Below are 56,888 nucleotides of genomic sequence, written 5' to 3'. Positions count from 1 at the left end.
CGTCCAGGTGATGTCACCCCGGGCGAGGCGTGGCGAATAGGGATAGCCCGGCAGGCTCCCCATCTGACGGCCGAAGATCCCGTGCAGGCTCGGCCCCGCCATCGGCCCGGCCGTCGCGGTCAGCGCATGGCAGGCGCTGCAGGCGCGGAAGACGCGGGCGCCCTCGGGGTCGGCGCCATCCGGCAGCGCCTCCTCCACCGCCGGGGCGAGCGGGCCGAGCGGGGCGCCGCTCGCCGCATCCCAGCGGCGCAGCAGCCGGTCCTGCCCGCCGGTCCAGAGCGTCCGCTCATCCGTGGCGAAGGCCACCGACCAGACCGGCAGGCCTGGCCCCTCCAGCGTGTGCAGCAGCCGCCCCTCCGGCAGCGACCAGAGCGTGACGGAGCCGCCGAGCGAGGCGGCGGCGAGCATCGCCCCTCCGGGCGCAGCGGCCAGCGCCACCACCGGGCGGCTGCCGGCGGCCAGTTCGCGCACCGCCCCATCGGCTGCGATCAGCCGCACCACCCCGTCCGCCCCGCCCGAAGCCAGCATCCCTCCGGGCAGCGCCGCCAGCGCATGCTGGGGCAGGCCGAATTCGGCGAGCACCTGCCCGTTTTGCCCATCCCAGACCCGCACCGTCCCGTCATAGCCGGCGCTGGCCCAGCGCCTGCCGGCCCAGGCGATGCCGTTCACCGGCCCCTGATGCCCATCCAGAACCCGGCTTGTCCCACCGTTGGGCCAGAGTCGCACGATGCCATCCCAGCCAGCGCTGGCCAGCATCCCATCCGGCCCCACCGCCAGCCCGGCGACCGGCGCCGCATGGCCTTCCAGCACGCGGAGGGGCTCCGCCGCCCCGCCCGGCGGCCAGAGGGCGATCCGCCCATCCTCGCCGCCGCTGGCAAGCCCGCCACCCGGCAGCGCCACCAGCGCATTCACCGCCGCGCCATGCCAGCGCATCACCCGTCGCGCCCGGCCGCTGGCCGGGTCCCACAGGATCACCGCCTGGTCGAAGCCGCCCGAGGCCAGCCCCCCGGGCCAGGCCGCCAGCGCCCGCACCGGCCCACCATGCCCCGGCAGTTCCTGCGCCGGGGCAGCGCCGCCGATCGCCAACAACAGCGCGAGAAGACAGCCGAGCCTCACAGGCACTCGGCCACCGCTGCCTGGAAGCGCCGCATCACCGCCAGATGGTCGGCCATGCTCCGCCCCGCGATGCGCCGGTGGTGCCGGAGGCCGAAGGTATTGGTCAGGGTGAGGTGCGTCGCCCCCTGCGCCTTCCAATACGCTGCCTCCTGCCGCCAGGAGGCCTCGTCGCCCGCCCCGCCCGAGACCCAGACCTCCAGGCCGATCGCCGACGGGTCGCGCCCCGCCGCCTCGGTCAGCCGGCGCAGCGTGGCAAGCTCCGCCTCGATCGCCGCCCCGGGCGGATAGGCATTCATGATCCAGCCGTCGCCCAGCGTGGCGATCCGCTCCAGCGTCTGCTCCACATGCCCGCCGAACCAGACGGGGATGCGCCGGTTCACTGGCATCGGGTTGATCCCCGCGTCGTCGATGCGGTGCCAGCGCCCCTCGAAACTCACATGCGGCTCCGCCCAGAGGCGCTGCATCACCTCCACCTGCTCGGCGCTGCGCCGGCCGCGATTGGCGAAATTCTCGTTGAGCCCGGTGAACTCCACCGGGTTCCAGCCGACGCCCACCCCCAGCCGGAACCGCCCGCCGCAGAGCAGGTCGAGGCTCGCCGCCTGCTTCGCCACCAGCACCGCCTGGCGCTGGGCCAGGATCAGCACCTGGGTGGAGAATTCGGTCGTCGGCCGGCACAGCCCGGCGAGGAAGCCGAAGCAGACGAAGGGGTCGTGGAACAGGTCGGCCGAGGTGTTGCGGGCGCCCCAATCCGGCCGGCTGGCGACATTCACCCCGAGCACATGGTCGGGCAGGCCGAGATTGGTGTAGCCCAACGCCTCCGCCTCCAGGGCGAAGTCCCGCACCATCCCTGGCTCGCCGCCGATATCGCCGAGCGGCATCATCACACCCAACCGCATCGCACCCACTCCCGCTGGCCTCGGGGGATTAACGGCCAATCGGGCGCGATGGTCGAGTCGGCCTACCCGGCCGCGGCGATCGCCTTCCGCACTTCCTCGCGGATCTCGCCCATCAGCCGCGCCTTGAGCGCGCCGAACTCCGGCGTCGTCTTCATCGTCCAGTCGCGCGGATAGGCCAGCGGCACCGGCACCTCGGCCTTCACCCGCCCCGGCCGGGCCGACATCACCAGCACGCGGTTGGCGAGGAAGATCGCCTCGTCGATGTCATGGGTGACGAAGAGGACGGTCTTGCGGTCCGCCTCCCAGATCTCCAGCAGCAGCTCCTGCATCAGCTCCCGCGTCTGGTGGTCGAGGGCGCCGAAGGGCTCGTCGAGCAGCAGGATCTCCGGGTCGTTGGCCAGCGCGCGCGCCAAGGCCGTCCGCTGCTGCATGCCGCCCGAGAGCTGCCTCGGCCAGTGGTTCTCGAAGCCGCGCAGCCCAGTGCGGGCGATGAAGCGCGCCGCGACCTCCGCCTGCTGCGCCTCCGGCAGGCCGCGCTCGCGCAGGCCGTAGCGGATGTTCCCCTCGACGGTCAGCCAGGGGAAGAGGGTGTAGGACTGGAAGACCATTCCCCGGTCCGGCCCCGGCGCCGTGACCGGCGCGCCATCGAGCAGCACCTGCCCGCCCGTCGGCTGGTCAAGCCCGGCGACGATCCGCAGCAGCGTCGACTTCCCGCAGCCCGAGGGGCCGAGGATGGCGACGAATTCGCCCGGGGCGACGGAGAGGTCGGTCGGCTGCAGGGCGAGCGTCGGCGCACTGGCCCGCTGGCCGGGGAAGGTCCGCGTCACCCCGGCGATCCGCAAGGTCTTGGCCGACATCTACAGCACCGCCCAGGGAAACAGCCGCCGGTTCGCCGCCTTGAACAGCAGGTCCGTCACCAACCCGATGATGCCGATGACGGCGATGCCGAAGATCATCTGCCCGGTATCGAGCAGGCGCTGGCTGTCCATGATCATGTGGCCGATGCCGCTGGTCGCGCCGATCAGCTCGGCGACAATCACATAGGTCCAGGCCCAGCCGAGCACGAGGCGCAGCGTCTCGGCGATCTGCGGCGCCGCCGCCGGGATCACCACCCGCCGGAGGATCGCCAGCCGCCCCGAGCCGAGCGTCCGCGCCGCCTCCACCAGGTCGGGCCGCGTTGCCCCGGCGACGCCCGCCACCATGATGACGAGCTGGAAGACGCTGCCGATGACGATGACGGAGAGCTTCTGCGCCTCCCCCACCCCGGCCCAGAGGATCAGCAGCGGGATGAAGGCGGAGGCCGGCAGGTAGCGGGCGAAGGACAGGAAGGGCTCGAAGAAGGCCTCGATCGGCTTGAAGGCGCCCATCAGCAGGCCGAGCGGCACGGCGAGGACGGCGGCGATGAGGAAGCCCCCGACCACCCGCCAGATCGTCACCGCGATATCACCGAGGAAGCCGAACTCCGTCAGCAGCGACCAGCCGGCCAGCAGCGTCCGGCCCGGCGAGGCGAGGAAGAGCGGCGGCACCCAGCCGCCATAGGTCGCCAGCCCCCAGGCGGCGATGAAGACCGCGAAGAAGCCGGCCCCCAGCGCGATCCGGGCGCCGGGCGAGACCGGCTTCAGCGGTTCCATCAACCGAGGAATTGGGTATCGAGCAGCTTCGTCAGGTCGACATTGCCGCGCACCACGCCGGTCTCCCTCTGCACCTCGAGCGCCTTCTGCTGGAACTCCGGCAGGCCGGCGGCGACATAGGCCTTGTTCATCGCCCCATCCTGCCACTCGATGTACTGCGCGCTGGCCTTGAAGGCCTCGCCCGTCTGATTCACCCGGCGGCCCATGATCTCGTAGCTGCGGTCGGGCTCCGCCTTGATCATGGCGAGCGCGTCGTACCAGCTCTTCACCACCCGCCGCACCGCCTCGGGGTTCGCCTGGATGAAGGCCGGCTGGAAGGCGAGCGTATCGACCACGCAGGGGTGCTGCACCGTCGTCGCCAGGATGCGCCCCTTGTCCTCGCCCATGGCGCGGACCTGGGAGAGATAGGGCTCATAGGTCGAGCAGCCGTCGAACTGCCCGGCGACGAAGGCCTGCGCCGCCGGCTGCGGCGCCAGTGTCGCGGTGGTGACGTCTTTGATCGAGACGCCGTTCTCCCGCATCATATAGGCGAGGACGAAATAGGGCGTCGTGCCGGCGCCATCGACCGCGATGGTCTTGCCCTTCAGCCCCGCCCAGCCGCCGATGCCCGGCCGCACCGCGACGCCGTCGCCGCCCTTCGAGCGGTCGAGCACCAGCACCTGCACCAGCGGCGCCGCGCTCGCCCAGAGGATCATGGTATCGACCGTCGTCACCACGCAGTTCAGCGCGCCGGAGACGAGAGCCAGGTTGCGCTCCCGCTGGGGGACGAATTTGGTCTCGACCTCGAGCCCGTTCGCCTTGAACAGCCCCGCCTGCTCGGCCAGCGTCAGCGGCGCGAAGCCGGTCCAGCCGGACATGCCGATGGTGATCTTCGGGAAGCTCTGCGCCCGCAGCACGGCGGGGGCGGCAAGGCTGGCGGCGGAGGCGGCCAGGAGGCTGCGGCGAAGCATCGACAGGAATCTCCCCTCGGGTCGGCGGAGAAGCTATCGAACCGTCCCGCCGGCGCAAGGCTTTCTTGCGCCGCAGCAATCATGGGAGCGGGTCAGGCCGTGATCCCGCCATCCACATGGATCACCTGCCCGGTGACATAGCCGGCCTCCGGCGAGGCGAGGAAGGCGATCGCCGCCGCCACGTCGTCCGGCGTGCCGAGCCGGCGCAGCGGGATGCGGGCGATGCGCTCCTCGAAGGCCTTGGGGTCGAGTGCCGCATGCGCCCCTGAATCCTTCTTGGTGAAGCCCGGCGCCACCGCGTTCACCGTGACGCCCGGCGCCCATTCGATGGCCAGCGCCCGCACCAGCGCCTCCAGCGCCGCCTTGGCCGCGGCGGAAGCAGGGAAGACCGGCTGCTCCAGCCGGAAGACATGCGCGACGAAGGAGGAGACGGCGACTAGCCGCGGCTCCCGCCCCCGCGCCAGATGCGGCCCGGCGGCACGGGCCAGGCGCAGCAGGGCGAAGGCGATGGAATCATGGCTGGCGGCGAAGGCGGCATCGGTCAGCGCGGCCACCGGCGTCCGGTCGGCGAAGCCGGCATTGGAGACGACCACGTCGAGGCCGCCCAGCGCCGCCACCGCCTCCTCCACCAGCCGCTCCGGCAGCTCGGGCAGGGCAAGGTCGCCGAGCAGCACATGGGCGGTGCCGCCCCGTGCCCGCACCTCGGCCGCCACGCGCTCCACCCCCTCGCGGTTCTTCCGGGTATGCAGGGCGAGGGCGGCGCCGGGGGCGGCCAGCCGCCGGGCACAGGCCGCGCCGATGCCACTCGCCGCGCCGGTGATGAGGTAATGCCGCTCCGCCATGCCCTGCCCCCGTTGTCGCCGCGATCATGCGCCGGCACCCGGCAATGGCAAGGGCCGCACCCGCCGTGCCAGGATGCCGGGGCGGAACCAACCGCCTGCACGACAGATGCATGGGAGAACGTCATGAAAGCCATGTCACGCCGCGGCCTCTTCGGGGGGCTGGGATGCCTCGCCTGTGGCGGCGCGCATCTCGGCCTCAGCGCCACGCCGGTCCAGGCCCAGGGGGCGCCGGGGGGCTGGACGCCGCCCGATTCCGCCCAGCGCTGCCCCAGCCGCTGGGGCGCGAATGACCGCCGCGGCGCGATGAACCTGATGACGGCGGAGCGCGCGAAGCGCGCCGCCTCCCTCATCCGCACCGGCGAGATCGTGGAACTCGGCCAGACCCTGTCGGAGGCCATGCCCTTCTTCGGCACGCGGCGCTTCGACGTCCACCTGAAGCAGACCTTCATGAACCCGCAGGCCAACCGCCGCGGCTCGAATGAGGAGCTGGTGGTGACGGAGATCGGCCAGGTCGGCACCCAGCTCGACATGTTCCCGCACCAGACCATCGGTGACGAGACCTACAATTGCGTCAAGGTGCCGGGCATCATGGCGCGCGGCGGCTTCACCGAGATGGGGGTCGATACCGTCGGCACCATCTTCACCCGCGGCATCCTGCTCGACATCGCCGCGCTGAAGGGCGTGCCGGTGCTGGAGGACAGCTACGAGATCACCGTCGCCGATCTGGAACAGGCGCAGCAGCGCCAGAACATCCGCATCGAGGAGGGTGATGCGGTGCTGTTCCATACCGGCTGGGGCACGCTGTGGGCGCGCGACAACGCACGCTATGTGCGCTCCTGCCCCGGCATCGGCGTGGCGGCGGCGGAATACGTCATCCAGCGCAACCCGATCCTGATGGGCGCGGATAACTGGCCGGTCGAATGCGCGCCGTCCAAGACCATGCCGCAGGCCTCGCTGCCCGTGCACCAGATCGCCCTGGTGGTGAACGGCGTCCATCTGCTGGAGAACATGAAGCTCGACCAGCTCGCCGTGCGGCGCCCCGGCGAATTCGCGCTGATGGTCCAGCCGTTGAAGGTAAAGGGCGGCACCGGCAGCACCGTCGCGCCGAGCGCCCTGTTCTGACGCGGCCTCCCCCGTGACCGGCATCCCGGTCGCGGGGGGCTTCACGGCTCCGGGCGCCCCTCCTACCCTTCCCTCACAGTCAGGGAGGAACACGACGCATGCTCACGGTTCTGGAGCCGGAGGGACTCTATCCGGATACGGCGATCGAGCAGGAGATCCTGGGGCCCGGCGTCCGCATCATCCGCGGGCATGCCAGGTCCAGCATCGCCGAACTGCCGGATGAGATGCTGGCCGAGGTCGATGGGCTGATGACGCTGCGCATGTGGGTACCGGCCGAGCAGGTCGCCCGCTTCCCGAAGCTCAAGGTCATCGTCCGCATGGGCGTCGGCTATGACCGGGTGGACCGCGCCGCCGCCGCTGCCCGCGGCATCACCGTCTGCAACATCCCCGACTACGGCACCCAGGAGGTGGCGGAATTTGCCGTCCTCCTCGCCCTCTCGCTCCGGCGCGGGCTCATCCTCTACCATGACACCCAGCGCGGGCCGGACCCGGCGCCCTGGGCGGTGATGCAGTCGCCCCTGCACCGCCGGCAGGAGGTGCAGACCTTCGGCATCCTCGGCCTCGGCCGCATCGGCTCGGCCGCCGCCTTGCGCGCCAAGGCCTTCGGCTACCGAGTCGTCTTCTACGACCCGAACCAGCCCAATGGCTGGGATCGTGCCCTCGGTATCCAACGCGTCCGCAGCATGGACGAGTTGCTCGCCCAGTCCGACGTCCTCTCGATCCACTGCCCGCTGACCCGTGGCACCCGCGGCCTGATCGGCGAGCGGGAGCTGCGGCTGCTGCCGAGGAATGCCGTGGTGGTGAACACCGCCCGCGGCCCGATCCTCGACATCAATGCGCTGGAGCGTTGCCTGCGCGACGGCCACCTCGCCGGCGCCGGCCTCGACGTCATCCCGGAGGAGCCGCCGGCCGAGCCCATCCCCTCGCTGCTCCGCGCCTATCGCGCCGGCGAGGACTGGCTGCGTGGCCGCCTCGTCGTCACCCCGCACATCGCCTTCCACACGCCGGAAGCCTGGCAGGACATCCGGGTGAAGAGCGTCGAGACGATGCGGGACGTGCTGGTGGAGGGCCGCCGCACCAACGTCATCCCGCCCGAAAGCGACTGACCGGACCAGTGGCGAGGCGGCGCATGGACCGGCCTCCTGAAGGGACGCCCGTTCATGCCCCCGCCGCGGATGGAAGCTCCTGCGGCACCTCGGCAAGGCGCCGCCAGCGCAGCAGCAGCATCCCGGCGACGAGCAGCACCCCGGCGGCCAGACCGAGCCAGAGGCCGGCCGGTCCAACCCCGCCCCAGACTGCCAGCGCCACCCCGACCGGCATGCCGATCCCCCAGTAGCCGAGCGCAGCCAGCAGCATCGGCACCTGGGTGTCCTTCAGCCCGCGCAGCGCGCCGGAGGCCACCACCTGCACCCCATCGGCCAGCTGGAACAGCCCGGCGATGGTCAGCAGCCAGGCCGCCAGTGCCGCCACCGCCGCCGCCTCGGTATCCGCCACATCGAGGAAGGCCCAGGCGATCGGCCGCGCACCCAGCACCAGCAGCAGCGCCATCGCCAGCATGAAGCCGGCCCCGAGCCCGATTGCCACCCAGCCCGCCTGCCCGGCCCCAGTCGCATCACCCCGGCCGGCCAGCACGCCGACGCGGGCTGTCGCCGCCTGGCCGATTCCCATTGGCACCATGAAGGACAGCGCCGAGACCTGCAGCGCGATGGCATGGGCCGCCACCGCGACCGCGCCGAACAGGCCCATCGCGATCGCCGTCGCGCTGAACACGCCGATCTCGAGCAGCATCTGGCCGCTGATCGGCAGGCCGATGCGGAAGGTCTCCCGCAGCCGTGGCAGGTCCACCCGCCAGAAGCGGCCGAGCAGGCGGAAGCGCCGCAGCCGCCGGTCGCGCGCGATCAGGACGAGCAGCGCCAGCAGCATCAGCAGGTCCGCCAGGGCACTGGCCAGCCCCGCCCCGACGACGCCGAACCCTTCCAGGCCGAAGGCCCCGAAGACCAGTAGCCAGGCGAGCGGCGCATTGATCGCCACCGCCGCGCCCGTCACCCAGAGGGCCGGGCCCGGCCGGTCCATGGCCGCGAGGAAGCCGCGCAGCACGATGAAGCCGGAGAATGGGATCAGCCCCCACATCATCGCCCGCAGATAGGTCCCGGCCCCGGCCGCCAGCGCAGGCTCCTGCCCGAGCAGCCTCAGCAGCCACTCGCCCTGCCAGAGCAGGGCCAGGGAGGGCGCCAGCAGCAGCAGCGTGGCCACCAGCGCGCTGCGCGCCCCGCGCCGCATCTCGCGCACCCAGCCGCGCGCGGCCCCGCCCCGGCGCTGCCCCCGGCCGCGCGCCTGCGCCATGACTGGCGCCGCGGCGAAGGCGGTGCCGAGGCCAGGCGCCATCATCAGCCAGTAGAGATTGGCCCCCAGCGTGCCGGCGGCCAGCGCCTCGGTCGAGTACCAGCCGAGGATCACCGCATGGGTTGCTGCCATCGCATGCTGGCTGAGATTGGTGAGCGCCAGCGGCCAGGCGAGCGCCAGCGTCGCCCGCACCTCCGCCCAGCGGCCGAGGCCTCGCATTTCCGTCCCTTGCATGGCGCCGGGTGTAGCCCAGCGGGGCCGGCTTGGCATGTGACCTTCCGATGCGGGGATGGTGGAATGCGGCCCTGTGCGGCTAGGCTGGCGGCAAAGCCACACGTCGTGAGGAAGACCCATGCACCGCCGCGCGCTGCTCGCCGCCCCCCCTGCCGCCCTGGCCGCCGCGACCCTGCTGCCCGCCACGGCCGATGCCCAAGGGGCCCCGGTGCAGACCGAGGAGTTCATGGTCCCCTCCAAGGATGCGGGGATCGAGCTGTTCCTCCGCAACAAGCGGCAGGAGGGCGTGCAGCCGCGACCCGACCGGACCCTGCTCTTCGTCCATGGCGCCACCTACCCGGCCAGCACGGCCTTCGACCTGCCGCTCGGCGGCCTCTCCTGGATGGACTACATCGCCGGCCGTGGCTTCGATGTCTGGTGCCTCGACCTCCGCGGCTATGGCCGCAGCAGCCGCCCGCCGGAGATGGGCCAGCCGCCGGAGGCCAACCCGCCGCTCGTTCGTGGCGAGACCGCCGTCGCCGACATCGCCGCCGCGGCCGCCTTCATCCGCCAGCGCCGGGGACTGCCCAAGATCGTCCATATGGGCTGGTCCTGGGGCACCAGCCTGATGGCCCGCTTCACCGCCGACAATCCGGGCCTGGTCGAGCGCCTGGTGCTCTACGCCCCGCAATGGCTGCGCGAGGGGCCGAGCCCGGCCGCGGCCGGCACTTCGGGCGAGCTCGGCGCCTACCGCGCCATCACCCAGGCGCAGGCGCGCGAGCGTTGGATCGCCGGCGTGCCGGAGGCCAAGCGCGCGGCCCTCATCCCGCCCGGCTGGTTCGAGCACTGGGCCGGCGTCACCTGGGCATCCGACCCCGATGGCCTGCGCCGCAACCCACCCGCGCTCCGCGCCCCGAACGGCGTGCTGCTGGACATCCGCGAGTTCTGGCAGGCCGGCAATCCCTTCTACGATCCTTCGAAGATCACCGTGCCGACCCTTCTCGTCGTCGCCGAATGGGACCGGGACACGCCGCCTGCCCTGGCGAACACCCTCTTCCCGCTGCTGACCGCGAGCCCCGGCAAACGCCTCGTCCAGCTTGCCGAGGGCACGCATACCATCATCATGGAGCGGAACCGGGGCGCGCTGTTCCAGGCCGTCCAGGTCTTCCTCGAGGAAGCGATTGCCTGAGGGAGCTAGCTCCATGCGCTGCCTGGCACCCGCCGCCCTGTTCCTTCCCCTGCTTATCCTGCCGGCGGCGGCCCAGCAGGCGCCCGACGCCTCGTTCCGCATCACCAACCGGGGCGCCCGCGCCATACAGGAGATCTATGTCGCCTCCGCCGGGGTCAATGCCTGGGGCGAGGACCGGCTCGGCAGCAAGACCCTCGGCAGTGGTGCCAGCCACCTGGTCGCCCTGCCGCCCGGGCAATGCGTGAACGACATCCGCATCATCGTCGAGGGCGGCGAGGCGAAGGAGCGCCGCCGGGTGAATACCTGCAGCCAGGGCGACCTCGTCTTTCCGTAACGGCACGCATCGTTGACAGGGAAGGTCCGGGGCACGACGTTCACGGCAGCGGGAGTAATCGCCATGGCCAGTTCCGACCAGACCAAGAAGTCCTTCAAGCTGCGCAGCCAGCGCTGGTTCGATGACCCGGAGGATCCGGGCATGACCGCGCTCTATGTCGAGCGCTTCCTCAATTTCGGCATGACCCGCGGCGAGCTGCAATCCGGCAAGCCGATCATCGGCATCGCCCAGACCGGCAGCGACATCGCCCCCTGCAATCGCCACCACCTGGCGCTGGCCGAGCGGGTGAAGGCCGGCATCCGCGACGCCGGCGGCATCCCGCTCGAATTCCCGATCCACCCGATCCAGGAGACCGGCAAGCGCCCGACCGCGGCGCTCGACCGCAACCTGGCCTATCTCTCGCTGGTCGAGATCCTGCACGGCTACCCGATCGACGGCGTGGTGCTGACCGCAGGCTGCGACAAGACGACGCCGGCCGTGCTGATGGGCGCGGCGACGGTCAACATCCCCGCCATCGTCCTGTCCGGCGGGCCGATGCTCGACGGCCACTGGAAGGGGCGGCTGACCGGCAGCGGCACCATTGTGTGGGAAGCCCGCAGGATGCTGGCCGAGGGCAAGATCAACTATGACGGCTTCATGGAGCTGGTCGCCAGCAGCTCCACCAGCGTCGGCCATTGCAACACCATGGGCACGGCGCTCTCGATGAACTCGCTGGCCGAGGCGCTCGGGATGTCGCTGCCCGGCTGCGCCGCCATCCCCGGCCCCTACCGGGAGCGCGGGCAGATCGCCCACGCGACCGGCAAGCGCATCGTCGAGATGGTGCACGAGAACCTGCGCCCCTCCGACATCATGACGCGCGAGGCCTTCGAGAATTCGATCGTCGCCGCCTCCGCCCTCGGCGCCTCCACCAACTGCCCGCCCCACATCATCGCCATCGCCCGCCATATGGGCGTCGAGCTGAAGATCGAGGACTGGGACCGCATCGGCCATGACATCCCGCTGCTGGTCGATTGCCAGCCGGCCGGGCGCTTCCTCGGCGAGGCCTTCCACCGCGCCGGCGGCGTGCCGGCCGTGATGAAGGAGCTGCTGAACGCCGGCAAGCTGCATGGCGGCGTGATGACCGTCACCGGCCGCAGCCTCGCCTCCAATGTCGAGACGCTGGAGGAGCCGGACCGCGAGGTGATCCGTCCCTACAGCCTGCCGCTGAAGGAGCGGGCCGGCTTCGCCATCCTGTCGGGCAACATCTTCGACAGCGCGGTCATGAAGATCAGCGTGATCGACAAGGCCTTCCGCAACCGCTTCCTGTCGAACCCGCCCGACGTCTTCACCGGCAAGGTCGTCGTCTTCGAGGGGCCGGAGGACTACCACGACCGGATCGAGGACCCCTCGCTCGGCATCGACGAGCACACGGTGCTGGTCATCCGCAACTGCGGCCCGGTCGGCTATCCCGGCAGCGCCGAGGTGGTGAACATGCAGCCACCCGCAGCACTGCTGAAGGCCGGCATCGACAGCCTCCCCACCATGGGCGACGGCCGGCAGAGCGGCACCTCGGCGAGCCCCTCCATCCTCAACGTCTCGCCCGAGGCGGCGGTCGGCGGCGGCCTCGCCCTGATGAAGTCGGGCGACCCGATCCGCATCGACCTCAACACGCGCAAGGTCGACCTGCTGATCCCCGAGGATGAGCTTGCCGCCCGCCGCGCCGCCTGGCAGCCGCCCAAGCTGGTCAACAAGACCCCCTGGGAGGAGATCCAGCGCAGCATGGTCGGCCAGCTCGGCACCGGCGGCTGCCTGGAGCCGGCGACGCTCTACCTCGATGTGCTCAACACACGTGGGGAGAGCCGGCACAACCACTGATCGGGACCCTACCCATCCATCGCATGGATGGGGCCTATGCGGATTTTGCCATTTGCGTTGCGCCGCAGCAGGCCTATCTCTCCCCGCAACGGCCGGACCCGATCCGGCCACCGAGGAGAGACTTCCATGCGCAACCCGATCCTGCCTCTTGCAGCCCTGCTGCTTGGCCTCGCTGCGCCGGCCCTGGCGCAGCAGGCCGCTACCGACGATGCAGCGGCCCGGACGCTGGCGCAGAATGCCCGCATCTCGTTCAGCCGCCCCGTGGCCACCCCGCCGTCCCAGGTGCCGAATGCGGCGCCGGATGTCCCGGTCTCCGTGCCCCGTGCGGCGCCGCCCTCCCGGCGCCTCGCCCTCGCCTCCAACCCCGCCCGCTGACCCTGGGTTGACGCCGGCCGCCTGGCCGTGATCATGGCGCCCCAAGGATAAGGGGCGGATGGCATGGCAGGCAGGCTGGCAGGAAAGCGATGCTTCGTGACGGCGGCGGGCCAGGGCATCGGCCGGGCCACCGCCCTCGCCTATGCCGCCGAGGGCGCCAGCGTCCTCGCCACCGACCTCAGCGCCGACAAGCTCGCCGGCCTCGAGGCCTCGGGCATTGAGACCCGCGCGCTCGACGTGCTGGACGATGCCGCCGTCGCCGCCGCCATCCAGGCGGCCGGCCCGCTCGACGTGCTGTTCAACTGCGCCGGCTTCGTCCACCAGAACACCATCGAGACCTGCACCGACGATGAGTGGAATTTCGGCTTCGCGCTGAACGTCCGCTCCATGTGGCAGACGATCCGCGCCGCCCTGCCGGGGATGCTCGGCCGGGGCGGCGGCGCGATCGTCAACATGTCCTCCGCCTGCTCCTCGGTGAAGGGCGCGCCGAACCGCTTCCTCTACGGCACCACCAAGGCCGCGGTGATCGGGCTGACGAAGTCCGTCGCCACCGAGTATGTGACGCGCGGCCTCCGCTGCAACTGCCTCTGCCCCGGCACGGTCGACACGCCGAGCCTCGGCGAGCGCATCTCGGCCAATGCGGCCGCCGCCGGCAGCGAGGAGGCGGCGCGCGCCGCCTTCGTCTCCCGCCAGGCCATGGGCCGGCTGGCGACGGCGGAGGAGATGGCCGCTCTCGTCGTCTACCTCTCCGCCCCGGAAAGCACCTTCGTCACCGGCCAGGCCATCGTCATCGATGGCGGCTGGACCTTGTAGTTTTCGCGCCGGCACGAAGCCGCCACTCCGGGTCCCATCGCAGCGCGCTGCGATGGGGTCCCGGCAACCCTTCGTGCCGGCGCGCCATTCGATCCAGGAGACGCATCCATGAAGCTGCTGCGCTACGGCCCGCCGGGCCAGGAGAAACCGGGCATGCTCGACGCCTCGGGCACCATCCGCGACCTCTCGGGCATCGTCCCCGACCTCGCCGGCGAGGCGCTCTCCGCCGACGGCTTGTCGAAGCTCGCCGGCATCGACCCCGCGACGCTGCCCGCAGTGCCCGGCAACCCGCGCCTCGGCCCGCCGGTGACGGGGATGAAGAACCTCATCTGCATCGGCCTCAACTATGCCGACCATGCCGCCGAGACCGGCGCGCCGGTGCCGAAGGAGCCGATCGTCTTCCTCAAGTCCCTCGGTGCCCTCAGCGGCCCGAATGACGATGTGATCATCCCGAAGGGCAGCGTGAAGTCCGACTGGGAGGTCGAGCTCTGCATCATCATCGGCTCCCGCGCCAAATGCGTGACCGAGGAGCAGGCGCTCGACCATGTCGCCGGCTACGCCGTGGGCAACGACGTCTCCGAGCGCGAGTGGCAGATCGAGCGCGGCGGCGCCTGGGACAAGGGCAAGGGCTGCGATACCTTCGGCCCGGTCGGCCCCTGGCTCGTCACCAAGGATGAGGTGCCGGACCCGCAGAACCTCTCGATGTTCCTCGATGTCGACGGCAAGCGCATGCAGGACGGCAGCACGCGCACCATGATCTTCGGCGTGAAGACCATCGTCTCCTATGTCTCGGGCATGATCACCCTGCACCCGGGCGACGTGATCTTCACCGGTACGCCGCCGGGCGTCGGCCTCGGCCAGAAGCCTTCGCCGGTCTTCCTGAAGGCAGGCCAGACGATGAAGCTCGGCATCGAGGGCCTCGGCGAGCAGACCCAGCGGACTGTCGCCTACGAGGGCTGAGCACGGGGCGCCGGCCATGCGGCCGGCGCCGCCGCTCAGGCGAGTTCGGGGATGACCCAGAGGGGCCGCTCCCCGCGCGCCACGCGCTGGCAGTTGTCGAAGGCGTTGCGGAAGCGGGCCTGCTGGTTGTCCCAGGTCGGGCCCGCGAAATGGGGCGTGAGGGTCACGTTCTTCAGCCGGAAGAGCGGGTTGTCCGCCGCCGGCGGCTCCTGGTCGAAGACATCGAGGCCGGCGCCGGCGATGGTCCCGGCCTCCAGCGCCGCGGTCAGCGCCACCTCGTCCACCACCGGGCCGCGGCAGGTGTTGATGAGGTAGGCGGTCGGCTTCATCCGCGCGAGCTCCGCCGCGCCGATCATGTGCCGGCTGGCCGGCGTCAGCGGCACGTGCAGCGAGACGATGTCGCTGTTGCGCAGGATCTCACCCAGCAGCTTGAAGCGGACCTCGAGCGCATCCTCCTCCGCCTCGGAGACGCGACGGATGTCGTAGTAGTGGACCGTCATGCCGAAGGCATTGGCCAGCCGCGCCACCTTCTTGCCGATGGCGCCGAGCCCCACGATGCCGAGGGTCTTGTCGCGCAACTCGTAGAGCTTCACCTGGCTCGGGTCGTTGCCGCGCCAGCGGCCGGCGACGACGTTCTCGTGCTGGCTGACGAGGCGCCGGCAGGTGGCGAGCATCAGCAGCAGCGCATGCTCGGCGACGGCGGTGGAGTTGGCGCCACCATTGTTGCAGACGGGGATGCCCGCCGCCCGCGCCGCCTCGATATCCACCGTGTCATAGCCGGCCGAGAGCAGCTGGAAGAGCTTCAGCCGCGGCGCCGTGGCGTAGAAGCCGGCATCGATCGCGCGGTTGCCGAAGCCAACGAGGTATTCCGCCTCCGGGATCGCCGCCTTGAAGGCCTCGCTGCCGAAGGGCGCGACCACCAGCTCCATGCCGGAGGGTGCCAGCTCCCTGGCGATCTCGGCCGCGCTCAAGGCGCTGTCCATCATGACGATCCGTGGCGGCATGGCGTTTTCTCTCCCCCTAGAATTCGAGGAGATTGTCGCGGAACTGCGCATGCGCATAGGCCCGGCGGGCGAGGCCGCGCCGCTGCAGGGCGGGCACCAGCCCATCCGCCACCTCGGCGACGGTGCGGCGGCCCACATCGCCCATGGAGAAGAGGAAGCCGTCGCCGCCCACCTCCTCCATCACCTCGGCCATCTGCGCCGCAACCGAGTCCGGCGTGCCGACCAGCTCCACCGAGCCCGAGCTGCCGCGGTAGTCGAGCATCGCCTGCCGCAGGGACCGACGGCCGGCGACACGCTTGAAGTCGTCCAGGCTCTGCTGATGGCCGTTGGTGTGGAGGTCGAGCGTGTCGACCGGCGCGTCGAGGTCGTAGCGGGCGAAGTCGATATTGGTGATCTTGCCGAAAAAGGCGAGCAGCTGGGGCACCTGCGACTCGGCCCGTGCCTGCCGCTCAGCAAGCTTCGCCTCCGCCTCGGCCTGACTGCCGGCGATGACGGGGTTGACGAGGTAGAGCACCTTCACCCGGTCCGGGTCGCGGCCCTGGGCGGCGGCGCGGGCGCGGACATCCTCGCGGTAGGCGCGCATCGCCGGCGCGCCCTTGATGCTGGCGACGATGGTGTCGGCATTCCCGCTGGCGAATTGCCGCCCGCGCGGGCTGCCGCCCGCCTGGGCGATGACCGGGCGGCCCTGCGGGCAGGGGCCGCTGTTCAGCGGCCCATGGGTGCGGAACCAGCGGCCCTCGAAATCCACCGCATGGACCTTGGTGTGGTCGATCAGCACGCCCGATTCCGTGTCGGCGAGGATCGAGCCGGGCTCCCAGCTGTCCCAGAGGCCGTTGACGACCTTCATGTACTCATCGGCCATGTCGTAGCGGAGGTCGTGGTCCGGCAACCGGTCGAGGCCGTAATTGCGGGCGGCGACATCCGAGCTGCCGGTGACCATGTTCCAGCCGATGCGCCCGGCGCTGATCTGGTCGAGCGAGGCGATCATCCGCGCCAGCAGATAGGGCGGGTGGGTGAAGGTGGCGAAGGTCGGGACGATGCCGATGCGGCTGGTGGCGGCCGCCATCAGCGTCGCGGTGATGGCCGGGTCCTGCCGCGGCACGGAGAGGCCGTGCTTCAGGTAGATCTCGCGCGAGCCACCATAGCTCTCGCCGACATAGGAGCTGTCCTCGATGAGGATGTAGTCGAAGCAGGCGCGCTCCAGATGGCGGGCCATGTCGCAGAACAGCTCGGGCTGCATCCAATCGCGGCCGATGGCGCCGGTGAAGGGCTCGCCCCAGGCCTGGACCGAGGAGCCCTGGAGGAACCAGCCGAGATGGAAGGGACGGGGCATCAGGGGGAACTCCGAAGGATGGCGGGTTCCCCATGCAGGCTTCGTGCCGCCGCCCCCTGCGCGAGGGTGACGCGGGCGAGTTCGGCGAGCAGGGCGACGCGCTCGATCGGCTTGGAGAGGTGGCCGTCCATCCCGGCGGCGCGGCAGGCGGCCTGTTCGGCGGGGTCGACGCTGCCGGTCAGGGCGATGACCGGCAGGCGGGCGGCCTCGCCGCCGAGGGCGCGCAGCATCCGCGTGGCGGCGAGGCCGTCGAGCGGCTGCATCTGCACATCCATCAGCACGGCATCGGGCAAGGGGCCGGCCTGGAGGGCGGCAAGGGCGGACTGGCCGTCGGCGGCCTCCTCCACGCTGTGGCCGGCGGGCTCCAGCAGGGCGCGGGCGACCTTGCGGTTGACCAGCACGTCATCGACGACGAGCAGGCGGAGCGGGCGGCCCGGCTCGCGCGGCAGTTCGGGCGCGGGCAGGGCGAGGGTGAAGCTGGCGCCCACCCCCTCCGGGCCGGGGGCGTGGCGGAGCGTGCCGCCCATCGCCCGGGCCAGCGCGGCGCAGATGGCGAGGCCGAGGCCGGAGCCCTCGACGCCGTCGGTCTGCCTTGGCCCCTGCACGAAATCGCCGAAGAGGTCGGCCAGCACCCCGGCGGGGAGGCCGGGGCCGGTATCGGTGACGATGAGGCGAAGCTCGCCCGCCTCCCACCCCGCCGAGAGGGTGATGCGGCCGCCGGGCGGGGTGAATTTGGTGGCGTTGCCGAGCAGGTTCATGGCGATCTGCCGCAGCCGCAGCGGGTCCGCGACGACCATGGCGGGGAGCGGGGTCTCGGTCTCGAAGCGGAGGTCCTGCCGCTTCGCCGCGGCCGCGGCCGCGACCAGGGCCAGGGTGGCTTGGAGGGCCTCCGGCAGGGCGACGGGCTCCGGCGCCAGGTCGAGGCGGCCGGCCTCGACGCGGGCGAGGTCGAGGGCGTCATTCACGATGGCCAGCAGATGGCTGCCGGCCTCGACCAGGAGGCGGGCCTGTTCGCGCTGCACGGGGCCGAGGCTCTGGTCCCGGGCGAGGACCTGGGCCATGCCGTAGACCGCGTTGAGCGGCGTGCGCAGCTCGTGGCTCATCCGGGCGAGGAAGCGGGTCTTGTTGTGGCTGGCGGCATCGGCCCGGTCGCGGGCGGCGGTCAGGCGGGCGGTGGAGAGGCGCTCCGCCTGCTCGCGGGTGATGGCGACCAGCATCACCACCATGCCGGCGAAGCAGGCGAGCATGGCGACGGCCAGGTAGTCGTTCCAGCGGGCGGCCGGCAGGGCCGTGTGCGGCACGGGATCGAACCCGATTGCGAAGGCGAGGACGGAGCGGCCGAAGGAGACCGCGCCGAAGGCGGCGAAGATCGCGGCCAGCAGCGGGTAGGAGGGCAGCCGGCCGGCGCGCATCCCCTGGATGAATTCCCGGGCGGTGAGCAGGGCATAGAGGCCGACAGCAGCGGAGACGAGGCTCACCCGCTGGGACGTGCTGCCGATGACCCAGGGCAGCAGGGCGAGCCAGGTGGCGAGGCCGGCAAAGCGGCCAGCCGGGTGCGGGGGCCGCTCGCGGAAATGGCGGGCGCCGGCCCAGAAGCAGGCGAAGGCCTGGACCAGCAGGGCATTGCTGGCGGCGATGCGGAGCCAGTCGGGCCAGGCCTCCGGCAGGATGCGCAGCGGCGCGCCGAGGGCGATGAGGAGGCAGGCCAGGCTCCAGTCGCGGAGGGCGAGGCCGCGCCGGTCCTGGCGCCAGAGGATGCCGAGCAGGCAGGCGAAAACCAGGGCCAGCGTGAAGCCCATGGCCAGCCGCGTCTCGGGCGGGAAGGTCATTGGCGGGACCGCATGGCTGCTGGACTCGTTGGCGCCTCGGGCGATCGCCCGGACCAACAGATAGCCGCGCCACCCGGAACATTTCAATTAACAGTTTCATGCCGGCTCCATCCAGCGTGGGATGCGGGCGCGGCCGCCGGCCATGCGGTGCATCGAGTGCAAGGTTCGCCAGACGATGCGGGGCGGGTACCAGGGGCGGGCGAGGAAGCTCTCGGCGAAGCGGCGGAAGATGGGGCGGTAGATTTCGGACAAATCCGGGTCGGGGAGGAGTTGGGAGGGCGCGGGCAGGGCGGAGAACAGGCCGAGGCGGCGGGCGAGGACGATGGCGTGCAGGCCGCCGCAGAGGCGGATGGCGCGGCGGAAGGCGCAGCAGATGCGATGCGCGAGGGAGGCGAGGCGCTCCGGGTGGAGGGCGACGGCGAGCAGCAGGCGGGGCCAGAGGCCGGCGCGGGCCCAGCGGCGCCAGCAGCGGGAGACGGTGTCGGGCTTGCCGAAGTCGTGCGGCAGGATGCGCCAGGGGGCGCGGCCGCCCCCGTGCTTGGTGGTGGCCCAGTGGAAGATGGCGTCGAGGCGGGCGCGGGGCGTGCAGTCCATGGGTCGGCCGCGGTCGGCCATGCCGCAGCCCATGGCGGCGAGGATGGGGGCGAGGGCCCGCCATTCGGCATCGGTCATGGGTGCCCAGGGCCGGGGCGGGGTGAGGCGGGTCAGCGGGTCGAGGTAGAGCCTGCGGAAGAGGTCATGCCGCGCCACGAGGTCGGCGGGGAAGATGCCGCCGGGGATGGGGTCGGGCTGGATGCAGCGCCTGCGGCGACGGAGAGGCATGGGGGCGACCTCCGCAAGAGGAAGCGGAACATATCGAGAACAAATCGAAATTGCAATCCTGGCGGTGGTCAGCGTCCGGCGAGGAAGCGCGCCACCGCGGCGCGGTCGGCTTCGGCTCGCAGGCCGTTGGCGCCCATCCAGAGGCCGGGGAACATGGCCTCGGGGTCCGCCAGGAAGCGCGCCAGCATCGCCTCGTCCCAGCGCTGACCCGCCTCGCCCGCCGCCTGCAGGACGGGGGAGTAGTCGAAGCCGGGATCGCCGCCGACCCGGCGGCCGACGAGGCCGGCGAGGTTGGGCCCTGGCCCCGGGGGCGCGCCGGCCGCCGCCGCATGGCAATGGCCGCAGCGGGACTGGAACACCGCCGCCCCCTCCTGTGCTCCTGCCGGGGCGCCGAGCATCAGCAGCAGGACGGCGAGGCGCCTCACAACCCGTATTGGATGCGGAGGATGCGGTCCGTGCCGCTCTCGCCGCCCCAGGCCTCGCCGGGCAGCCCGTCCATCTGGCGGATATTGGCGCCGGGCCGGTCCGAGGGGAAAGAGAGGAAGCTCTCATCCGTGGGGTCGAAGCGCACCACGGCATTGGCCGGGAAATCGGTCAGCCAGACCTTGTCCGAGGGGTCCACCCAGACCGAATAGGCGCGCGGCCGGTTGCCGGGCAGGCGCCAGGCCTTCCAGGACCCGTCGCGCGGGTCATGCATCGAGACGTTGCCGCTGTTCCACTCGCTGATCCAGAGCCGGCCGGTGCTGTCCGACCAGACGCGCCGCGCGCCCTGGTTCGGCGTCGGCGGCTCGACGATGCGGACGCGGCCGGTCTCCGGGTCCTCGATCTGGGCCAGGTGGTTGCCGGCGAGGGAGACGTACCAAAGGGTGCCCTGCGGCGTGCGGGTGATGCCATAGGCGCCAGGGCCGCGCGGCGCCTCCCAGACCTGCATCGCCTCCCGCTTCGGGTCGAAGCGGCCATAGACGCCGTTCTGGCCGGTGAACCAGTAGAGGCCGTTGCGGTCGAAGACGCCGGTATTGAGGTTGGCGTTGGCGAAGCGCTCGGGCAGGCGCCAGAGCTGCACACGGTGGTCGGCGGGGTCGACCCGGGCGATGGCGTTCTGCCCGCCCTCGGTGACCCAGGCGGCGCCGTCCGGGCCGCGGATGACGCCATGCGGCGCGGCGCCCTCGCCGAGCCGGACGCGGCGGATGGCGCCGTCGCGCGGGTCGAGCCGGTTGAGCGTGCCGTCGCGCTGGCCGCAGAACCACATCGTGCCGTCGCCCGCCGGGGTGACGTCGCGGGAGCCGGCGCGGCCGCCGCCGGGCGGGGCGGCATCGAACCAGGTGAGGCGGTAGCCGGGCGGGACCGGCGCGGCGGCGCGGGCGCCCTGCCCGGCCGTCATGGCGAGGGCGGCGCCCAATCCAAGGACATCGCGACGGCGCATCGTCAGGCCTCCCTTGTGGATTGGGCGTAATCTAGCATGGTGGAGGCCGCCCTGTCCCGGCTCGATGGGCTGACAAGCGGCGCCGGGGCGTCCACCCTGCCGGGCGAGGAGGAACCCCGCCCGTGAAGCTTGATCCGCTCGAGACGCTCAGCCTGGAGACGCCCGCCCCGCATGTGCTGGTGGTGCGGCTGAACCGCCCGCAGGTCTCCAATGCGCTGAACACCCAGATGGGGCTCGACCTCTACTCGGTCTGGTCGGGGCTGTTCCAGGACGCCGGCGACATCCGCTGCGTGGTCTTCGCCGCGGCGGGCGAGCGCGCCTTCTGCGGCGGCGGCGACCTGAAGGAGCGCAACGGCATGACCGATGAGGCCTGGCGCCGGCAGCACGAGATCTTCGAGCGCGCCTTCTGGGCGCAGATCGACTGCCCGATCCCGATCATCGCCGCCGTCAGCGGGCATGCCTATGCCGGCGGGCTCGAGATGGTGCTGGCCAGCGACTTCGCCTACGGCGTCGATGCCGCCCGCTTCGCGCTGACCGAGGTGACGATCGGCATCATGCCGGGCGCCGGCGGCACCCAGACCCTGCCGCGCGTGGTGGGCGAGCGCCGGGCGAAGGAGATCATCCTCGCCGGCAAGCCCTTCACCGCCGAGCAGGCCCGCGAATGGGGCATCCTCAACCGCGTCTGCACGAAGGAGGAGCTGTGGCCGGCGGTGATGGAGACGGCGACCGCCATCGCCGGCAACGCGCCGCTCTCCGTCCGGCAGGCGAAGAAGTCGATCCATTTCGGCCTGCAGATGGACATCCGCACGGCGCTGCGCTTCGAGATCGAGGCCTATAACCAGCTCGTCGGCACAGAGGACCGCGTGGAGGGCATCCGCAGCTTCAACGAGAAGCGCCGGCCCGTCTTCAAGGGGCGCTGAGGCCGTGGCGACGGAGAAGCAGCTGGCGAGCGGCGCGCGCGGCATGGTCGTCACCAACCACCCGCTGGCCTCGGCGGCGGGGGCGGAGATGCTGGCGGCGGGCGGCAACGCCATCGATGCGGGCGTCGCCGCGCTCTTCGCGCTGACGGTGGTGGAGCCGATGATGGTCGGCCTGCTCGGCGGCGGGATGATGCATCTGCGGCTGCCCGACGGCACCCATACCGTGCTCGACGGGCTCTCGACCGTGCCGGCGGCGGGGCGGGCGGACATGTACCGGCCGGTCTCGCAGGACTGGCCGGCGGCGCTCGAGACCGAGGGGCGGGAGAATGCGCTCGGCGCACGGGCCGTCGCCGTGCCGGGCAACCTGCTCGCCTGGTGCGAGGCGCTGCGGCGGCATGGGCGGCTGCCGCTGGCCGAGGTGATGCAGCCGGCGATCCGGCTGGCGGCGGGGGGCTTCCGCGTCACGCCCTACCTGTCGGAATGCATCGCCGAGGTGGCCGCCGACCTCGCTCTCGACCCGGCGATCGCGGCGCTGCTGCTGCCGGATGGCACGCCGCTCGCCCCCGGCGCGCGGCTGGTGCAGGCGGAGGCGGCGGAGACGCTGCGGCTGATCGCCGAACAGGGGCCGGGCGCGCTGCATGGCGGGCCCATCGGCGCAGCGGTCGCGGCGCATGTGGCGCGGCTCGGCGGCGTGCTGGCGGAGGCGGATTTCCACGACGCGCGGCTGGTCGAGCGGGCGCCGGTGCGCGGCACCTATCGCGGCATCGAGGTGGTGGGGCCGCCGCCGCCCTCCTCCGGCGGGGTGCATGTGGTGCAGATGCTGAACATCCTGGAGGGGTTCGACCTCCGGGCACTCGGCTTCGGCACGCCGGAGACCTGCCACCTGATCGCCGAGGCGCTGAAGATCGCCTTCGCGGACCGTGCCGCGGCGACGGCGGACCCGGCTTTCGTCGATGTGCCGGTGGCGCGGCTGCTGTCGAAATCCTACGCGGTGGAGCGGCGCGCGCTGATCGACCGCGGCCGGGCGCGGGACTGGCAGGCGGGCGTCGCCGCCGGCGAGTCGCCGAACACCACGCACCTGACGGTGGCGGATGCCGAGGGGCACATCCTCTGCGCGACGCACACCATCAACAGCCTGTTCGGCGCCCGCTTCCTGGTGCCGGGGACGGGGCTGGTTCCCAACAACTACATGGCGCTGTTCGACCCGCGGTCGGGGCATGCGCTCTCCATCGCGCCGGGCAAGCGGATCACCACCAGCCAGGCGCCGCTGATCGCGCTGCACGACGGCCAGCCGATGGTGGCGCTCGGCCTGCCCGGGGGCCTGCGCATCTTCGGTAGCGCGATGCAGGCGCTGATCGCGCTCATCGACCACGGGATGAGCCTGCAGGAGGCGGTGGAGGCGCCGCGCATCTGGACCCAGGGGCAGGCGCTGGAGGTGGAGGCCGGCATCCCGGAGGCGACGCGGGCGGCGCTGGCGGCGATGGGGCATGCGGTCACGCCGCTGCCGCATATCGGCGGCGGCATGGCGGCGATCCGCTTCCATGCCGATGGCCGGCTCGAGGGTGCGGGGTGCTGGCGGGCGGATGGCACCGCGATCGGCCTCGGCGGCGGGCTGGCACGGGCCGGGGCGCGGTTCTGGCCGGATGCGGCGCGGAGCTGACCGGGCCCGCGCCGCACCCGCCTGATCAGCCGGCCTTGGCGAGGAGGGCGGCCGGCATCGTGCCGCCGGCGCCGGCCCGGCGCTGCTGCCAGGCGAGCCAGCCGGCCCGGCCGAGGGCGAAGAGGTCGGTGCAGACGCCGGGGATGGAGCCGACGATGGCGCTGTGCACCAGCCATGGCACCGAGGAGGCCAGCAGGATGGCGCGGTGGCGGTCGCGGTTGGTCTGCCAGCGGCCATGGCAGGCCATGGCGGTGCCGATGGCGGCGAAGAAGGATTGCGGCCCCGCCCAGGTCGCCACCGCCAGCAGGGTGATGGGCAGCAGCGCCGCCAGGTAGATCCCCCGCACGATGCGGATCCGCGCCGAACCGGGCGGTGCATCCAGGAACAGGGACAGCCCGGCCATGACAAGCAGCAGCCCGGTCATGGCCGCGGCGGTGCCGCGCCCGAGCAGGGCCCAGTGCAGCAGGAAGCAGACCGAGCCCAGCATCTGCACCAGCAGCATGGTGCGGCGGGTGCCGGCGAAGGACCAGAGGCAGCAGGCGAGGCTGCCGGCGAAGCCGAAGCCCTGGGCGAGGAGGAGGCTCATCGCGGCAGGCCTGGCTGGACGGCGACGAGGCGGCGGATGGGAGAGGGATTCACGGAGAGGCGGCCCTGGCTCATTGCCGCGGCCGAACCACCGGCCGGGCAGGACGCCAGGGAACACTAACGCGTCCGTGATCTCAAGATCGTGTGATTGTATGCAAATCAACTTCTGGGCGATGTGGCGGATTGGCCACACTGCGCCATCCGGGCCGCAGGGGGAGCCCTGCGGGAGGCTATTTCGAGACGGGCCCGGGCCGGAGGGCCGGGGCCATCGCCTCCATCATCCGGGCACCGGCGGCCAGGCCGGTATCGGCCAAGCGCCAGGGCAGCGCCGCCCAGGCCAGCGGCAGCGCCGCCAGGCTGGTGAGGGCCGCGAGGGGCGCGCCGGCAGGCCCGGCCGCCGCGCGCCAGCCGCCATCAACCGCCCGGCCATCCTCGATCGGGGAGAACAGCGCGCCGCTGGTGTCGCCGCTCGGTGCGTCCGACAGGAAGCCACGATGCAGGCTGCGCCCGGTGAACCAGGTGCCGAGCGTCGGCGCCAGCCTTTCCTGCAAGGCGGCGATCTGGCCGAAGCCGCCGACGATCACCTCCGGCTGCGGCGAATCGGCCAGGGCAACCACCGTCTCGGCCACCTCCTCCGCGGTGTAGATCGGGGGTGCGGCCTGCACGTTGCGGCCGCTGAAATTCGCGGCGTGCTGGAAGAAGGGCGTATCGATCACCGAGGGCAGCACGGTGCAGACCTGGATGCCGGGCTGGTCGAGCACCTCCTGGCGCAGGGCCTCGGAGAAGCCGCGGATGGCGAATTTGCTGCTGGCATAGGGGGTGCCGTCCGGCTTGGCGGTGCGGCCGACGATGGAGGCGTTCTGGACCAGCACGCCATGGCCCTGCTGGCGGAATTGCCGCATCGCCACCCGGGCGCCGTGCATGGTGCCGAAGAGATTGGTCTCGACCACCCGGCGCCAGACATCGTCGGGGATGGATTCCAGCCGGCCGAAGGCCGCGATGCCGGCATTGTTGAACCATAGATCGATGCGGCCGAAGCGCTCCAGCGCGGCACGGCCCAGCGCCTCGACCTGCGCCAGGTCGGTGACGTCGGTCTGCACGGCGAGGGCGGTTCCGCCCAGCGCCTCGCAGTCGCGCGCCGCGTCCTGCAGCATGCCGAGCCGGCGGGCGGCGAGGACCACGCTGCCCCCCCGGCGGGCGAAGGCCAGGGCGGTGGCGCGGCCGATGCCGCTCGAGGCGCCGGTGATGACGATGACGCGGGCTGGATTGGTCATGCGGGTGCCTGTCGGAAAGCGGTTCGGGAGAGGGCGGAGGAGATCTGCGCGTGATGGGCCGGCGGGGTCATGCGGCGCGGCCGCATGACGGCGCGGGTCAGCCGCTGTCCGGGCCGGGCTTGCCTGCGGCTTCCGGCCCGGCATCACCCTCGGCCGCGGGGCCGGGGTTGCCGTGGGAGAACACCGCCTCGGCGGCCCTCGCGGGATCGGCGGCGGGTTTGCCGCCTTCGGAGTGGAAGGGCCTCTCTCCGGTGCCCCAGGGGCCGGGCGCGTCGCGCGGCGGCTCGGAATGCAGGTTGCCGGGGCCGGCCGCGTTCGGCCCCTGATGCGTCGGACCCTGCCTGCGCTCCCCGGTCATTGGCCGCCCTGCTTCACGGAGCCGGTCGAGGCATTGCCGGTCGATCCGCCGCCGGTGCCGAGGCTGCCGAGCCCCGCCCCGGGCCCGCCACCGGGCAGCATGCCGCCGGGGTTATGGCCGGAGGCGATGCCATGGGCACCGCCGCGGCTTCCGCCGCCCGTTCCAGAGGGCTGCGGCAGCGGCTGCTGCGGCTCAGGCGTGCCCTCGCCCTGCGTCGTCTCGCGTTGTTCGGTCATGCGCGCATTCCTTCATCGTGGAGGCCAGGCCAGGTCGGATAGCGGCCTGCCTACCGCTCGGGCCCCGCAGGCCGCCCTGCTTCGGCGGCCGGCAGGTACTGCCGCTCGAAGCGCGCGCGGTCGTCGGGCGAGAGGCGGACGGTCACGCGGATCGAGTCGTCGGAGTCCTGCCGGCCGATCACCTCGCCATGGCCATAGAGCCAGGCGAGCTGCGCGCCGTCATTGGTCGGGATGTCGTATCCCGCGGTCACCATCCCCTCCGAGAGCCGCGTGTCGATCGCGGCGCGCAGCGTCTCCAGCCCCTCGCCGGTCAGGGCGGAGACGGCGATCTCGCCGGCCCGCGCACCGACCTGGGCAACGCCGCCCAGGAGATCCGCCTTGTTCAGCACCTCGAGGCTGCGATGCCGCCAGCCCGCATCCAGCGTGCCGTCCTGCACCATCCCGTCGAGCACGGTGATGACGTCGGCGCGCTGCGCCTGGCTGTCGGGATGCGCGCCGTCGCGCACATGCAGGATCAGGTCGGCCTCCGCGACTTCCTCGAGCGTGGCGCGGAAGGCGGCGATCAGCTCGGTCGGCAGCGCGCTGATGAAGCCGACCGTGTCGGACAGCACCGCGCGCCGGCCGGAGGGCAGTTCGAGCCCGCGCATCGTCGGGTCGAGCGTGGCGAAGAGCTGGTTCTCGGCGAAGGCCGCGGCGCCGGTGAGCGCATTGAACAGGGTGGACTTGCCCGCATTGGTGTAGCCGACCAGCGCCACCACGGGCGACGGCACCCGCTGCCGCGCGCTGCGCTGCAGCCCGCGGGTGCGGCGCACCTCCTCGATCTCCTGCCGCAGCCGGGCGATCCGGTCGCCGATCAGGCGCCGGTCGGCCTCGATCTGCGTCTCGCCGGGGCCGCCGAGGAAGCCGAAGCCGCCGCGCTGCCGCCCGAGATGGGTCCAGGACCGGACCAAGCGGCTGCGCTGGTACTGGAGATGCGCGAGCTCCACCTGCAGCGCACCTTCCCGGGTGCGGGCGCGCTCGCCGAAGATGTCGAGGATGAGGCCGGTGCGGTCGATGACCTTGCAGTGCCATTCGCGCTCGAGGTTGCGCTGCTGCACCGGGGTCAGCGCCGCATCGACCATGGCGAGCCCGACCCGCGCCTCCGCCATCGCCATGCCAAGCGTGGCGACCTGGCCGGAGCCGAGCAGCGTCGCCGGCTGTGGTGCCCGCAGGTTCACCGTCGCGGTGTGGACGATGTCAAGGCCGATCGAGCGGGCCAGCTCGACCGCCTCGTCCAGCCGCGCCTCGGCATCGCGCATCTGGCCCTCGGGGCGCCAGGGCAGGATGACCGCGGTGCGCATCGGCGGCTCGGCGGTGGCGTGCAGGTCCTGGGAGCTGTCGGGTTCCGTCATGGCGAGGTCCGGGATGCTGCGGTGGATGGGGTAACGCCTGACGCCCGGCCCGGGTCGCCGGCTACAGGCGGAATGGAGGCCGAGGCCAGCAGCGCCACGGCCTGGGGGAGAAGGGCGGCATCGCCCACGGCGAGGGCACGGCTCGTCCCCTCCGGCCGCAGGGGCGCGCCGTCCCAGCCGGTGAGGCGGCCGCCGGCGCCCTCGATCACCGGGACCAGCGCCGCCCAGTCCCAGATCTTCATGTCGCCCTCGGCGACGATGTCGATCTGCCCGAGCGCCAGCAGCCCGTAGGCGTAGCAGTCGCCGCCCCAGGAGACGCGGCGCACGCTGGCGGCAAGGCGCTGCCAGCCCGGCCGCGCCGCATCATCCACCATCTCCGGGCTGGTGCAGGACAGTTCCGCCTGGGCGAGATCCGGGCAGGGCCGGCAGCCCGGGCGGCCGCCGAAGGGGCCGCGGAAGCGCGTTGCCTGCCCGGCCACGCCCACCCAGCGCTCGCCGGTGATGGGCTGGTCGATCACGCCGAGGATGGGCCGGCTGCCCTCCAGCAGCGCGATCAGCGTGCCGAAAACCGGGCGGCCGGTGATGAAGGCGCGGGTACCATCGATCGGGTCGAGCACCCAGCGCAGCGGCGCCTCCGGCCGTTGCAGCCCGAATTCCTCGCCCATGATGCCATGGTCGGGGAAACGTTCGGCCAGCACCGCGCGCATCGCCAGCTCGGCGGTGCGGTCGGCGATGGTGACGGGGCTGCGGTCATCCTTCAGCGCCGCGTCCAGCGCCTGGCCCGCGCGGAAGTGGGGGCGGATAGCGGCGCCGGCCACATCCGCCGCCGCCTCCGCCGCCGCGATCCAGGCGGCCTCGGTCACGCCACCACCCGCACCGTCCCGAGGGACTGGCCGCTGCTGCCGGGGGGACGGGGCGTCACCATCCCGCCGGCGGCGCGGTTCAGCGGCACTTGCCCGGCCTTGGCGCTGCCGGACTGGCTGTACCGGGCCAGCGCGCCGAGGACCGGCGCGCCCTTCTGGTTGTCCGCCATGCTCAGGCCCGTTCCAGGTAGCGGGCGATTTCCCAGTCGGTGACGCGCCGGTCGTGCTCCGCCTGTTCCCAGGCGGCGGCGCGGACATAGTGGTCGATCACCGCATCGCCGAAAGCGGCGCGCAGCACGGTGGAGCGGTCGAGCGCCGCCATCGCCTCGCGCAGCGTGGTTGGGATCTCGGGCAGGCCCTCGGCGAGATAGGCATTGCCCTCGGCCGGCGGGTCGAGCGGCAGGCGCTGCTCGAGGCCGTGCAGCCCGGCCGCGATCAGCGCCGCATAGGCGAGATAGGGATTCACATCGGCGCCCGGCACGCGGCATTCGACGCGCAGGCTGCGGCCATGGCCGAGCACGCGGAAGGCTGCCGTGCGGTTGTCGCGGCTCCACACCGCCTTGGTCGGCGCGAAGGAGCCGGGCTGGAAGCGCTTGTAGGAGTTCACCACGGGGGCGAGGAACAGCGTCATCTCCCGCAGCAGGGCGATCTGCCCGGCGAGGACATGCGCGAAGCCGGCGGAGAAGCCGTGCGGCCCGCCGGCATCGGCCATGGCCGACTCGCCGCCCAGGCCCCAGAGCGAGAGGTGGATGTGGCCGCTGCTGCCGGGCTGCGCCTCGTGCCACTTGGCCATGAAGCTGGCGGTCTTGCCGGCGGCCTGGGCCATCTCCTTCACCCCGGTCTTGTAGATCACGTGCCGGTCGGCGCTCTCGAGCGCCGGGGCGTGCAGCAGGGTGATCTCCGCCTGGCCCGGCCCGCCCTCGCCCTTCGAGGATTCGATCGGGATGCCGGCGGCCTCCATCCCGTTGCGGATGGCGCGGATCAGCGGCTCCCGCCCGGTGCCCTGGAAGACCTGGTAGTCCTCCGAGTAGAAGCCGTCCGGCGTGAGGCCGCGATAGGATCCGGCGCGGAGCTGCTGCCAGTCGCCCTGGAAGACGGTGAATTCCAGCTCGGAGGCCATGCTGGCGGTGAAGCCCGCCGCGGCCAGCCGCTCCAACTGCCGGCGCAGCATGCTGCGGGGTGCGTGCGGCACCAGGCAGCCCTCATGGTCCACGGTATCGCCGAGGACCAGCAGGGTGCCCGGCTGCCAGGGCAGCAGCCGCGCGGTGGCGGGATCCGGGCGGATGGAGAAGTCGCCGAAGCCGCGCTCCCAGCCGCTGGAGCGGAGGCCGGGGATCGGCACCATCTCCGTATCGACGCCGAGCAGGTAGTCGCAGGCATGCATGTCCTCGCCCGGCGTCTCGCGGGCCTGGCGCGCGGTCAGCCGCTTGCCGACGAGGCGGCCCTGCATGTCGACCATGCAGACAAGGAGGTTATCCGTGCCCTCGGCGGCCAGCAGGCGACGGAAGCGATCCTCCCCCGCCGTGTCATTCGCCGCCGGTGAGGCCGCGGCCATGGCGACCGGGCGCGGGGCCGCCCTCATGGCCGCCGCTCCGGCGCCGCCGCCGCCCGCCGGGCGAGGCCCGCGCCGCCGCCGCCCTGGCGCCGGGCAAGCGCGAAGCTGCGTGTGGCCTCGATCAGCTCATCCACCCAGGCGGCCTCGATCTGGCCGATGCAGCCGATGCGGAAGCTGCGGCTTGCCTCGTGGAAGCGGGCATAGATCAGCAGCCGGGCGTTGCGCAGGTGCTGGTAGTATTCGGTGAAGGCGAGCGCATCCGGCACCAGGGCGTCGTTGCGGAAGGCGACGCAGATCGGGGTCTGCACCTCAGGCCGCAGGATCGGCGCGAAGCCGAGCGGGCGCAGCCCGGCGATCAGCCGGTCGCGGATGGCGGCATAGCGCGCATGGCGGCCCGCCACCGTCTCCTGCCGCAGCCCCATCAGCCCGGCGCGCAGCGCCTGGGCCACATGGGTCGGCGGTGTCGAGCGCCAGTCGCCATTCTCCTCGAAGCCACACCACTGGTCGTAGAGGTCGAGCGTATAGGTGCGGGCGACGGTCTGTTCCGGCGTCAGCAGGGCGCGGCGGACGATGGCGAAGGCGATGCCCGGCGGCGCTTCCAGGCATTTGTTGCCCGAGGAGATGAGGATATCGAAGGGGTGCCGCGCGGCATCGACCTCGATCGCGCCGAAGGCGCTCATCGAATCGACGATGCTGGTGATGCCGCGGCTGCGCGCCAGCGCCAGCAGCTCCGGCAGCGGGTTCAGGATGCCCGAGGTGGTCTCGCAATGGACGACGTAGAGATGGGTGATCTGCGGGTTGGCCGCGAGGCGCGCCGCGACCTGCTCCACCGAGACCGGCTCGGTGATGGGGCGGGTGAGCACCTCATGGCCGAGCCGGTGGCGGCGCAGGATCTTCGCCGCAGTCTCGCCATAGACGCCATTGGCGCAGACCAGGACCTTGTCGGTGTCCTTGAGGAAGGTGGTCAGCGCCGCCTCGATGGCGAAAGTGCCGCTGCCCTGCATCAGGATGGTGGTGTAGTCGGGACCCGCATGGGCCAGGTCCTGGATCCAGTGGCGGATGTCGCGTGTCACCTGCCGGAAGGCGGAGTCGCGGGAGCCGAGATCGCTCTGCATCGAGGCCTTCACCTCGGGCGCGAGGGCCAACGGCCCGGGCGTGAGCAGACGGGGGTTTCTCGAGATCATTGGTGCTTCCTTGGAGCATCCCGGGTCGTGTTCCGGGTCTGCCCATCTTCTGGCGTTGCTGTCTTTCCCTGCCCAACTGGGGGAGGTGGATGAAGCGGCAGTGGCGGAGGCAACGCTGTGTCGGCAAGGCAGGTTCTTTACGAAGAAGCAATTTCAGAAAGAAAAACCGAATAAGTTCAATGCATTGTACAGTAACGTACTTAACGGCACGCTGCCGCATATCGAATATAGTTGCGCCCTACATAGCGGAACCATGGGCTGACTTGGCCGTCATGGCGCCCGCCGAACGGAGGACCATGCGATGCGCGTCGCGGCATGCCAGATGAACTCACGCGGGGACAAGGCGGCCAATCTCGCCACTGCGCTCGACCTGCTGGAGGCGGCCGCGGCGGAGGGCGCCGACCTCGCCGTGCTGCCGGAATATTTCGATTACCTCGGCACGGATGAGGGTGCGCTGGCGGCGGCCGAGCCCATCCCCGGCCCACTCTCCGCGGCGATCGGGGACCAGGCGCGGCGGCTCGGCCTCTGGGTGCTGGCGGGCTCGCTCCATGCCAGGGCGGCGGATGGCCGCTGCAGCAATGCGAGCCTGCTCTTCGACCGCGAGGGGCAGGTGGCCGCGCGCTACGACAAGCTGCACCTCTTCGATATCGGCCTCGCCGGCCAGCCGAGCTACCGCGAATCCGCGACCGTCGGCGGCGGCGACCGCGTGGTGACGGCCGAGGTCGAGGGGCTGCGGGCCGGGCTCTCGGTCTGCTACGACATCCGCTTCCCGGAGCTCTACCGGCTCCACATGCTGGCCGGCGCCCGGCTGCTGCTGGTGCCGGCCGCCTTCACCCGGCATACCGGCCGCGCCCATTGGGAGCTGCTGCTGCGCGCCCGGGCGGTGGAGAACCAGTGCTTCGTCATCGCCGCGGCGCAGGTCGGGGAATCGGTCGATGGCCGGGCCTGCTTCGGCCACAGCATGATCATCGACCCCTGGGGGGAGGTGCTGGCCTGCCGGCCCGAAGGGGTGGGCATCGTCGCCGCCACGCTCGACCTGGCGCGGCAGGAGGCGCTGCGGGCCGAACTTCCGGCCCTCGCCAACCGCCGCGCGGATGTCTACCGGCTGGAGGCGGGTTAGGCGGCCTCCAGCACCGCCTCGGCCTGCCGCGCCGCGCCCGGCCGCAGCGCCGTGGCGATGAGATCGGCCGCGCGGTCGCCGATCATCAGCGCCGTCGCGTTGGTGTTGCCGGCGATGTGGCGCGGGAAGACCGAGACATCGGCGACCCAGAGCCCCTCCATGCCCTGCACGGCGAGGTCGGGCGACACCACCGCGCCGGCATCCGGTCCCATCCGGCAGGTGCCGGCCGGGTGGTAGAAGGGACGCGTGGCGGCACGGAGATAGGCGAGGTCCGCCTCCCGCCCCGCCGTGGCCGGCGGCACGCCGATCAGGCTGCGCAGCCCGGCGCCGAAGGGTCCGGTGCCCGCCATGCGCCGCACCCAGTCGAGCCCGTGCAGCAGCGTCGCCACGTCATCCGCATGATCGAGCAGGCGGGGATGGATGGCGATGGGCGCCGCCGGGTCGGCCGAGCGCAGCTCCAGCCAGCCACGCGAGCGCGGGAAATTGGCGTTCATCAGGATGGTCGCCAGGTTGCGGCGGGGGATCACCCGCTTGCCGCCGCGGCCGATGGTGGAGCCATAGGGGAAAATGTGGAATTGCAGGTCCGGCTCGGCCGCCTCGGGCGTCGAGCGGAAGAAGGCCAGCGCCTGGGCGGTCGGCACGCTGACCGGCCCGTCATGCCGCACCAGCCAGCGCGCCAGGTGCCAGGCGGCGCGGAGCGGCGTGGTCTCCCGGTTGGCGGTCGGCTCCGTCATCTCGGCCTGCACGTAGAGGCCGGGATGCTCCATGAGGTTCTGCCCCACCTCGGGCGCGTCCAGCACCGGCGCGATGCCGAGGCGCCGCAGCGCCTCCGCCTCGCCGATGCCGGAGAGCATCAGCAGCTGCGGCGTGTTGATCGCGCCCGCCGTCAGCACCACGCCGCGGCGCGCGACGACCTGCAGCGGCACCCCGCCGCGCCGGGCCTCGAGCCCGGTGGTGCGGCGGCCGGCGAAGGTCAGGCGCTCCACCAGCACGTCGTCCAGCACGGTGAGGTTGGGGCGACCGAGCACCGGGGCCAGGAAGGCGTCATAGGCGGAATGCCGCCGGCCGTCCCGGATCGAGCCCTGGTTCCAGCCGATGCCCTCATGCTGCGGCCCGTTCAGGTCGGCCGAGCGGGGGATGCCGCAGGCGACGCCGCTCTCGATGAAGTCCGCCGCCAGCCGGTGCCGCCAGCGCAGGGCCGAGACGCGCTGCGGGCCGGTACCGCCGCGATGCGTGGCATCCGGCGCATCGGCCGTCTCCAGCCGGCGGAAAGCCGGCAGCACGTCGCGCCAGCCCCATCCGTCGCAGCCCATCGCCTCCCAGGCGTCGTAATCGGCGGCGGCGCCGCGGACATAGATCATGCCGTTGATGGCGGAGCTGCCGCCGAGCGTCCTGCCACGCGGCCAGAGCTCCGACTGGCCGCCCCGCGTCGGGTCGGGCTCCGAGGTATAGGCCCAGTCGTAGCGGGGGTTGCCGATGGTGCGCAGCAGGGCGGCCGGCAGGCGGGTGATGCCGAGCCGGTCGCGCCGCCCCGCCTCCAGCACCAGCACGCGCAGGCCGGGGTCCGCGGAGAGGCGGGCGGCCAGGGCACAGCCGGCGCTTCCGGCGCCGACCACGACGATATCGGCCTCGATCAAGGCGCCGGATGATGACATGGCGGAAGATCCCTCGGCATTCGGTGGAGTGCCGATAGGGTTCCCGGCAAAAGCGCCGGCGTCCATCACTATTATTTGTGGGGTTCCGCTTCAGCCTGATCCTGTGGCTTCTTCTGGGACAAGAATGGACCGATACTGAGACTGTTCGGTGTGGCGTCTTGCGGTCGACCCCCGGTGCGGCGCTGTGGCCTGCCGCCGCTGGAGCAGCCGGGAAGGTTGCTCGGCGGGCTTTGTTTGTTTTGCTATTGCATCTAATATGGCGCCATGCGCGCCTGGACCCTGCTGCTGCCCCTGCTGCTCACCGCCTGTGGCGACACGCTCTGGTCCGGCCTGCACAAGGGGCAGCCGCTGGGGGACAGGCCGGCGCTGGAGGACCTGCCGGAGCCGGATGGGCCGGCGCTCCGCCTCTGGCTGAACGGGCGGCCGACCGCGGCGATGCTGCTGCAGGCGCTCGGCGAGCGACGCATCTGGCGGACCGCAGCAGGACAGGTGGTGGCGACCGAGGGCGGCCGCGTCACCGCCACCGCCGGCTTCCGGCATTATGTCGCGGCAACCCATTTCGACGGGCCGGACCCCCTCGCCCGCCCGGCCGAGCTGCTCGACCGCCCGGCGGCGGCGCGGCGCCTCGTCGACCTGAAGGATCCGGATGGCGAGCCGGGGGGCATGCGCTTCGGCCTCGCCCTCGATTGCCGGCTGCGCGCCGAGCCTACGGAGGATGCCGGGACCCTGCTGGTGCGTGAGCGCTGCCGCAGCGCCGACCGGGGCGGCTTCACCAACCTGTTCTGGGTGGAGGCCGAGGGCGGGGCGGTGCTGCGGGCCGAGCAGTGGATCGGCCCCTCGCTGCCCATGCTGGTGATGGAGTTCCTCAGTCCCGCCAGCTGAGCCCGGCCCGCCGCACCCGTGCCGCGACATAGCCGAGCCAGGCGAGCTGCAGGCCGAGCGCCGGCAGCACCACCAGGGGCTTCAGCCCCGGCGGCAGCTGGAGGAACAGCACGGCGAGCCCGGCCTGGAGAAGGGCGAAGCCCCAATGGGTGGCGGCGACGGCGCGCGTGCCCATGCCGCTGCGCTGGGCCATCTGGTAGAGATGGGTACGGTGCGGCGCGCCGACGCGGTCGCCCATCCAGGCGCGGCGCAGCAGGGTGAAGGCCGCGTCGAAGAGCAGGCCGAAGAGCAGCAGCGGCACGATCAGGAAGCTGATCTGGCTGGCATCGAAGCGCGCCGCGGCGACGGCCAGCACCGCCAGCATGAAGCCGGCGAACTGGCTGCCGACATCGCCCATGAAGATGCGTGCCGGGTGCAGGTTGAAGGGCAGGAAGCCGGCGAAGCCCGCCGCCAGCATCAGCGCCGCGACATAGACGAAGCGCCCGCCCTCGGCGCCGGCGATGGCGGCGAGGGCGACGCAGGCGATCAGCAGGGTGCCGCCGACCAGCCCGTCGAGCCCGTCCATGAAATTGACCGCGTTGGTGCAGCCGAGGATCCAGAAGACGGTCAGCAGCGGGCCGAGCCAGCCGAGCTCCGTCACGCCGATCCAGGGCAGCGCGAGGCGCGACAGGGTGAGGCCCGTGCCGATGGCGACCAGCGCCGCGGCGAGCTGCGCCAGCAGCCGCAGCCGGGCGGAGAGGTTGCGCATGTCATCGGCCAGAGCGACGCCGGCGATCGCCAGCGCGGCGAGGATGACGCCGAGGAACTGGCGTTCCTCCAGCCGGGCGAAATCGGCGACGCCGTAGAGCACCATCAGCCCGGCGAGGAAGGCGGCGACGACGCCGACGCCGCCGCCGCGCGGCGTTGCCACGCTGTGGGCGCTGCGGCCGTTCGGGATGTCGAGGATCGGCCAGCGGATCATCGCCCGGACGGCACCGGCCGAGAGCAGCGCCAGGCCGAGGGCGAAGAGGAGATGGGTGGAGAAGGCGCCGAGGGTCATGCGGCGGCGGGTGTGACGGAAGCGGCGTCCGTCCGCAAGCGTCCGGAATGGTCGTGCCAAGCGTGCCAATCCGCCGCCGAGACGAAAACCCGGAGCGGCCTGCCCGGTTATTCAGGCAGCCCCCCGACACAATCCGGAAGGAAACCCCCCATGTTCATGCGCGTCGACAAGCTGCAGGCGGAACTGCCTGCGCCGAAGCGGCAAGACCCCAATGCGGCCGCTGCACTGCAGGAACTGCTGGGCGGCAAGTATGGTGAGATGTCGACGCTCGGGAATTACATGTTCCAGAGCTTCAATTTCCGCAGCAAGAGCAAGCTGCGCCCGTTCTACGGGCTGGTCGCCAGCATCACCGCCGAGGAGCTCGGCCATGTCGAGCTGGTGAGCAATGGCGTCGCCATGCTGGCCAACGGCCCGGACAAGGGCGCGGACGGCGCCGATGGCGGTGACATTTCCAAGACGCCCTTCGAGGCGATGAAGGACATCCGCTCCTTCGCCAGCTTCGCCTCCCATGGCGGTGGGGCCACGCCGGTGAACAGCAACTCCATGTCCTGGAACGCCGACATGGTGACCACCACCGGCAATGTGGTGTTCGACCTGCTGCATAATTTCCACCTCGAATGCGGCGCGCGGCTGCACAAGCTGCGGGTCTACGAGACCCTGTCGGACCCGACCGGGCGCGAGGTCTGCGGCTACCTGCTGGTGCGCGGCTCGGTCCATGCGCATTCCTACGCGCTGGCGCTGAAGAACCTCACCGGCGTCGAGATCGAGAAGATGCTGCCGACGCCGAACATCCCGCTCGGCAACATCCCGGAATGCCAGAAGTACCTCCAGGAAGGCTCGCATCGCCGGCTCTACACCTGGAGCCCGAACGACTATGCCGAGATCGCCGGCATCTGGGGCCAGGGCGAGCAGGCCCTGCCGGGCGACCCGCCGGGTGAGCTGGAAGTGGTGAAGGGCATGCCGGAAGGCGGCAAGATCCATCAGCTCGAGGGCATCCCCTCCGCCTTCACGCCGGACTACGCGCCGGAGGAGATGTTCGAGATCGCCGCCAAGCTCACCAAGGCCATGGGCTGAGCTGCCAAGGGGCGGGCTATCGCAGCAAGCCGAGATAGTCCCGCCCCAACGCCTCCATCCTCCCCTCCCGCGTGACGTCCCAGAGGGGGTTGTCCACCGCGAGGCGCTGGCCGCCATCGCGGATCACGGGGCGGATCAGGGCGCTCGCCACGGCGGGCGTCTCCGGCCCCAGCAGCTGCAGGGGAATGCGGACGAAGATCCCCTTGTCGAAGCTGCCCTCGCCGAAGCGGCGAGACGAGACATCGGTGCGGGTGGCGAAGCCGCCGACCTCGATGCCGCTGTCGAACCGCCGGCTCACCTCCAGCGTCGCCCCCAAGTCGCCGGCGAGATACCGCCCGGCGCGCAGCACCGCGCCGAGATTCCACACCGGCAGGTCCGCGTAGAGCGACAGGTGCCCGGTCGCCACCGAGTAGCCGAGATTGCCGAGCCGCTGGCGGTAGTCGCGCTGCGCCACCCAGGCCATGTCGAGGCCGAGCGCGAAGGGTCGCGCCTGCGGCCGCCACAGCACCTCGCCCGAGACGCCTGAGAACATCGGCTCCAGCAACCCGGCCGAGAGGCGGGCGAACCAGTCGGGTGCCGGGCTCCAGAGGCGTTCGGCATAGAGGGTCGGGATCGCCGTCCGCCCCTCCCGTGCATAGCGGGCGATGTCGCTGCGGACATGCGGCAGCAGGCTGTCGGAGGCCATCCCCTTGTCGAGATTGCCGGCCACCGCCTGGGCGAGGCTGCCCGCGACGGCCATCCCCCAGCCGAGGCCGAGCCGCGCCCCTGCCGCCGCCGCGGCCTGCCAGCGCAGCCCGGCCTTCGGGTCGCCGAGCTGCAGGGCGAGGCGGGGCTCGAGCGCCCAGGTAAGGTCCGGGGCGAGGCCGGGCAGCGGCTCGGCGGGAAGCAGGGCGGCGCCGGCCAGTACCTCCTCCGCGCTGCCGGCGCCGATCGCGGCGCCCTCCATCGCCTCGCGCAGCAGCACCAGACGGGCAACGGGGAGGCCGGCGCGGTGCCATTCGACGGCGATCCGCTCCACCTCCGGCGGCAGGCTGCCCTGCACCGCGCGGGCGACGCGGCCGGCGGTGCGGGCCAGCGTGCGGTGCCGGCCGCCGGCGACGGCGATGCGGACCTCCTCCCCCTGCCGGGTCACGGCGAGGGGGCGGAAGCCCGCGCGGCGCAGCGCCGCCGCCACATCGCCGGGCGCCCCGGGACGCGGCGGAATCGGCGGCGGCGGGGGGCGGGGCGCCTCCGGCGGATGCGCCGGGTCGAGGCGGAGGGAGAGGCGGAACAGCAGGTCGGTGCCGTGGACGAAGTGGAGGCCGGCATCGAGCCAGGCATTCGGCTGCCAGGTGAGGCCGGCATTGAGGCGGGAGCGTGCCCCGCCGCGCAGGGCGGTGGTGCGGGCCGGGTAGCCGCCGCGCTCGTCGCGCAGCGCATCGCCGGACCATTCGAGCTTGGCCCTGAGCCCTTCCGCCCAGGGCAGCGACCATTCGATGCCGCCGAAGACCGCCGCCTCCCGCCCGCGGAACAGGCTGCCGATGGCGGGCACGCCGCCGGCCCCGACATGGCGCGGCCGCGTCTCGTAGCGCCCGGAGAGCAGGCCGAGCGGGTTGCGAAGGTCGCTGCCCGTGCCGAGGCGGCCCCAGCCGAGGCCGAGGGTCAGGTCGATGGCCCAGAGGCGCTTGGAGGCCACCAGATACTCGCCGGCATAGAGGCCGGTGCCGATGAGGTCCTGCGCGCCGATGGCGAGCGCCGGGCGCCAGGCATTCTCCTCCCAGAGCCGGGCCTTGATGTCGAAGGCGCGGTCGGTGGTGGTGCCGCGGCCCGTGGTGGCGTTCAGCCGGTCGGTGAGGCGGAAGGTGGTCTCGAGGAAGGGCAGGGCCTGGAAGGAGAGGAACCAGAATTGCCGCTGGTGGCGAAGCGCGGCGCCGGCCTCCAGCGTGCCGTCCGGGCGGAAGCGGGCGTTGCGCATCTCGATCAGCCCGGCGCCGCCGAAGTCGCTGCCGCTCGCCCGCGGGTCCTGGGCGCGGGCAGGCGCGGCGAGCGCGAGGAGGAGGCCGAGGGTGGTGCAAGCCCCCGCGCGCCGCCTCGCGCCCCTACCGCGCACCCGTCCGCACGATCACGGCCAGCGCCGCGCTGGAGAGGGCGATCTGCGAGATCACCTGCGTCACGTCGCGCAGCATCCCCCACTGCTCGTAGGGCGAGGGATCCTGCGGCACGACCACGGTGCTGCCGGGCGGGACGGGCGGCCCACCCATCTGCCAGGCGCCGAGCCCGGCCGGGCTGCTCTGGCCATTGGGCAGGACGACGAAGGCGCGGTTGCCATCGGCGAAGCGCTGCTCGCCCCCGGCGGCGCGGACATAGTCGGCGGCACGGCGGCCGCTGGCGAATTGCAGGCTGCCGGGGTTGAGGACGGCGCCGACGACCGTCACCTCGTTCGGCCGCTTCGGCATGGCGATGAGGTCGCCCGGTTCGAGCAGCACGTCGAGATCGGGGCGGCCGGCGAGGATCACGGGGTTGGCCTCGACCACCATCCGCCCGGCGGCGCGGGCCTGGCGGAGCGAGGCCGCCAGCTCCCGCCCCGCCATGATGGCGCCGCCGAGATCGGCGGAGCCGCGCATCCCCGCCACCGCCTGGCCGGCGGCGACCTGCATCAGCCCCTGCTCCAGCTCCCGCGCGGTGCGGGCGAAGCCGTCCTGCTGGCGCTCGCGCACGCTGTCGCGGGTGAAGACGGCGCCGTAGGGATAGGCCTGGGGCGTCAGCCCGCCGGCGCGGGCGATGACCTCGGAGAGGCGCTCGCCGCGGCGGATGTCATAGATGCCGGGGCGGACGAATTCCCCGGCGAGCGTCACCGGCCCGCTGTCGCGGTCGCCGAAGCCGCGCGGCATGCGCAGCGCGTCGCGGGGCGAGAGGCGGATGGCGGCAAAATTGCGCGAGCGGAGGTCGAGCAGGGTGCGGCTGAGCGGCAGGGCGCCGTTCTGCTCGGCCGGCTCGCGGGCGAATTCGACGGTGGAGAGGTCGGCCGTGTCGGTCGCCCCGCCGGCCGCGGCGAGCACGGCATCGAGGCCGGTATCGTCGAGGATGGAGTAGAGGCCGGGCAGCCGCACCTCGCCGGTCAGCAGCACCGTCTGGTCGATGAGCGTCGGCAGCAGGGTCGGGTAGTCGAGGAAGAGCTGCGGGCAGGGCGTGCGGCCGATATCGGGGAAGCCGGCGCTGCGGGCATGGGCGAAGCGCTGGCGGGAGGATTGCGCGGCGATGGTCAGCAGCACCAGCGCCTGGCAGTCCGGGCCGGCAGGCGGGGCCTGGGCCGGCGTGGCGGCGGCATTGGGCAGCGGCGTCGAGGGGGGCGCCGGGCCGGGGGCGGGCTGGGCGGCCGGGCCCGGCGGGTCGCCGCGCAGCGCCTGCTGCACGCCGGGGCTGGCGAGGAAGAGCACGTCGGGCAGGCCGAGCAGGATCACCTCATCACCCTCAGCCAGCGGCAGGTCGGCCTGGCCCTGCAGCACCCGGCCGAGATCGAAGGGGATGAAGCGGCGGGCCCGCGTCCGCGGGTCGGTCCGCCAGACCATGCCGAGCCGGGGATAGGGATCGGGCCGCACCAGGCGCGGGTCGGCGAGCAGGCCGCGCAGCGTCTGGCCCCGGCCCCCGGCGGCGCGCACCAGTGGCGTGCCGACATGGCCGGAGAGGCGGATCTGCTGCGCCAGCACGTCGGAGCCGGGCTGGACCAGCAGCGCGTCGCCGCGCCGGAGCGCGTCGCGCGGGCCGATCTCGCGCCAGCTGCGGCGGCCCTCGGCATCGGTGGTCTGGAGGAGGAAGCGGTTGCCGCTCGGCCGCATCGGGTCGCCGGCCAGGCGCAGCATGGCGGCGAGCGGCGCCTGGGAGGCGCCGGCCGGCAGCTCGTAGAGGCCGGGGCGCATCACCTCGCCACCGATGGCGACGACGCTGCCGAGGGGCGGGACCAGGATGCGCTCGCCCTCCCGCAGGCGGAGGTCGGGCGCCTCCCCCTCGCCGGCGAGGACCGGGTAGAGGTCGATGATGCGGCGGCCGGCGGGGCCCTCGACGCGGATGGCGCGCAGGCTGCCGGTGCGGCGGATGCCCCCCGCGGCGACCAGCGCGTCGAGCAGGCTCGCCATGGCGCTGAGCTGCTGCAGGCCGGGACGCAGCACCTCGCCGCCGACGAAGAGGTTGGCCTGGCGGATCTGGCCGATGGAGAGGAAGACCTCCGACCCGCCGAGCTCCCGCGACGCACGCCCGGCGAGGTCGGCGCGGAGGTCGCGCAGGGTGCGGCCGGCGGCGGGGATGGGGGCGAGGTCGGGCAGCAGCAGCATGCCGTCGCGCCCGATGCGGAGGCTGAGGGTCTGGCGCGAGCGGCCCCGGAAGGCGAGCACCAGCTCGTCGTCGCGGCCGAGCAGGTAGTCGTCCGGCAGGGTGCCGAAGCCGGGGCCGGGGGCCGGGGCGCCGGGCAGGCTGCGCAGGTTCTCGATGCCGAAGAGGCGGAGCGGCGGCGGGGCGGGGCTGCCCGGCGCTGCATCGCCCGCGGCGGTGCGGCTGGCGAAGAAGGCTTCGGCGGGGGAGAGCGGCTCCTCCGGCGGCGATGGGGCCGGGAGGGGTGCGGGCTGCGGGGCGGGTTGGCTCCAGGCCGGGGCGGGCGGCATGGGCGGGCGCTGGGCGCCGGCATCGAGGATGCGCTGGAGGATGTCACCTTGTGCCGCCGGCGGCAGGGCGGGCAGGGGCAGTCCGCCCGGCAGGCTGCCCGGCAGGGCCGGCGGGGCGAGATAGGCGCTGCCGGGCGTGGTGGCGGCTGGCATGCCGGTCTGGGCCGGGGCCGGCCATGGGAGGGCGAGCGGCACCAGCAGGGCGGCCAGCAGGCGGCGCAGCGCGGGTCGGCCTGGGAACGGCGTCAGGACGGGGCTCTCGTGAAAAATGATCGTATTCGATCACTAAACGAATCAAAATCATTTCCGCAATGGAATATGTTTCGAAGCGGCTGCGAATCATCGACGCGGCCTGGCGGCTCGGGCTGCGCCCGGTGCTGCTGGCGGCCTGGGACCGTTCTCCCCCGGCCCGGTCCCTGGCGCGGCGGGCGCTGGCGGATGCGCCGGTGCCGCACGGGCCGTTCTGGCCGGAGGCGCTGCCCCCTGCCCCGGCCTTGCCGGCCGCGCATCGCGCCGCGGTGCTGGCGCGGGCGGCGGCGGTTGTGGCCGGCGACTGGCATGGGCCCTTCCCTGCTGGCGCCCCTGCCCTCGGCCTCGACCTCTTCGGCCCTGGCGATGTGCGGCCGGTCTGGGAGCGCAACCGCTGGGCGGAGCTGGTGCTGCTCGCCCAGGCGGCACGGCTGGCGCCGGGCAGGGGTTTCGGCAGGCGGGCGGCGGCGCTGCTGGCCGACTGGGCGGCGCGCAACCCGGCCTTCCGCGGGCCGAACTGGGCCTCGGCGCAAGAGGCGGCGCTGCGGGTGCTGCATCTCGCCCTGGCACTGGCGGGCGCGCCGCTGCCGCCGGGGGCGCGGGCGCTGGTCCGGCTGCATGGCCGGCGGATCGCGGCGACGCCGGCCTATGGCATGGCGCAGGACAACAACCACGCCATCTCCGAGCCGGCCGGGCTGCTCGCCTGTGGGCTGCTGCTCGGCGAGCCGGCCTGGGTGGCGACGGGGGAGCGGCGGCTGGCGGCGGCGCGGCGGCGGCTGGTGGCGGCGGATGGCAGCTTCGCCCAGCTCTCGACCGGCTATCACCGGCTGCTGCTCGACGTGCTGGCGGTGACGGAATGGCTGCGGCGGCGCCATGGGCTGGCACCCGCGCCGCCCGACCCGGCACCGGTGGCCTGGCTGCAGCGCCTGGTGGCGGCGGAGACGGGGGCGACGCCGCGCCTCGGCCACCAGGACGGCTCGGCCTTCGCCGACCTGTCCCTGGCCGGCCCGGCGGATGCGCGGCCGAGCCTCGAGCGGGCGGCGCGGCTGCTGGCCGGGCGCTCGGCCGGGTTCGAGGGGGATCCGGGCTGTGCCTGGATGGGGTTGGCGGCAGGACCGCCCCTGACGGCGCCGGAGGCGGCCTGGACGGTACAGGGGCTGCGCGGCTGGCGGTGCGGCCGGGTGCGCGCGGTGCTGCGGACCGGGCCGCTGCGCTTCCGCCCGGCCCATGCCGACCTGCTGCACCTCGACCTGTGGGACGGGCCGCTCAACCTGCTGCGGGATGGCGGGACCGGCAGCTACAACCCCTGGCGGGCCGAGCTCTGGGCGACGGCCGGGCACAATACGGTGGAGTTCGACGGGGCGGACCAGATGCCCGCCCTCTCCCGCTTCCTGCATGCGCGCTGGCCGGAATGCGGGCTGCTGCCGGAGGGGGGGTGGCTGGTCGACCACCGCGGCAACCGGCAGGAGCGGCGGGTCTGGCCGGAGGGACGGCGCTGGCGGGTGGAGGACCGACTCGCGGGCCCCTGGCGGCGGGCGGCCTTGCGCTGGCGGCTGGCGCCAGCGGATTGGCGGCTCGCCGCCGATGGCGTCGCGGGGCCCCTTGGCCGGCTGCGGGTCACCGCCGATGCGCCGCTCGCCCTGACGCTGGAGGCCGGGGTGGAGAGCCCGGACTATGGCGTGCTGCGGCCAGTACCGGTGCTGGTCGCCCGCATTACGGCCCCGGCCTGCCGGGTGACGACGCTGATTGAGGTTCCGGAATGATTCCGTATTGATGCCATTTCGCACCGGATACTAGGATGCGGCATGCCCCTTGATGAGTTGCTGCGCGGGATCTGGCGCTGGCGCTGGCCGGTCCTGCTGGCGACGGTGCTGACCCTGGCGCCTGGCGCCGCGCTGATCCTGGCCTGGCCGCGGCACTATGTCGCCCAGGCGATGGTGGCGCCGGCCGAGACCAGCGGCGTCGCGACCTCGACCCTGATGGCGCCCGGGCCGCTGCTGCAGGGCGGGCTGCTGGACAACCGGCCCTCGGGCAATTTCGGCATCTATCTCGATGCGCTGCGCGCGCCGGAGGCGGCGGCGATGCTGGCCCGCGACACCGGGCTGCTCGCCAGCCTGACCGAATGGCGCGGCGCCGGGCCGATGGGCGCGCTGCGCCGCCTGCTCGGCTGGCGGATCGAGGCCGATCTCGACGATGCGGGGGCCTGGCTCGATGGGCGCTTCGCCGCCACCCAGGGCATCGCCACCACCACCGTGACCCTGACGCTCGAGCACCGCGAGCGGGAGGCGGCGCTCGACATGCTGCGCCGGCTGCATGCCCTCGCGGAAGCCAAGGTCCGCACCGACCTGCTGGGCCAGGCACGTCAGCGCATCGCGGCGATCGAGGCGCGGCTGGCGGTGGAGCGGGACCTCTACCAGCGCGGCGCGCTCTACGAGTTGCTGGCGGCGCAGCAGCGGGTTGCCCTGGTGGTCTCGGCGGATGAGGCGGTGGCGGTGCGGATGGTCTCGGCGCCGATGGTGGAGATCCGCCCCTCCCTGCCCAACCGGCCGCTGCTGCTGGTGCTGCTGGCGGTGGCGGCGCCGCTCGCCAGCCTGCTCGGTGCCGCCTGCCTGCTGCTGCTGCGCGGGCCGGGGCGGCCTTGGCCACAGCCATACGAGGTGCCGGCCGGCATGCGGAGGCTGGGTGCCGAGGCGGATTGAGGCCGGGGCGCTGGCGGCCGGCACCGGGCTGTTCGCCGCCATGCTGCAATTCGCCGGGGCGCTGAAATCCCTGCCCGGCCTCGCCGCGCTGCCGGTCGACCTCACCCTGCTCGCCGGGCTGCTGCTGCTGCCCTCGCTGCTGTTGCTGCTGGCGCTGCACGACTGGCGGCTCGGGCGTGGCCTTGTCCTGCCGCTGGCGGGGGTGGCGGGGCTGCTGGTCTGGCTGGTGCTGGCGGCGAGCTGGAGCGCCTCCCGCATCGTGCTGGCGGAGAAGCTGCCGCAGGTGGTGGTGCTCGGCCCCGCCATGCTGGCGGCGGGGCTGCTGGTCGGCGCCGATGCCCCGACGCTGCGCCGCTTCGGCGCGGCGGTGGTGGCGATCGGGGTGCTGGTCGGGGCCGGCATCGCCTGGGGGCTGGCGACCGACCGGGTGGTGCTGGGCGGCGAGATGGGCGCCGACCCGATGCGGGTGCGGGTGCAGTACCAGCTGGCCGGGCTTGCCATCGCCTGTGCCGGCGGGCTGGCGGCGCTGCGGCTGGCCGAGGCACGGGGCAGCGCGCGGGCCGGCTGGGGCGTGGTGGTGCTGGGGCTGGCGGCGGCCTCGCTGGTGCCGGGCGGGCGGGCGGCGGCGCTCGGCCTCGGCCTCGGGCTGGGTGGGGCGCCGGCGCTGCGCTTCTGGCTGCTGGGCCGGCGGGGAGCGGCGCTGGCTTGGCTGGGCGGGGTGGGGCTGGCGGGTGGGGCGGGGCTGCTGCTCCTGCTGGCGATGCCGGCGGAGGTCGCGGGGCTGCGCACCCTCGACCGGCTCTTCGGCGACCCGGCGGAGGCGGTGCCGGCGCGGCTGCTGCTCTGGCGCGAGGCGCTGCGCCAGGCCGGGGCGGCGGCGCCCTTGGGCCTCGGCACCGGCGGCTTCACCCTGGCCGCGGGCAGCGGCGATGACCGCAGCCTGCATCCGCACAACCATGCGCTGGAGATGCTGGCCGAGGCGGGGTTGCCGGGCTTCGCGCTCTGGCTGCTGGCCTTTGGCGGCGGGGTGGCGCTGGCGCTGCGGCAGGCCCGGCACGTGGCGCCGGGGCGGGCGGCGCGGATCGCGGCGCTGACGCTGCCCGTCGCGCTGACCGCCATGGTCTCGACCGATCTCGGCAACCGGATGGTCTGGTTCGCCCTCGGCCTGCTGCTGTCGCTCGCGGTGGAGGCGCGCCGCAGGCATGTATGAGCGGGGCGGCAAGCGGCTGTTCGACCTGCTGGGCGCCGCGGTGCTGCTGCTGGCGCTGGCGCCGGTGCTGGGGATGGTGGCGCTGGCGGTGCGCCTCAGGCTCGGGCGGCCGGTGCTGTTCCGGCAGGTCCGCGCCGGGTGGGGCGGCCAGCCTTTCACCCTGCTGAAATTCCGCAGCATGGCGGATGGCGCGGGCAGCGATGCGGAGCGCCTCGGCCGCTTCGGGCGATGGCTGCGGGCGAGCGCGCTCGACGAGTTGCCGCAGCTGGTGAACGTGCTGCGCGGCGAGATGAGCCTGGTCGGGCCGCGGCCGCTGCCGCCGGACTACACGCCGCTCTACAGCCCGGCGCAGGCGCGGCGGCTGGCGGTGCGGCCGGGGCTCTGCGGCCTCGCCCAGGCAGCGGGGCGGAATGCCCTGCCCTGGGGGCCGCGACTTGCCCTCGATGCACGCTATGCGGCGCGGCAGAGCCTCGGCGGCGACCTGGTGCTGATGCTGCGCTGTGCGCTGCTGGTGCTGCGCGGGCAGGGCGCGGCGGCTCCGGGCCATGTGACCATGCCGGAATTCCGCGGCGCAACGGCGGGCCCTCCGCAGGGTTGCCATCAACCAGTCCGTTCCTGGATTAAATCGGATTAATCGCAGGGTCGTGGGTTGTTTCAGAAATGGGATGTTTCAAAAATACGCATCGACACGGAGATGAAGATGTCGACGCTCGCACAGGCTTTTACTTACATGGTCGCGATGTACGCGACATCCCTGCCGGCCCTCCATGCCTACTGCGCGATGCGGGACAGACGTCGACTGCATGGGCGGAAAGCCTATCCGGCCGGCACCGGCCTCCGCCTTGCAGGGTAGTCCCGGCGCCCGATTGGCCGTTCCCGGCCCTGCTCAGTGCCGGGCCTCGATCGGCAGGCGCAGGCGGAATGCCGTTCCCTCGGGCCCGGTGGAGAGGCATTCGAGCCGCCCGCCATGGGCTTCCACGATGGAGCGGCAGATCGAGAGGCCCATGCCCAGGCCGGATGCCTTGGTGGTAAAGAACGGATCGAACAGCCGGGCCTGATGCGCCGGGTCGATCCCCGGGCCGGTATCCGTCACCAGCACCTCGGCCATGTTGTCGGCGGCATCGAGGCTGGCGCGGATGATGATGCGGCGCGCACGCCCGGTGATGCCTTCCATCGCATCCACGGCATTGGTGATGAGGTTGAGGATGACCTGCTGCATCTGCACCGGGTCGGCCGCGACGGTGAAGTCGGCGGCGTCGGTTTCCAACTCGATCGTGGCGCCGCGGGCCTCGACTTCGGCGCTGACCAGCCCTGCGACCTTGCGGACCAGCGCATCGATGGTGACGTCCTGCCGCTCGGGCGGGGCCTGCTTCGCCAGGGCACGGAGCGCGCGGATGATGTCGCTGGCGCGTTGTGCATCGCTGGCGATGTCGCGCAGCCCGGCCAGGGCTTCGCCGATATCGGGCGAGGCACGGCTGAGCCAGCGCGTGGCGGCGCCGGCCTGGACGAGGATGGTGGCAAGCGGCTGGTTGATCTCATGCGCGATGGAGGCGGCCAGCTCGCCCATCGCGGTGACCTGGGCGGTCCGCGCCAATTCGGCGCGGACGTTGCGCAGCGCGGCTTCGGTCCCGCGCCGCTCCGTCACATCGGTCAGCACGCCGACGAAGACCTCGGGCTCCGCCGCCTCCATCAGCAACTCCACATGGCGCACCTCGCCATCCGGGCCGAGGATGCGGAAGCCCTGCGGGCCGGACGGCGCTTCCTGCCAGCGCCGGCGGGTGATGGCGACGAAGGTGGCGCGGTCCTCGGGATGGACACGCCGCAGCATCTCGGCGACCGGTAGCGGCCCCTCACGGCGATCGGCACGCCAGATGGCATAGAGCTCATCCGACCAGCGCTGCTCGGCGGTGGCGCGGTTCCAGCGGAAGCTACCCGAGCGGCTGATCCGCTGCCCGAGGGCGAGCGAGGCCTCGCTCGTGCGCAGGGCCGCGTAGAGGCGCGCATTCTCCAGCGAGATGGCAGCCTGGCTGGCGAGGATGTCCAGCAGGGCGAGGCGCGAGCCATCGAAGGCATGGGCCGAGACGTCGTTCTCGAGAAGCAGCGCGCCGACCAGCGCGCCCTGCTTGACGAGGGGCAGGCAGAGCAGGGAACGCGGGCCGCCCTTGGCGAAATATCCGTCGAACCCGTGCTCATGCGGCTCGGACAGGTCAGGGATCGAGACGGGCTGCCGCCGCTGCATCACCGTGTAGAGGACGGAGAGCGGCATATCGGCCGGCGCGGGCGCGGCGCGGGCGAAGCGGACGGCGATGCCGCCCTCATCGGTGGTGCCCAGCGCCTCCACCATGGGCCGGCCGGAATCGAGCAGGAGAAGGGCGGCGCGGCTCGCCCCGGCCGAGGTCATGGCGAGGGTGACGAGGCGCTCGACCAGGCGCTCGGTATCGATCTCGCCGGAGAGGCTCTGCACCGCTGCCATGGCCGCGGCGAGGTCGAGCTCGTCATGCGCCCGGGCCATGTCCGGGCGGCCGGGCGGGCGGGCGGCGCGGGCGCCCCTCCGATTGGCCAACCGTGCCGCCTTGGCCGTGGCGCCCCAGGCCTCGTACTGGCTCTGGGCGGCGCGCAGGTGATGCCGCATCGCGCCCTCCAGATTCTCGGCGCGGTAGCAGGCGGCCGCCCGCTCATGCGCCAGGGCACGGATCTGTGGCCGGTCGGCCGCCGCGGCAGCGCCGATCGCCTCCTCGAAGAGGCGGAAGGCCCGCAGCGTCTCGCCCTTCAGCCAGGCCGCCTCGGCTTCCAGCAGCAGCGCCTTGTCGCGGAAGTTGTCCGGGTTCAGGCCGGCCCAGCCGCGCATCGCCTCGAGATGCGGGCCGAGCCCGCCGGCATCGCCGCGCTCGGCGCGGAGCAGGCCGGAATAGAGGTGGAAGTCCACCAGATGGATATGCGCCGGGGTGGACCAGGACAGCGCGGCGGCGCGGGCGAGGCTCTCCTCCGCCTCCTCCGGCTCCCCGGCATGCCAGGCCGCCATGCCACGGAACAGCCAGTGCCAGAAGACCAGCGGCGTCATCGCGCTCTCCGGCGCGGTGCCGGCCATGGGGGAGCCCTCATCGCGCAGCGACCGCACGAAGTCCCGCTGGACCCCGAGGATGGCCTCGACATCCCGGAAATGGGCCTTCCGGGTGAAGGCGATGCTGCGCTCTATCTCCTCGGCCACCTGGTCCAGCGGCGTGCCCATGGCGAGCAGGTCGGAGACGATGTGGTTGCAGGCATGGCATGCCATGGCAAGGTCGCCATCGGCGCGGCTTTCCTCCAGGGCGGCGCGGGCGCAGGCAAGGGCGAAGTCGAAGGGCCGCGTCCAGACGCTCACCTGGTCGAGGGCGACGAGGGCGCCGGTGCGGAGGCTGCCCTGGCCCGCGGCTTCCGCGATGCGCACGCCGGTCTGGGCGAATTCGAAGCCGCGGCCATACTCGCTGAACTGATGGGCCAGGGCGACGCCGAAGAAGCCGACGCCCTGGGAGGAGGCCGGGGCGATGCCATGCTCGACGGTCAGCCGGACCATCTCGGAGAGCAGGATGAACATCAGCCGGTCGTCGAGGAAATTGGCCGGCCCGATGACGCTGGCAAGGACATCCATCGCCGTGCGGAGCCTGGGGTCCGTCATGGGCGGGAGATCAGGCAGCGCCGCGGGCCCGCGCGGTCCGATGCTGTCCCGCAGCCTGGCATAGGCGGCCGTCACCTCGGCCTGGCCGGCATCGCGGGGGACCTCGGTGCCGAGAAGCGCCAGCGCGGCGAGGCCCGTGCGGATCGCCCCAGCGAAATCCGACTGCAGGTTCTGCAGCCGGATTCCGAGCTGCAGCGCCGCGATCCGATCGGCATCGGCCCCCGCCTCGCGCAGCAGCCGGGCGATGACCCCGGCGGCATCCGGAAAGCGGCCGGCGAGGATCAGGCATTCCGCCTCCAGCCGCGTCCGCGCCATGGCCAGGGCCGCCGCTTCCGGCCCGGAGGCGAGGCCGAGCAATGTCTCGGCCAGGGCGAGCTTGCCCAGCGCCGGGGCGAGCGCCCCGGTATCCTGCGCCGCAGCGGCGGCGGCGATGAGGGCGCGGGCGAAAGCCTCACGGTCGGTGGCAAGGATGCCGCTGGCGCCGGCCTGCTCGATATGCCCGGCGGCGAGGACGGTGCCATCCGGGTTGCGCCCGCCCGGATCGGTGGCGATCAGCACCCGCGCGACCCGGGCATGCGCCATGGCACGGCGGCCGGGCGGCAGCAGCGCATAGGCGGCCTCATGCATGCGGCCATGGGCGAAGGCGGCCGCCTCGGGCTCCAGCGCGATCACCCGCGCCTCCGCCGCCGGGGCAAGGAGCTGGCGGACCCCCAATTCCGTCACGCCCAGCAGGGCGGCAAGGCGGGCAATGCGAATCTGGGTGCCGTAGACCGCCATGGTGCGAAGCGCCGCACGGCTGCGCGCCGGCAGCCGCGCCAGTCGGCGCAGGACGAGTTCCACCAGGCCGGCGGATTGCTCCCCGCCGCCGATGCGGTCGGGGTCCCAGTTCCAGCGCGCGGCGACCGGGTCGTAGCGCAGCGCGCCCTCCTCGTGCATGCCCTGCAGGAGCTGGCGGATGAAGAGCGGATTGCCATTGGCCCGGCGCCAAACCGCATCGGAGAGCGCCGCCAGCCCGGCCGGGTCGCCGCCCAGGAGATCGGCGACGATCTGCCGGGCCTGCGCGGCATCCAGCGGCGCGAGGTCGAACCGTTGCACCGGTATGGCCGGTGCGCGCAGCGCCTCCTGCAGGCGCAACGGCACGGCGCCGTCATTGCCGGTGCGGAAGGCGGCCACGAGAAGGATGTTCGGGTAGTCGCCCTCGGCGAAAGGCGCGAGGAATTCCGGCGTCGCCTCGTCCATCCATTGCAGGTCGTCGAGGAAGAGCACGAGGGGCTGGCCCGGCGGGGCCAGGGTCGTCAGCAGGCGGCGCAGGACGTCGCGGAACAGGCTGGCTGACAGGCCGGCCGGCAATTCCGGCGCGGCCCCCGTCAGCAGTTCCGCCTCCGGGACCAGGGTGAGGATGGCCCCGCTTTGCCGCCCGAGGGCGGCGCCCAGAGCGGCGGCCCAGCGGGCGCGGGTGGCATCGTCCTGGCCCAGGATCCGCAGCACCAGCGAGCGCAGGGCCTGGGCCAGCGCTGCATGCGGAATCGGCCGGCGCCGCTGGTCGAATTTGCCCTCGGCCGCACGGGCCGCGAGGCTGGCCATGTCCTGGCGCATGGCCTGGAACAGGGCGGATTTGCCGGAGCCGGCGGGGCCGGCGAGCAGGATGATCTCCGGCTTGCCGGTGGTGGACACCCGTTCCAATGCCAGCCGCAGCGCACGCCGTTCCGCCTCGCGGCCGGCAAGACGCTGGGTGGCGGAGATCTGGCCATGCTCCGCCTCCAGGCCTGGCTCGAACTCGGCGATCCGGCCATCCTGCTCCCAGGCGGCGAGGGCGCGCAGGAGGTCGCGTTCCAGCAGCAGGGCACTGCGGTAGCGCGAGGCGGGCTCCTTCGCGACCAGCCGCAGCAGGATGGTATCCACCATCCCCGGCGTCCCCGGCCGGAACTGGCTGGGCGGCGGCGCGCGGCGGGCGGCATGGGCGTGGCTCCAGCCCAGGGCATCCGCCGCCTCGAAGGGCAGGCGACCGGTCAGCCACGCATACAGCGTCATGCCGAGGGCGTAGAGGTCGCTGCGCGCGTCTCCGGCCCCGCCCTCCCGCCGCATCCGCTCGGGCGGCAGATAGGGCAGCAGCGTGCCGGGAAGCGGGTCATCGCTGGCCGCCAGCCCCTCGCGGAATGCCGAGCCGAAGCCGGTCAGGCGCACCACGCCGTCGGCGCCGAGCACCAGGCTGGCGGGCGTCACGGCGCGATGCAGGAGGCCGCCCTCATGCGCGCAGCGAAGCGCCCGGGCGGCCCCGGCGGCCAGGCGCAGGAAGCTGCCGAGATCCCTCTCCCCGCCGGGCCGGGGCAGGCAAGGGCCGCCGCCCTGGTCCCGCAGGACCAGCACCGGCCCGTCCAGCGTGGGGACCAGGTGGAGCGGCTGCACCGCCCAGTCCGGCGCCAGCGCATCGCGCAGCGCGAAGGCGCGGCGGAGTCCGGCCTCGGCATGGGGCGCATCGGGCAGCATGCGGTTGACCAGCCAGGTATCCAGGCTTGCCGGGCAGCGCGCCCGCAGGAGCTGGACCTGGCCGTCGGAGCCGAGATCCTCCAGCTGGAGGCCGGAGAGCCAGTACGCATCCCGCGGCGCGCAGGGGCCCGGCCCCAAGGGCGGCCCCAGCGACGAGGCGAGGCCGGGGCCCAGGGCACTCATCCTGCGCCGCGGCTCCGGATCACCGCCTCGAGGCTGCTCACGACGGTTTCGGGGTCGCAGGGCTTCTCGAGGAAATAGCGGGCGCCGCCGGCCATGGCGCGCCGCTCGATCCGTGGGTCCGGGAAGGCGGTCATCAGGATGACGGGCAGGCCGGCACAGCGCTCCCCGGCGATGCGCAGCAGGTCGAGCCCCGAGAGGCCGGGCATCTGAACGTCCGAGATCACGCAGGCGAAGCGCGAAAGATCCTCCTGCAGGAATGCCTCCGCGGAGGCGAAGCTTTCGGTCCCGAGCCCGATCGAGCGGATGAGGCTCGCGGTTGCCGTGCGGACGAACTGGTCATCCTCGACAATGGCGATGAGCGGAAGCTTCAATTCCCTGACCCCTGGGGGGTGACGTCCCGAATGGGGCGAACGGCATCCCTTTTAAGACGGCGCGCAGGGCCAGGCACCTATACTCAAGATGGGGGGCCCGGGCCGGAACCTTCAGGACGGACCGACGCCCATCACCTGCGCCAGGCGCACGAGGTCGGCGAGGGTGCGCACCTCCAGCTTCCGCATCAGGCTGGCGCGGTGCAGCTTCACCGTGATCTCGCTCAGGCCAAGCTTGCCGGCCACCTGCTTGTTCATGAGGCCCTGGGTGACCAGTGCCATCACCTGCTGCTCGCGTGGCGTCAGCGTGGCATGGAGCGCCTTGGCCGCGGCGACGGAGTCCTGGGCACGGCGCCGCTCGCTGTTCTTCGCCAACGCTGAATCCACGGCATCCAGCATGTCCTGGTCACGGAATGGCTTGACCAGGAAATCCACCGCACCGGCCTTCATCGCCCGCACGCTCATCGGGATGTCGCCATAGCCGGTGATGAAGATGATGGGCGGATGCTCGCCACGCTCGGCGAGGCGCGCCTGGAATTCCAGGCCGCTCATGCGGGGGATGCGCACATCCATGACGATGCAGCCGACCCGCGCCGGCAAGGGTGTGTCGAGCAGTTCCTGCGCGCTGTCGTAGAGCGCCGTGGCATGGCCGACCGAGCGCAGCAGCCCGTCCACGGCGCGGCGCACCTTGGCATCGTCATCCACAACCAGAACCAGCGGCTGCTCCTCGTCCATCGCCCTTCCCATGGCTGCGGCGGCCCATGACGGCCGGATGATGGATAGCGGACCCCAGCCTCGTTCCGCAAATGCCCACCCGGAACGCGGCCGGGTGACGATGTCCGGATCGGTCAATTCCGGCCGCGCCCGACAAGAGGCATGGCAGCCAGCCGCCTTATCTGCACGGCGTCAGGGAGGCAGCAGGATGGATCAGGGGAGGATGCATGGCGCCGATCGCCTCCTCGGCCTCGCCACTCGCCGCGCGAGCAACCCGGCACCGGCCTCCTGGCCTTCGCCAGGGCCTGGCCGGCGCGATTGCAGGCAGGAGGCGCGCTGCGTCCATCTGGGCCCCGAGTGGTACGGCACGTCCTGACCATGGGTGCGATACGGGGCTGAGGGCGGGCTATACGATCGTATGTCTAGGCCCGGAGCCGGGCGCAACCTAAACCGGCGATGGCGTCCCGGGCCTGACCAAGGATAGGGAATGAATCGGAGGCTCATCGAGCTGTTGCCCGCGGGCGAGGATGGTGGCCTCCATGCCTGGATGCGCCCGCGCGTTGCGGTGATCCTCCTGCTGTCAGCGCTGATCTTCGTGATCGACACCTTCACCGAGCTCGCCAGCGCCGTCGCCGTTCTCTACGCGCTGGTGCTCATGGTGGCAGGCGATGGCCTGCCGCGACGGGGCGTGATGGCCGTGGCGGCCGCCTGCGTGGCACTCACCGTCGTGAGCTACTCGCTCAACCACGGCCTGCAGCTGGAACCCTCGGCACTGCTGCGCTTCCTGTTCAGCCTGGCCGCGGTCAGCGTCACCGCCGTGCTGACCCTCCGCAACCTGGCCGCCCGGCAGATCCACCGGGCCCAGGCCCGCCTGCTGGACGTGACCGCAGATGCGATCGTCCTGCGCGACATGGCGAACCAGGTGTTGTTCTGGAACCGGGGGGCCGAGGCGCTCTATGGCTGGCCCGGTGCGCAGATCCTCGGCCGGGACCACCATGCGTTGCTCGGCAGCCGCTTCCCGGCGCCGATGGAGGCAGTCCGGGAGGCCCTGCTGCGCGACGGCTGCTGGGAGGGGCTGCTGGAGCAGCAGCGGCGGACCGGCGAGACGGTGGTGGTCTCCAGCCGCTGGCAGTTGCAGCGGGACCGCAAGGGACGGCCCGCCGCCATCCTTGAAACCAATACCGATGTCACCGCGCGCGAGGCTGCCGCGGCGGCCTTGGCGGCGAGCGAGGAGCGGTACCGCACCATCTTCGAGACACTTCCCGTCGGCATCTGGGAACACGACTTCCGCCCGGTCAGGCAGGCGCTCGAGGCGCTGCGGGCCGATGGCGTCACGGATATGCACCGCTACCTGGCGGAGCACCCGGATTTCGTCGCCGAGACGCGGCGGATGGTGCGGGTCACCAATGTGAACGCCACGGCGCTGCGGATGCTGGGCGTTCCCAGCAAGGAGATGTTCTTCTCGCATCTATCGGACTTCCTGCCGGAGACGGACCAGAGCTTCGCCCGTTGCCTGATAGCGATCGACGAGGGGCACCCGGCCTTCGTCTCGGAGGCCACGCTGCGTTCGGCTCAGGGCGGGGAGGTGGACATCATCGTCGCGCTGAACTTCCCGCCGGGCGGCAAGGGGCTCGACCGCATCCAGGGCAGCGTCCTCGATGTCACCGAGCGCAAGCGGATGGAGACGGCGCTCGAGCGCATGCGGGCGGAACTCGACCGCACGACGCGGGTGGCCACCATGGGGGAGCTCTCAGCCGCCATCGCCCATGAAGTGAACCAGCCCCTCTCGGCGATCCGGGCCTATGCGGATGCGGCGCGGCGCTGGCTCTCCCGTGACCCGCCGGAGATGCAGGAGGCCCGCACCGCCATCGAGGACGTGCTGACGGCCGCGCATCATGGCGGGGAAGTCGTGCGGCGCGTCCGGCGGCTGCTGGCCAAGGCCGAGCCCGAGCATATGCTGATCGACCTCGCCGCGCTGATCCGGGATGCGATGCACCTGATCCGCCGCGACATCCTGGAGAGCGGGACGGCGCTGCAGCTGAACCTGGCGCCGGGCGTGATGCTCCGCGGCGACCGCGTGCTGCTGCAGCAGCTCCTCATCAATCTGGCGACGAATGCGTTGCAGGCGATGCAGGCCACGCCGCCGGGACAGCGGCGGATCGTCATCACCTCGAGGGTCATCGGCGGCGAGGCCGAGATTGCGGTGAGGGATACCGGCCCCGGCTTCGCGGCGGAGTGCGAGCAGCGTGCCTTCGATGCCTTCTTCACCACGCGCCAGGATGGCATGGGGCTCGGCCTGTCGGTTGGGCGCTCGACCGTGCTTGCACATGAGGGGCGCATCGGCATCGGGCAACCAGCCGGTGCCGGCGCCCTGATCCTCGTCCATCTGCCGCTCGCGGTGCAGGAGCCGGCCTGACGCCGCCCTGGGCTGGCGCCTTCCGGCGTCAGGCTGGCGTCGACTGCTCCACCGTCCGCGCCGTCGCCGGCTTGCGATCGGCTTCGAGGAGCTCCGCCAATTCCTGTGCCGCCTCGCGGGTGCTCTGGATCAGCCGGTCCTCATCCATGTAGATCGCATGGCTCATGCGGAGCTGGCGTTCGTCATGCTCGCGGAAGACGCGGATCGCACGCTCGATCTCATCGGGCGGGATACCCAGCGCCTCCATCGCCATCTCCGACAGCTTGAGACTGGAGAAGAACGTCTCCCGCACGATCCGCGTGACGTTGCGGTCCATCAGGAGATGCGCATGCCGCCGGTTGCGTGCCCGGGCCAGGATGACGAGATGCGGGAAATGCCGCCCCGCCATCTCGGCCAGGGCCAGGGCTTCCTCCGTATCGTCCAGTGCGATCACCAGCAGCTTCGCCTGCTCCGCCCCGGCCGCGCGCAGCACATCCTCGCGGACCGGATTGCCGAAATAGACCTTGCCCCCGAAGCGCCGCACCACCTCGATCTGCTCGGAGCTCTTGTCGAGGGCGACGAAGGGGATGCGCTGCATGTGCAGCACCCGGCTGACGATCTGGCCGATACGGCCGAAGCCGCAGATGATGACCGGTGCCTCCTCCTCCTCGATCACGTCATAGGCCGTCTCCTGCTGCGGTGGCAGGAGCCGGGGGATGAGGAGGCGCTCCGACGCCGCGAAGAGCACGGGCGACAGGATCATCGACAGGGCGATCGTCAAGGTGGCGAAGTCGGCATGGGATTGCAGCAGCGCCCCATTCGCCACCGCCGCGCCGAACAGGACGAAGCCGAATTCGCTGCCCTGCGGCAGGGCCAGGGCGAAGCGTAACGCGGTCTGCGTGTCGCGGCGCCGGCTGAGGCCGAGCAGGAAGTTCACGATCACCTTCACTGTAACGAGGGCCAGGACCGCGAGGGCGACGTGCAGCGGATGATCGAGCGCCAGGTCGAGATCGACGCCCATCCCGACCGACGTGAAGAAGAACCCCAGCAGCAAGCCCTGGAACGGCTCGATATCCGCCTGGAGCTCATGCCGGTATTCGGAATCCGACAGCAGCACGCCGGCGGTGAAGGCGCCAAGCGACATCGAGAGCCCGCCCCAGCCCGCCAGCGCCGCCGCCCCGGCGACGACAAGCAGCGAAATGGCGGTGAAGAGCTCCGGCGTCTGCGCACCACCGACGGCGCGGAAGATGCGCGGCACGAGCAGCCAGCCGCCGACCAGGATGGCCGCAATGACGCCGAGGCCGCGCAACACCTCGAGCCAGGGCATGCTGCGCGGGATCTCGCCATCGGCCAGGATCGGCACCAATGCGACGAGCGGAATGAAGGCGATATCCTGAAACAACAGCACGGCGAAGCTGTCGCGCCCGGCGGATGAGGATAGCAACCCCC

48 protein-coding genes (2 of these 48 running past the window's edge) are annotated in these 56,888 nt (G+C 72.4%); 18 read left to right on the top strand and 30 right to left on the bottom strand.

Annotated features, from left to right (window positions below; all coding sequences use genetic code 11):
* The 6 genes from BLR02_RS09880 to BLR02_RS09855 form a co-directional block, all read right to left on the bottom strand.
* On the bottom strand, window positions 1-1,089 hold the 5' portion of the coding sequence (locus BLR02_RS09880) for a hypothetical protein (protein WP_245704718.1). It extends 150 nt beyond the left edge of the window; only the first 1,089 of its 1,239 coding nucleotides appear in the window; it begins with the start codon at window positions 1,087-1,089; the stop codon falls past the left edge of the window.
* Window positions 1,090-1,112: 23 nt separating this feature from the next.
* The gene (locus BLR02_RS09875; protein WP_090662709.1) at window positions 1,113-2,012 is read right to left on the bottom strand and encodes an LLM class F420-dependent oxidoreductase; all 900 of its coding nucleotides are present in this window, start codon (window positions 2,010-2,012) and stop codon (window positions 1,113-1,115) included.
* Window positions 2,013-2,074: 62 nt separating this feature from the next.
* A complete protein-coding gene (locus BLR02_RS09870; RefSeq protein WP_090564206.1) occupies window positions 2,075-2,869 on the bottom strand; it encodes an ABC transporter ATP-binding protein in 795 nt (264 codons plus the stop codon).
* A complete protein-coding gene (locus tag BLR02_RS09865) occupies window positions 2,870-3,643 on the bottom strand; it encodes an ABC transporter permease (RefSeq protein WP_090564208.1) in 774 nt (257 codons plus the stop codon).
* Window positions 3,643-4,593, bottom strand: coding sequence for an ABC transporter substrate-binding protein (locus BLR02_RS09860; protein ID WP_090564210.1), 951 nt, complete (start codon window positions 4,591-4,593; stop codon window positions 3,643-3,645). The genes BLR02_RS09865 and BLR02_RS09860 overlap by 1 nt, the downstream gene beginning before the upstream one ends.
* A 92-nt stretch (window positions 4,594-4,685) precedes the next feature.
* The gene (locus BLR02_RS09855) at window positions 4,686-5,435 is read right to left on the bottom strand and encodes an SDR family NAD(P)-dependent oxidoreductase (protein ID WP_090564212.1); all 750 of its coding nucleotides are present in this window, start codon (window positions 5,433-5,435) and stop codon (window positions 4,686-4,688) included.
* A gap of 123 nt (window positions 5,436-5,558) precedes the next feature.
* Here BLR02_RS09855 and BLR02_RS09850 point away from each other — a divergent pair, with 123 nt between their 5' ends.
* Both BLR02_RS09850 and BLR02_RS09845 read left to right on the top strand, forming a co-directional pair.
* Entirely contained in the window at window positions 5,559-6,557 is a 999-nt protein-coding gene (locus tag BLR02_RS09850; RefSeq protein WP_218127902.1) for a cyclase family protein, read from the top strand.
* 98 nt (window positions 6,558-6,655) lie between these two features.
* Entirely contained in the window at window positions 6,656-7,663 is a 1,008-nt protein-coding gene (locus tag BLR02_RS09845) for a C-terminal binding protein (RefSeq protein ID WP_090564216.1), read from the top strand.
* 52 nt (window positions 7,664-7,715) lie between these two features.
* Here the strand turns inward: BLR02_RS09845 and BLR02_RS09840 are convergent, their stop codons facing one another.
* Window positions 7,716-9,134, bottom strand: a complete 1,419-nt coding sequence (locus BLR02_RS09840; RefSeq protein ID WP_245704717.1) for an MATE family efflux transporter — start codon at window positions 9,132-9,134, stop codon at window positions 7,716-7,718.
* A gap of 118 nt (window positions 9,135-9,252) precedes the next feature.
* Between BLR02_RS09840 and BLR02_RS09835 the strand changes: the two genes are divergently transcribed.
* The 6 genes from BLR02_RS09835 (at window position 9,253) to BLR02_RS09810 (ending at window position 14,638) form a co-directional block, all read left to right on the top strand.
* Window positions 9,253-10,302: an alpha/beta hydrolase gene (locus tag BLR02_RS09835; RefSeq protein ID WP_090662703.1), complete on the top strand. Its 1,050-nt coding sequence runs from the start codon at window positions 9,253-9,255 to the stop codon at window positions 10,300-10,302.
* Window positions 10,303-10,315: 13 nt separating this feature from the next.
* Window positions 10,316-10,636, top strand: a complete 321-nt coding sequence (locus BLR02_RS09830; protein WP_090564222.1) for a hypothetical protein — start codon at window positions 10,316-10,318, stop codon at window positions 10,634-10,636.
* 63 nt (window positions 10,637-10,699) lie between these two features.
* Window positions 10,700-12,490, top strand: a complete 1,791-nt coding sequence (locus BLR02_RS09825) for an IlvD/Edd family dehydratase (protein WP_090662701.1) — start codon at window positions 10,700-10,702, stop codon at window positions 12,488-12,490.
* Between the two features lie 126 nt (window positions 12,491-12,616).
* Window positions 12,617-12,865: a hypothetical protein gene (locus BLR02_RS09820; protein ID WP_090564226.1), complete on the top strand. Its 249-nt coding sequence runs from the start codon at window positions 12,617-12,619 to the stop codon at window positions 12,863-12,865.
* 63 nt (window positions 12,866-12,928) lie between these two features.
* Window positions 12,929-13,678: an SDR family oxidoreductase gene (locus BLR02_RS09815; protein ID WP_090662700.1), complete on the top strand. Its 750-nt coding sequence runs from the start codon at window positions 12,929-12,931 to the stop codon at window positions 13,676-13,678.
* Window positions 13,679-13,786: 108 nt separating this feature from the next.
* Window positions 13,787-14,638: a fumarylacetoacetate hydrolase family protein gene (locus tag BLR02_RS09810; RefSeq protein ID WP_090662697.1), complete on the top strand. Its 852-nt coding sequence runs from the start codon at window positions 13,787-13,789 to the stop codon at window positions 14,636-14,638.
* Between the two features lie 35 nt (window positions 14,639-14,673).
* Here BLR02_RS09810 and BLR02_RS09805 read toward each other — a convergent pair whose 3' ends face one another.
* The 6 genes from BLR02_RS09805 to BLR02_RS09780 all read right to left on the bottom strand — a co-directional run bounded on the left by BLR02_RS09805 (window position 14,674) and on the right by BLR02_RS09780 (window position 21,049).
* The gene (locus BLR02_RS09805) at window positions 14,674-15,642 is read right to left on the bottom strand and encodes a 2-hydroxyacid dehydrogenase (protein WP_218127901.1); all 969 of its coding nucleotides are present in this window, start codon (window positions 15,640-15,642) and stop codon (window positions 14,674-14,676) included.
* Window positions 15,643-15,658: 16 nt separating this feature from the next.
* A complete protein-coding gene (locus BLR02_RS09800) occupies window positions 15,659-16,975 on the bottom strand; it encodes an NtaA/DmoA family FMN-dependent monooxygenase (RefSeq protein ID WP_090662695.1) in 1,317 nt (438 codons plus the stop codon).
* Complete coding sequence (locus tag BLR02_RS09795; protein ID WP_143018082.1) at window positions 16,975-18,804, bottom strand: ATP-binding protein; 1,830 nt, start codon at window positions 18,802-18,804, stop codon at window positions 16,975-16,977. The genes BLR02_RS09800 and BLR02_RS09795 overlap by 1 nt, the downstream gene beginning before the upstream one ends.
* 96 nt (window positions 18,805-18,900) lie before the next feature.
* Window positions 18,901-19,626 (bottom strand): transposase, encoded by a 726-nt coding sequence (locus BLR02_RS09790; protein WP_245704716.1) that lies wholly within the window; start codon window positions 19,624-19,626, stop codon window positions 18,901-18,903.
* A gap of 68 nt (window positions 19,627-19,694) precedes the next feature.
* Window positions 19,695-20,051 (bottom strand): c-type cytochrome, encoded by a 357-nt coding sequence (locus BLR02_RS09785; RefSeq protein ID WP_090662691.1) that lies wholly within the window; start codon window positions 20,049-20,051, stop codon window positions 19,695-19,697.
* Window positions 20,048-21,049, bottom strand: a complete 1,002-nt coding sequence (locus BLR02_RS09780) for a Vgb family protein (protein WP_090564237.1) — start codon at window positions 21,047-21,049, stop codon at window positions 20,048-20,050. The genes BLR02_RS09785 and BLR02_RS09780 overlap by 4 nt, the downstream gene beginning before the upstream one ends.
* A 122-nt stretch (window positions 21,050-21,171) precedes the next feature.
* Between BLR02_RS09780 and BLR02_RS09775 the strand changes: the two genes are divergently transcribed.
* Complete coding sequence (locus BLR02_RS09775) at window positions 21,172-21,969, top strand: enoyl-CoA hydratase-related protein (protein WP_090564239.1); 798 nt, start codon at window positions 21,172-21,174, stop codon at window positions 21,967-21,969.
* 4 nt (window positions 21,970-21,973) lie between these two features.
* The gene (gene ggt, locus BLR02_RS09770; protein WP_342670570.1) at window positions 21,974-23,629 is read left to right on the top strand and encodes a gamma-glutamyltransferase; all 1,656 of its coding nucleotides are present in this window, start codon (window positions 21,974-21,976) and stop codon (window positions 23,627-23,629) included.
* Window positions 23,630-23,654: 25 nt separating this feature from the next.
* Here ggt and BLR02_RS09765 read toward each other — a convergent pair whose 3' ends face one another.
* From BLR02_RS09765 to BLR02_RS09730, 9 genes are all read right to left on the bottom strand, one after another.
* Window positions 23,655-24,215 carry a YgjV family protein gene (locus tag BLR02_RS09765; protein ID WP_090662687.1) on the bottom strand — a complete coding sequence of 187 codons (561 nt, stop codon included), beginning with the start codon at window positions 24,213-24,215 and terminating at the stop codon, window positions 23,655-23,657.
* Window positions 24,216-24,444: 229 nt separating this feature from the next.
* On the bottom strand, window positions 24,445-25,488 hold the full coding sequence (locus tag BLR02_RS09760; protein ID WP_176849473.1) for an SDR family oxidoreductase: 1,044 nt from the start codon (window positions 25,486-25,488) through the stop codon (window positions 24,445-24,447).
* 97 nt (window positions 25,489-25,585) lie between these two features.
* Window positions 25,586-25,846, bottom strand: coding sequence for a hypothetical protein (locus BLR02_RS09755; protein WP_090662686.1), 261 nt, complete (start codon window positions 25,844-25,846; stop codon window positions 25,586-25,588).
* The gene (locus tag BLR02_RS09750; protein WP_090662684.1) at window positions 25,843-26,082 is read right to left on the bottom strand and encodes a hypothetical protein; all 240 of its coding nucleotides are present in this window, start codon (window positions 26,080-26,082) and stop codon (window positions 25,843-25,845) included. The genes BLR02_RS09755 and BLR02_RS09750 overlap by 4 nt, the downstream gene beginning before the upstream one ends.
* Window positions 26,083-26,132: 50 nt before the next feature.
* Window positions 26,133-27,473, bottom strand: a complete 1,341-nt coding sequence (hflX, locus tag BLR02_RS09745) for a GTPase HflX (protein WP_090662682.1) — start codon at window positions 27,471-27,473, stop codon at window positions 26,133-26,135.
* On the bottom strand, window positions 27,470-28,336 hold the full coding sequence (locus BLR02_RS09740; RefSeq protein WP_245704715.1) for an inositol monophosphatase family protein: 867 nt from the start codon (window positions 28,334-28,336) through the stop codon (window positions 27,470-27,472). The genes hflX and BLR02_RS09740 overlap by 4 nt, the downstream gene beginning before the upstream one ends.
* Window positions 28,333-28,506, bottom strand: coding sequence for a hypothetical protein (locus BLR02_RS30380; RefSeq protein WP_245704714.1), 174 nt, complete (start codon window positions 28,504-28,506; stop codon window positions 28,333-28,335). The genes BLR02_RS09740 and BLR02_RS30380 overlap by 4 nt, the downstream gene beginning before the upstream one ends.
* A gap of 2 nt (window positions 28,507-28,508) precedes the next feature.
* On the bottom strand, window positions 28,509-29,918 hold the full coding sequence (locus BLR02_RS09735; protein WP_218127900.1) for a glutamine synthetase family protein: 1,410 nt from the start codon (window positions 29,916-29,918) through the stop codon (window positions 28,509-28,511).
* Complete coding sequence (locus BLR02_RS09730; RefSeq protein ID WP_090564253.1) at window positions 29,915-31,075, bottom strand: 2-aminoethylphosphonate--pyruvate transaminase; 1,161 nt, start codon at window positions 31,073-31,075, stop codon at window positions 29,915-29,917. The genes BLR02_RS09735 and BLR02_RS09730 overlap by 4 nt, the downstream gene beginning before the upstream one ends.
* A gap of 301 nt (window positions 31,076-31,376) precedes the next feature.
* Between BLR02_RS09730 and BLR02_RS09725 the strand changes: the two genes are divergently transcribed.
* Window positions 31,377-32,195 carry a carbon-nitrogen hydrolase family protein gene (locus tag BLR02_RS09725; protein ID WP_090662677.1) on the top strand — a complete coding sequence of 273 codons (819 nt, stop codon included), beginning with the start codon at window positions 31,377-31,379 and terminating at the stop codon, window positions 32,193-32,195.
* Here BLR02_RS09725 and BLR02_RS09720 read toward each other — a convergent pair.
* Entirely contained in the window at window positions 32,192-33,850 is a 1,659-nt protein-coding gene (locus BLR02_RS09720; protein WP_176849472.1) for a GMC family oxidoreductase, read from the bottom strand. The genes BLR02_RS09725 and BLR02_RS09720 overlap by 4 nt on opposite strands.
* A 264-nt stretch (window positions 33,851-34,114) precedes the next feature.
* Here BLR02_RS09720 and BLR02_RS09715 point away from each other — a divergent pair, with 264 nt between their 5' ends.
* Window positions 34,115-34,732, top strand: coding sequence for a YjbF family lipoprotein (locus BLR02_RS09715; RefSeq protein WP_090564565.1), 618 nt, complete (start codon window positions 34,115-34,117; stop codon window positions 34,730-34,732).
* Here the strand turns inward: BLR02_RS09715 and BLR02_RS09710 are convergent.
* Window positions 34,716-35,831, bottom strand: coding sequence for a glycosyltransferase family 4 protein (locus BLR02_RS09710; protein ID WP_245704713.1), 1,116 nt, complete (start codon window positions 35,829-35,831; stop codon window positions 34,716-34,718). The genes BLR02_RS09715 and BLR02_RS09710 overlap by 17 nt on opposite strands.
* 90 nt (window positions 35,832-35,921) lie before the next feature.
* Between BLR02_RS09710 and BLR02_RS09705 the strand changes: the two genes are divergently transcribed.
* The gene (locus BLR02_RS09705) at window positions 35,922-36,845 is read left to right on the top strand and encodes a manganese catalase family protein (protein WP_090662673.1); all 924 of its coding nucleotides are present in this window, start codon (window positions 35,922-35,924) and stop codon (window positions 36,843-36,845) included.
* Between the two features lie 16 nt (window positions 36,846-36,861).
* Here the strand turns inward: BLR02_RS09705 and BLR02_RS09700 are convergent, their stop codons facing one another.
* Together BLR02_RS09700 and BLR02_RS09695 are read right to left on the bottom strand one after the other, a co-directional pair.
* Window positions 36,862-38,934, bottom strand: a complete 2,073-nt coding sequence (locus BLR02_RS09700) for a YjbH domain-containing protein (protein WP_245704712.1) — start codon at window positions 38,932-38,934, stop codon at window positions 36,862-36,864.
* Window positions 38,924-41,632 (bottom strand): SLBB domain-containing protein, encoded by a 2,709-nt coding sequence (locus tag BLR02_RS09695; RefSeq protein WP_090662879.1) that lies wholly within the window; start codon window positions 41,630-41,632, stop codon window positions 38,924-38,926. Before BLR02_RS09695 ends, BLR02_RS09700 begins: the two co-directional genes overlap by 11 nt.
* 158 nt (window positions 41,633-41,790) lie before the next feature.
* Between BLR02_RS09695 and BLR02_RS09690 the strand changes: the two genes are divergently transcribed.
* The 4 genes from BLR02_RS09690 to BLR02_RS09675 are packed head-to-tail and all read left to right on the top strand — an operon-like array spanning window position 41,791 to window position 46,271.
* Complete coding sequence (locus BLR02_RS09690; protein ID WP_090662671.1) at window positions 41,791-43,491, top strand: heparinase II/III family protein; 1,701 nt, start codon at window positions 41,791-41,793, stop codon at window positions 43,489-43,491.
* 42 nt (window positions 43,492-43,533) lie between these two features.
* Window positions 43,534-44,427 carry a GumC domain-containing protein gene (locus BLR02_RS09685; protein ID WP_090662669.1) on the top strand — a complete coding sequence of 298 codons (894 nt, stop codon included), beginning with the start codon at window positions 43,534-43,536 and terminating at the stop codon, window positions 44,425-44,427.
* Window positions 44,411-45,637: an O-antigen ligase family protein gene (locus BLR02_RS09680; protein ID WP_245704711.1), complete on the top strand. Its 1,227-nt coding sequence runs from the start codon at window positions 44,411-44,413 to the stop codon at window positions 45,635-45,637. Before BLR02_RS09685 ends, BLR02_RS09680 begins: the two co-directional genes overlap by 17 nt.
* A complete protein-coding gene (locus BLR02_RS09675; RefSeq protein ID WP_090564267.1) occupies window positions 45,630-46,271 on the top strand; it encodes a sugar transferase in 642 nt (213 codons plus the stop codon). The genes BLR02_RS09680 and BLR02_RS09675 overlap by 8 nt, the downstream gene beginning before the upstream one ends.
* Window positions 46,272-46,523: 252 nt before the next feature.
* On the opposite strand, the gene BLR02_RS09670 is transcribed toward BLR02_RS09675, so the two are convergent.
* The 3 genes from BLR02_RS09670 to BLR02_RS09660 all read right to left on the bottom strand — a co-directional run bounded on the left by BLR02_RS09670 (window position 46,524) and on the right by BLR02_RS09660 (window position 53,065).
* Window positions 46,524-51,962, bottom strand: coding sequence for a trifunctional serine/threonine-protein kinase/ATP-binding protein/sensor histidine kinase (locus BLR02_RS09670; RefSeq protein WP_090662667.1), 5,439 nt, complete (start codon window positions 51,960-51,962; stop codon window positions 46,524-46,526).
* On the bottom strand, window positions 51,959-52,333 hold the full coding sequence (locus BLR02_RS09665) for a response regulator transcription factor (RefSeq protein WP_090564271.1): 375 nt from the start codon (window positions 52,331-52,333) through the stop codon (window positions 51,959-51,961). The genes BLR02_RS09670 and BLR02_RS09665 overlap by 4 nt, the downstream gene beginning before the upstream one ends.
* Before the next feature lie 111 nt (window positions 52,334-52,444).
* Complete coding sequence (locus BLR02_RS09660) at window positions 52,445-53,065, bottom strand: response regulator transcription factor (protein ID WP_090564273.1); 621 nt, start codon at window positions 53,063-53,065, stop codon at window positions 52,445-52,447.
* A 466-nt stretch (window positions 53,066-53,531) separates the two neighbouring features.
* Between BLR02_RS09660 and BLR02_RS09655 the strand changes: the two genes are divergently transcribed.
* On the top strand, window positions 53,532-55,460 hold the full coding sequence (locus BLR02_RS09655) for a PAS domain-containing sensor histidine kinase (protein WP_090662665.1): 1,929 nt from the start codon (window positions 53,532-53,534) through the stop codon (window positions 55,458-55,460).
* A gap of 28 nt (window positions 55,461-55,488) precedes the next feature.
* Here the strand turns inward: BLR02_RS09655 and BLR02_RS09650 are convergent, their stop codons facing one another.
* On the bottom strand, window positions 55,489-56,888 hold the 3' portion of the coding sequence (locus BLR02_RS09650) for a monovalent cation:proton antiporter-2 (CPA2) family protein (RefSeq protein ID WP_090662663.1). The gene runs 397 nt beyond the window's last position; the window shows 1,400 of its 1,797 coding nt (coding positions 398-1,797); the start codon falls outside the window, past its right edge — the gene reads right to left on this strand; its stop codon occupies window positions 55,489-55,491.

It is taken from the genome of Belnapia rosea, assembly GCF_900101615.1.
Lineage (GTDB): Bacteria > Pseudomonadota > Alphaproteobacteria > Acetobacterales > Acetobacteraceae > Belnapia > Belnapia rosea.
Note: the sequence above shows the minus strand (reverse complement) of the source record. Positions and strands in the feature narration are given on the sequence as shown.

Coding starts and splice junctions, on each gene's coding strand:
- BLR02_RS09875 (WP_090662709.1), bottom strand. CDS start 2,012: ATGCGGTTGGGTGTGATGATGCCGCTCGGCGATATCGGCGGCGAGCCA.
- BLR02_RS09870 (WP_090564206.1), bottom strand. CDS start 2,869: ATGTCGGCCAAGACCTTGCGGATCGCCGGGGTGACGCGGACCTTCCCC.
- BLR02_RS09865 (WP_090564208.1), bottom strand. CDS start 3,643: ATGGAACCGCTGAAGCCGGTCTCGCCCGGCGCCCGGATCGCGCTGGGG.
- BLR02_RS09860 (WP_090564210.1), bottom strand. CDS start 4,593: ATGCTTCGCCGCAGCCTCCTGGCCGCCTCCGCCGCCAGCCTTGCCGCC.
- BLR02_RS09855 (WP_090564212.1), bottom strand. CDS start 5,435: ATGGCGGAGCGGCATTACCTCATCACCGGCGCGGCGAGTGGCATCGGC.
- BLR02_RS09850 (WP_218127902.1), top strand. CDS start 5,559: ATGAAAGCCATGTCACGCCGCGGCCTCTTCGGGGGGCTGGGATGCCTC.
- BLR02_RS09845 (WP_090564216.1), top strand. CDS start 6,656: ATGCTCACGGTTCTGGAGCCGGAGGGACTCTATCCGGATACGGCGATC.
- BLR02_RS09840 (WP_245704717.1), bottom strand. CDS start 9,134: ATGCAAGGGACGGAAATGCGAGGCCTCGGCCGCTGGGCGGAGGTGCGG.
- BLR02_RS09835 (WP_090662703.1), top strand. CDS start 9,253: ATGCACCGCCGCGCGCTGCTCGCCGCCCCCCCTGCCGCCCTGGCCGCC.
- BLR02_RS09830 (WP_090564222.1), top strand. CDS start 10,316: ATGCGCTGCCTGGCACCCGCCGCCCTGTTCCTTCCCCTGCTTATCCTG.
- BLR02_RS09825 (WP_090662701.1), top strand. CDS start 10,700: ATGGCCAGTTCCGACCAGACCAAGAAGTCCTTCAAGCTGCGCAGCCAG.
- BLR02_RS09820 (WP_090564226.1), top strand. CDS start 12,617: ATGCGCAACCCGATCCTGCCTCTTGCAGCCCTGCTGCTTGGCCTCGCT.
- BLR02_RS09815 (WP_090662700.1), top strand. CDS start 12,929: ATGGCAGGCAGGCTGGCAGGAAAGCGATGCTTCGTGACGGCGGCGGGC.
- BLR02_RS09810 (WP_090662697.1), top strand. CDS start 13,787: ATGAAGCTGCTGCGCTACGGCCCGCCGGGCCAGGAGAAACCGGGCATG.
- BLR02_RS09805 (WP_218127901.1), bottom strand. CDS start 15,642: ATGCCGCCACGGATCGTCATGATGGACAGCGCCTTGAGCGCGGCCGAG.
- BLR02_RS09800 (WP_090662695.1), bottom strand. CDS start 16,975: ATGCCCCGTCCCTTCCATCTCGGCTGGTTCCTCCAGGGCTCCTCGGTC.
- BLR02_RS09795 (WP_143018082.1), bottom strand. CDS start 18,804: ATGACCTTCCCGCCCGAGACGCGGCTGGCCATGGGCTTCACGCTGGCC.
- BLR02_RS09790 (WP_245704716.1), bottom strand. CDS start 19,626: ATGCCTCTCCGTCGCCGCAGGCGCTGCATCCAGCCCGACCCCATCCCC.
- BLR02_RS09780 (WP_090564237.1), bottom strand. CDS start 21,049: ATGCGCCGTCGCGATGTCCTTGGATTGGGCGCCGCCCTCGCCATGACG.
- BLR02_RS09765 (WP_090662687.1), bottom strand. CDS start 24,215: ATGAGCCTCCTCCTCGCCCAGGGCTTCGGCTTCGCCGGCAGCCTCGCC.
- BLR02_RS09760 (WP_176849473.1), bottom strand. CDS start 25,488: ATGACCAATCCAGCCCGCGTCATCGTCATCACCGGCGCCTCGAGCGGC.
- BLR02_RS09755 (WP_090662686.1), bottom strand. CDS start 25,846: ATGACCGGGGAGCGCAGGCAGGGTCCGACGCATCAGGGGCCGAACGCG.
- BLR02_RS09750 (WP_090662684.1), bottom strand. CDS start 26,082: ATGACCGAACAACGCGAGACGACGCAGGGCGAGGGCACGCCTGAGCCG.
- hflX (WP_090662682.1), bottom strand. CDS start 27,473: ATGACGGAACCCGACAGCTCCCAGGACCTGCACGCCACCGCCGAGCCG.
- BLR02_RS30380 (WP_245704714.1), bottom strand. CDS start 28,506: ATGGCGGACAACCAGAAGGGCGCGCCGGTCCTCGGCGCGCTGGCCCGG.
- BLR02_RS09735 (WP_218127900.1), bottom strand. CDS start 29,918: ATGAGGGCGGCCCCGCGCCCGGTCGCCATGGCCGCGGCCTCACCGGCG.
- BLR02_RS09730 (WP_090564253.1), bottom strand. CDS start 31,075: ATGATCTCGAGAAACCCCCGTCTGCTCACGCCCGGGCCGTTGGCCCTC.
- BLR02_RS09725 (WP_090662677.1), top strand. CDS start 31,377: ATGCGCGTCGCGGCATGCCAGATGAACTCACGCGGGGACAAGGCGGCC.
- BLR02_RS09720 (WP_176849472.1), bottom strand. CDS start 33,850: ATGTCATCATCCGGCGCCTTGATCGAGGCCGATATCGTCGTGGTCGGC.
- BLR02_RS09715 (WP_090564565.1), top strand. CDS start 34,115: ATGCGCGCCTGGACCCTGCTGCTGCCCCTGCTGCTCACCGCCTGTGGC.
- BLR02_RS09705 (WP_090662673.1), top strand. CDS start 35,922: ATGTTCATGCGCGTCGACAAGCTGCAGGCGGAACTGCCTGCGCCGAAG.
- BLR02_RS09695 (WP_090662879.1), bottom strand. CDS start 41,632: ATGCCAGCCGCCACCACGCCCGGCAGCGCCTATCTCGCCCCGCCGGCC.
- BLR02_RS09690 (WP_090662671.1), top strand. CDS start 41,791: ATGGAATATGTTTCGAAGCGGCTGCGAATCATCGACGCGGCCTGGCGG.
- BLR02_RS09685 (WP_090662669.1), top strand. CDS start 43,534: ATGCCCCTTGATGAGTTGCTGCGCGGGATCTGGCGCTGGCGCTGGCCG.
- BLR02_RS09675 (WP_090564267.1), top strand. CDS start 45,630: ATGTATGAGCGGGGCGGCAAGCGGCTGTTCGACCTGCTGGGCGCCGCG.
- BLR02_RS09670 (WP_090662667.1), bottom strand. CDS start 51,962: ATGAGTGCCCTGGGCCCCGGCCTCGCCTCGTCGCTGGGGCCGCCCTTG.
- BLR02_RS09660 (WP_090564273.1), bottom strand. CDS start 53,065: ATGGACGAGGAGCAGCCGCTGGTTCTGGTTGTGGATGACGATGCCAAG.
- BLR02_RS09655 (WP_090662665.1), top strand. CDS start 53,532: ATGAATCGGAGGCTCATCGAGCTGTTGCCCGCGGGCGAGGATGGTGGC.